This window comes from Micromonospora sp. NPDC051006 (assembly GCF_044456245.1).
Taxonomy (GTDB): Bacteria; Actinomycetota; Actinomycetes; order Mycobacteriales; family Micromonosporaceae; genus Micromonospora.
The window spans coordinates 134,179-190,263 of record NZ_JBITFP010000001.1; the positions used below are offsets into that span (position 1 = coordinate 134,179).

Annotated in this window: 52 protein-coding genes and 2 pseudogenes (2 of these 54 cut by a window edge); 24 read left to right on the plus strand and 30 right to left on the minus strand. The window is 73.9% G+C overall.

Annotated features, from left to right (window positions below):
- From ACIBBA_RS00580 to ACIBBA_RS00620, 9 genes are all read left to right on the plus strand, one after another.
- Nucleotides 1-618 carry the 3' portion of a Scr1 family TA system antitoxin-like transcriptional regulator gene (locus ACIBBA_RS00580; protein ID WP_396692467.1) on the plus strand. It extends 183 nt beyond the left edge of the window, so only the last 618 of its 801 coding nucleotides appear in the window; its start codon lies off the left edge, out of view; it ends in the stop codon at nt 616-618.
- Nucleotides 609-800 carry a DUF397 domain-containing protein gene (locus tag ACIBBA_RS00585; RefSeq protein ID WP_396692469.1) on the plus strand — a complete coding sequence of 64 codons (192 nt, stop codon included), beginning with the start codon at nt 609-611 and terminating at the stop codon, nt 798-800. Before ACIBBA_RS00580 ends, ACIBBA_RS00585 begins: the two co-directional genes overlap by 10 nt.
- A gap of 43 nt (nt 801-843) precedes the next feature.
- Nucleotides 844-2,040, plus strand: a complete 1,197-nt coding sequence (locus ACIBBA_RS00590; RefSeq protein ID WP_396692471.1) for a methyltransferase domain-containing protein — start codon at nt 844-846, stop codon at nt 2,038-2,040.
- Nucleotides 2,041-2,050: 10 nt separating this feature from the next.
- Nucleotides 2,051-2,530 (plus strand): Cys-tRNA(Pro) deacylase, encoded by a 480-nt coding sequence (gene ybaK / locus ACIBBA_RS00595; protein ID WP_357050998.1) that lies wholly within the window; start codon nt 2,051-2,053, stop codon nt 2,528-2,530.
- Nucleotides 2,531-2,834: 304 nt separating this feature from the next.
- Nucleotides 2,835-3,932 (plus strand): sugar ABC transporter substrate-binding protein, encoded by a 1,098-nt coding sequence (locus ACIBBA_RS00600; RefSeq protein WP_396692473.1) that lies wholly within the window; start codon nt 2,835-2,837, stop codon nt 3,930-3,932.
- A 119-nt stretch (nt 3,933-4,051) separates the two neighbouring features.
- Entirely contained in the window at nt 4,052-4,879 is an 828-nt protein-coding gene (locus ACIBBA_RS00605) for an ATP-binding cassette domain-containing protein (RefSeq protein WP_357050992.1), read from the plus strand.
- Entirely contained in the window at nt 4,876-6,135 is a 1,260-nt protein-coding gene (locus ACIBBA_RS00610; RefSeq protein WP_396692476.1) for a sugar ABC transporter permease, read from the plus strand. The genes ACIBBA_RS00605 and ACIBBA_RS00610 overlap by 4 nt, the downstream gene beginning before the upstream one ends.
- A gap of 24 nt (nt 6,136-6,159) precedes the next feature.
- Complete coding sequence (locus tag ACIBBA_RS00615; protein WP_396692478.1) at nt 6,160-7,341, plus strand: ROK family protein; 1,182 nt, start codon at nt 6,160-6,162, stop codon at nt 7,339-7,341.
- A 141-nt stretch (nt 7,342-7,482) separates the two neighbouring features.
- Nucleotides 7,483-7,779, plus strand: coding sequence for a DUF1707 domain-containing protein (locus tag ACIBBA_RS00620; protein ID WP_396692480.1), 297 nt, complete (start codon nt 7,483-7,485; stop codon nt 7,777-7,779).
- A 42-nt stretch (nt 7,780-7,821) separates the two neighbouring features.
- On the opposite strand, the pseudogene ACIBBA_RS00625 reads toward ACIBBA_RS00620, so the two are convergent.
- A pseudogene (locus tag ACIBBA_RS00625) lies at nt 7,822-8,988 on the minus strand (MFS transporter); the annotation flags it as partial.
- Nucleotides 8,985-9,668: a winged helix-turn-helix domain-containing protein gene (locus ACIBBA_RS00630; protein ID WP_396692482.1), complete on the minus strand. Its 684-nt coding sequence runs from the start codon at nt 9,666-9,668 to the stop codon at nt 8,985-8,987. The pseudogene ACIBBA_RS00625 and the gene ACIBBA_RS00630, both read right to left, overlap by 4 nt.
- Nucleotides 9,669-9,898: 230 nt before the next feature.
- Here ACIBBA_RS00630 and ACIBBA_RS00635 point away from each other — a divergent pair, with 230 nt between their 5' ends.
- Complete coding sequence (locus ACIBBA_RS00635) at nt 9,899-10,582, plus strand: DUF4142 domain-containing protein (protein WP_396692484.1); 684 nt, start codon at nt 9,899-9,901, stop codon at nt 10,580-10,582.
- 77 nt (nt 10,583-10,659) lie between these two features.
- On the opposite strand, the gene ACIBBA_RS00640 is transcribed toward ACIBBA_RS00635, so the two are convergent.
- From ACIBBA_RS00640 to tsaB, 6 genes are read right to left on the minus strand one after another with little or no spacing between them, the layout of a single operon-like run.
- Complete coding sequence (locus ACIBBA_RS00640; RefSeq protein WP_396692486.1) at nt 10,660-12,477, minus strand: ABC transporter ATP-binding protein; 1,818 nt, start codon at nt 12,475-12,477, stop codon at nt 10,660-10,662.
- A complete protein-coding gene (locus ACIBBA_RS00645; protein ID WP_396692488.1) occupies nt 12,477-14,177 on the minus strand; it encodes an ABC transporter transmembrane domain-containing protein in 1,701 nt (566 codons plus the stop codon). Before ACIBBA_RS00645 ends, ACIBBA_RS00640 begins: the two co-directional genes overlap by 1 nt.
- A gap of 58 nt (nt 14,178-14,235) precedes the next feature.
- Nucleotides 14,236-14,490, minus strand: a complete 255-nt coding sequence (locus ACIBBA_RS00650; RefSeq protein WP_396692490.1) for a hypothetical protein — start codon at nt 14,488-14,490, stop codon at nt 14,236-14,238.
- Between the two features lie 14 nt (nt 14,491-14,504).
- Nucleotides 14,505-15,551: a tRNA (adenosine(37)-N6)-threonylcarbamoyltransferase complex transferase subunit TsaD gene (gene tsaD / locus ACIBBA_RS00655; protein WP_396692492.1), complete on the minus strand. Its 1,047-nt coding sequence runs from the start codon at nt 15,549-15,551 to the stop codon at nt 14,505-14,507.
- Between the two features lie 4 nt (nt 15,552-15,555).
- On the minus strand, nt 15,556-16,008 hold the full coding sequence (rimI, locus tag ACIBBA_RS00660; protein WP_396692494.1) for a ribosomal protein S18-alanine N-acetyltransferase: 453 nt from the start codon (nt 16,006-16,008) through the stop codon (nt 15,556-15,558).
- A complete protein-coding gene (gene tsaB, locus ACIBBA_RS00665; RefSeq protein WP_350871325.1) occupies nt 16,005-16,682 on the minus strand; it encodes a tRNA (adenosine(37)-N6)-threonylcarbamoyltransferase complex dimerization subunit type 1 TsaB in 678 nt (225 codons plus the stop codon). Before tsaB ends, rimI begins: the two co-directional genes overlap by 4 nt.
- Nucleotides 16,683-16,897: 215 nt before the next feature.
- Here tsaB and ACIBBA_RS00670 point away from each other — a divergent pair, with 215 nt between their 5' ends.
- Nucleotides 16,898-17,599 carry a helix-turn-helix domain-containing protein gene (locus tag ACIBBA_RS00670; protein ID WP_396692496.1) on the plus strand — a complete coding sequence of 234 codons (702 nt, stop codon included), beginning with the start codon at nt 16,898-16,900 and terminating at the stop codon, nt 17,597-17,599.
- Here the strand turns inward: ACIBBA_RS00670 and ung are convergent.
- The 6 genes from ung to ACIBBA_RS00700 form a co-directional block, all read right to left on the minus strand.
- Nucleotides 17,588-18,286: a uracil-DNA glycosylase gene (gene ung, locus ACIBBA_RS00675; RefSeq protein WP_396692498.1), complete on the minus strand. Its 699-nt coding sequence runs from the start codon at nt 18,284-18,286 to the stop codon at nt 17,588-17,590. The genes ACIBBA_RS00670 and ung overlap by 12 nt on opposite strands.
- 72 nt (nt 18,287-18,358) lie before the next feature.
- A complete protein-coding gene (tsaE, locus tag ACIBBA_RS00680; RefSeq protein WP_357050953.1) occupies nt 18,359-18,841 on the minus strand; it encodes a tRNA (adenosine(37)-N6)-threonylcarbamoyltransferase complex ATPase subunit type 1 TsaE in 483 nt (160 codons plus the stop codon).
- A complete protein-coding gene (locus tag ACIBBA_RS00685; protein ID WP_396692501.1) occupies nt 18,838-19,926 on the minus strand; it encodes an alpha/beta fold hydrolase in 1,089 nt (362 codons plus the stop codon). Before ACIBBA_RS00685 ends, tsaE begins: the two co-directional genes overlap by 4 nt.
- Before the next feature lie 55 nt (nt 19,927-19,981).
- Nucleotides 19,982-21,100, minus strand: coding sequence for an alanine racemase (gene alr / locus ACIBBA_RS00690; RefSeq protein WP_396692503.1), 1,119 nt, complete (start codon nt 21,098-21,100; stop codon nt 19,982-19,984).
- Nucleotides 21,101-21,189: 89 nt separating this feature from the next.
- Nucleotides 21,190-22,659, minus strand: coding sequence for an NAD(P)H-hydrate dehydratase (locus ACIBBA_RS00695; protein ID WP_396692505.1), 1,470 nt, complete (start codon nt 22,657-22,659; stop codon nt 21,190-21,192).
- A 54-nt stretch (nt 22,660-22,713) separates the two neighbouring features.
- A complete protein-coding gene (locus tag ACIBBA_RS00700) occupies nt 22,714-23,082 on the minus strand; it encodes a holo-ACP synthase (protein ID WP_396692507.1) in 369 nt (122 codons plus the stop codon).
- Between the two features lie 175 nt (nt 23,083-23,257).
- Here ACIBBA_RS00700 and ACIBBA_RS00705 point away from each other — a divergent pair, with 175 nt between their 5' ends.
- Nucleotides 23,258-23,554 (plus strand): hypothetical protein, encoded by a 297-nt coding sequence (locus ACIBBA_RS00705; RefSeq protein ID WP_396692509.1) that lies wholly within the window; start codon nt 23,258-23,260, stop codon nt 23,552-23,554.
- Nucleotides 23,551-25,371: an alpha/beta hydrolase gene (locus tag ACIBBA_RS00710; RefSeq protein ID WP_396692511.1), complete on the plus strand. Its 1,821-nt coding sequence runs from the start codon at nt 23,551-23,553 to the stop codon at nt 25,369-25,371. Before ACIBBA_RS00705 ends, ACIBBA_RS00710 begins: the two co-directional genes overlap by 4 nt.
- A gap of 96 nt (nt 25,372-25,467) precedes the next feature.
- On the opposite strand, the gene glmS is transcribed toward ACIBBA_RS00710, so the two are convergent.
- The gene (gene glmS, locus ACIBBA_RS00715; protein ID WP_396692513.1) at nt 25,468-27,381 is read right to left on the minus strand and encodes a glutamine--fructose-6-phosphate transaminase (isomerizing); all 1,914 of its coding nucleotides are present in this window, start codon (nt 27,379-27,381) and stop codon (nt 25,468-25,470) included.
- A 256-nt stretch (nt 27,382-27,637) separates the two neighbouring features.
- On the opposite strand from glmS, the gene ACIBBA_RS00720 reads away from it, so the two are divergent.
- The 3 genes from ACIBBA_RS00720 (at nt 27,638) to ACIBBA_RS00730 (ending at nt 30,410) form a co-directional block, all read left to right on the plus strand.
- Nucleotides 27,638-28,387: an MmpS family transport accessory protein gene (locus ACIBBA_RS00720; RefSeq protein ID WP_396692515.1), complete on the plus strand. Its 750-nt coding sequence runs from the start codon at nt 27,638-27,640 to the stop codon at nt 28,385-28,387.
- A gap of 89 nt (nt 28,388-28,476) precedes the next feature.
- Nucleotides 28,477-29,172: an MmpS family transport accessory protein gene (locus ACIBBA_RS00725; protein WP_396692517.1), complete on the plus strand. Its 696-nt coding sequence runs from the start codon at nt 28,477-28,479 to the stop codon at nt 29,170-29,172.
- A 44-nt stretch (nt 29,173-29,216) separates the two neighbouring features.
- On the plus strand, nt 29,217-30,410 hold the full coding sequence (locus ACIBBA_RS00730) for a pyridoxal phosphate-dependent aminotransferase (RefSeq protein WP_396692519.1): 1,194 nt from the start codon (nt 29,217-29,219) through the stop codon (nt 30,408-30,410).
- A 40-nt stretch (nt 30,411-30,450) separates the two neighbouring features.
- Here ACIBBA_RS00730 and ACIBBA_RS00735 read toward each other — a convergent pair whose 3' ends face one another.
- Nucleotides 30,451-31,083, minus strand: coding sequence for a helix-turn-helix transcriptional regulator (locus ACIBBA_RS00735; protein WP_396692521.1), 633 nt, complete (start codon nt 31,081-31,083; stop codon nt 30,451-30,453).
- A 93-nt stretch (nt 31,084-31,176) separates the two neighbouring features.
- On the opposite strand from ACIBBA_RS00735, the gene ACIBBA_RS00740 reads away from it, so the two are divergent.
- A complete protein-coding gene (locus ACIBBA_RS00740) occupies nt 31,177-34,005 on the plus strand; it encodes an FtsX-like permease family protein (protein ID WP_396692523.1) in 2,829 nt (942 codons plus the stop codon).
- Between the two features lie 2 nt (nt 34,006-34,007).
- Entirely contained in the window at nt 34,008-34,754 is a 747-nt protein-coding gene (locus ACIBBA_RS00745) for an ABC transporter ATP-binding protein (RefSeq protein ID WP_396692525.1), read from the plus strand.
- A 36-nt stretch (nt 34,755-34,790) separates the two neighbouring features.
- Here the strand turns inward: ACIBBA_RS00745 and glmM are convergent, their stop codons facing one another.
- The 6 genes from glmM to ACIBBA_RS00775 form a co-directional block, all read right to left on the minus strand.
- The gene (gene glmM, locus ACIBBA_RS00750) at nt 34,791-36,149 is read right to left on the minus strand and encodes a phosphoglucosamine mutase (protein ID WP_350871295.1); all 1,359 of its coding nucleotides are present in this window, start codon (nt 36,147-36,149) and stop codon (nt 34,791-34,793) included.
- 116 nt (nt 36,150-36,265) lie between these two features.
- Nucleotides 36,266-36,730, minus strand: a complete 465-nt coding sequence (rpsI, locus tag ACIBBA_RS00755; RefSeq protein WP_350871293.1) for a 30S ribosomal protein S9 — start codon at nt 36,728-36,730, stop codon at nt 36,266-36,268.
- Nucleotides 36,731-36,750: 20 nt separating this feature from the next.
- Nucleotides 36,751-37,194, minus strand: coding sequence for a 50S ribosomal protein L13 (gene rplM, locus ACIBBA_RS00760; protein WP_350871291.1), 444 nt, complete (start codon nt 37,192-37,194; stop codon nt 36,751-36,753).
- Between the two features lie 212 nt (nt 37,195-37,406).
- A complete protein-coding gene (locus ACIBBA_RS00765) occupies nt 37,407-37,700 on the minus strand; it encodes a type II toxin-antitoxin system PemK/MazF family toxin (protein WP_350871288.1) in 294 nt (97 codons plus the stop codon).
- A complete protein-coding gene (locus tag ACIBBA_RS00770; protein ID WP_350871286.1) occupies nt 37,690-37,947 on the minus strand; it encodes a DUF6364 family protein in 258 nt (85 codons plus the stop codon). The genes ACIBBA_RS00765 and ACIBBA_RS00770 overlap by 11 nt, the downstream gene beginning before the upstream one ends.
- 139 nt (nt 37,948-38,086) lie before the next feature.
- Nucleotides 38,087-38,782, minus strand: coding sequence for a class I SAM-dependent methyltransferase (locus ACIBBA_RS00775; RefSeq protein WP_396692529.1), 696 nt, complete (start codon nt 38,780-38,782; stop codon nt 38,087-38,089).
- A 388-nt stretch (nt 38,783-39,170) separates the two neighbouring features.
- Here ACIBBA_RS00775 and ACIBBA_RS00780 point away from each other — a divergent pair, with 388 nt between their 5' ends.
- A complete protein-coding gene (locus tag ACIBBA_RS00780; RefSeq protein WP_396692531.1) occupies nt 39,171-40,259 on the plus strand; it encodes a uroporphyrinogen-III synthase in 1,089 nt (362 codons plus the stop codon).
- A gap of 52 nt (nt 40,260-40,311) precedes the next feature.
- Here ACIBBA_RS00780 and ACIBBA_RS00785 read toward each other — a convergent pair.
- From ACIBBA_RS00785 to ACIBBA_RS00800, 4 genes and pseudogenes are all read right to left on the minus strand, one after another.
- Nucleotides 40,312-40,936: pseudogene (locus ACIBBA_RS00785) on the minus strand (GTP-binding protein).
- Nucleotides 40,917-41,279, minus strand: a complete 363-nt coding sequence (locus tag ACIBBA_RS00790) for a DUF742 domain-containing protein (protein ID WP_350871274.1) — start codon at nt 41,277-41,279, stop codon at nt 40,917-40,919. The pseudogene ACIBBA_RS00785 and the gene ACIBBA_RS00790 overlap by 20 nt, the downstream one beginning before the upstream one ends.
- 86 nt (nt 41,280-41,365) lie before the next feature.
- Entirely contained in the window at nt 41,366-41,773 is a 408-nt protein-coding gene (locus ACIBBA_RS00795; protein WP_007465177.1) for a roadblock/LC7 domain-containing protein, read from the minus strand.
- Nucleotides 41,770-44,883: a nitrate- and nitrite sensing domain-containing protein gene (locus ACIBBA_RS00800; protein WP_396692534.1), complete on the minus strand. Its 3,114-nt coding sequence runs from the start codon at nt 44,881-44,883 to the stop codon at nt 41,770-41,772. Before ACIBBA_RS00800 ends, ACIBBA_RS00795 begins: the two co-directional genes overlap by 4 nt.
- 446 nt (nt 44,884-45,329) lie before the next feature.
- Between ACIBBA_RS00800 and ACIBBA_RS00805 the strand changes: the two genes are divergently transcribed.
- Nucleotides 45,330-46,508 (plus strand): ABC transporter substrate-binding protein, encoded by a 1,179-nt coding sequence (locus ACIBBA_RS00805; protein ID WP_396693389.1) that lies wholly within the window; start codon nt 45,330-45,332, stop codon nt 46,506-46,508.
- A gap of 56 nt (nt 46,509-46,564) precedes the next feature.
- Here ACIBBA_RS00805 and ACIBBA_RS00810 read toward each other — a convergent pair whose 3' ends face one another.
- Both ACIBBA_RS00810 and ACIBBA_RS00815 read right to left on the minus strand, forming a co-directional pair.
- Nucleotides 46,565-47,416: an ABC transporter permease gene (locus ACIBBA_RS00810; RefSeq protein ID WP_396692536.1), complete on the minus strand. Its 852-nt coding sequence runs from the start codon at nt 47,414-47,416 to the stop codon at nt 46,565-46,567.
- Between the two features lie 97 nt (nt 47,417-47,513).
- The gene (locus tag ACIBBA_RS00815; RefSeq protein ID WP_396692538.1) at nt 47,514-48,548 is read right to left on the minus strand and encodes an ABC transporter substrate-binding protein; all 1,035 of its coding nucleotides are present in this window, start codon (nt 48,546-48,548) and stop codon (nt 47,514-47,516) included.
- A gap of 267 nt (nt 48,549-48,815) precedes the next feature.
- On the opposite strand from ACIBBA_RS00815, the gene ACIBBA_RS00820 reads away from it, so the two are divergent.
- The 4 genes from ACIBBA_RS00820 (at nt 48,816) to ACIBBA_RS00835 (ending at nt 53,764) form a co-directional block, all read left to right on the plus strand.
- Entirely contained in the window at nt 48,816-49,601 is a 786-nt protein-coding gene (locus ACIBBA_RS00820; RefSeq protein WP_396692540.1) for an ABC transporter ATP-binding protein, read from the plus strand.
- 2 nt (nt 49,602-49,603) lie between these two features.
- Nucleotides 49,604-50,554: an LLM class F420-dependent oxidoreductase gene (locus ACIBBA_RS00825; protein ID WP_396693391.1), complete on the plus strand. Its 951-nt coding sequence runs from the start codon at nt 49,604-49,606 to the stop codon at nt 50,552-50,554.
- Nucleotides 50,551-50,868 (plus strand): cupin, encoded by a 318-nt coding sequence (locus ACIBBA_RS00830; protein ID WP_350871262.1) that lies wholly within the window; start codon nt 50,551-50,553, stop codon nt 50,866-50,868. Before ACIBBA_RS00825 ends, ACIBBA_RS00830 begins: the two co-directional genes overlap by 4 nt.
- A gap of 76 nt (nt 50,869-50,944) precedes the next feature.
- Nucleotides 50,945-53,764, plus strand: coding sequence for a hypothetical protein (locus tag ACIBBA_RS00835; RefSeq protein ID WP_396692542.1), 2,820 nt, complete (start codon nt 50,945-50,947; stop codon nt 53,762-53,764).
- Between the two features lie 96 nt (nt 53,765-53,860).
- Here ACIBBA_RS00835 and thiC read toward each other — a convergent pair whose 3' ends face one another.
- Both thiC and thiD read right to left on the minus strand, forming a co-directional pair.
- Nucleotides 53,861-55,453: a phosphomethylpyrimidine synthase ThiC gene (thiC, locus tag ACIBBA_RS00840; protein ID WP_396692544.1), complete on the minus strand. Its 1,593-nt coding sequence runs from the start codon at nt 55,451-55,453 to the stop codon at nt 53,861-53,863.
- A 17-nt stretch (nt 55,454-55,470) separates the two neighbouring features.
- Nucleotides 55,471-56,085, minus strand: the 3' portion of a protein-coding gene (gene thiD / locus ACIBBA_RS00845; RefSeq protein WP_396692546.1) for a bifunctional hydroxymethylpyrimidine kinase/phosphomethylpyrimidine kinase. It continues 171 nt past the right edge of the window; only the last 615 of its 786 coding nucleotides appear in the window; its start codon lies beyond the right edge, outside the window; the stop codon is at nt 55,471-55,473.

Sequence of the window (56,085 nt, forward strand, 5' to 3'; positions counted from 1 at the left end):
GACACCGGGGGCCTCTTCGTCGGCATGTTGGAGCTGATCCGCTTCCACGCCGCGCCCGCCTGGTTCCGCCCGTGGGAGGAGAACGAACGGGAGGCGGCGGCGCTGCGCTGGTACGACCCGACGGTGATCCCCGGCCTGCTCCAGACCGAGGGGTACGCGCGGGCGATGCTCGGCGTGGGCGGTGAACTGACCGCCGAGGAGGTGGAGACGCGGGTGGTGGCCCGGCTCGCCCGGCAGGCCATGCTGACCGGCGACCCGCGCCCGCACTTCGTCGCGGTGCTGGAGGAGCACACGCTGCGCCGGCAACTCGGCGATCGGGAAACCATGCGCGAGCAGCTCCAGCACCTGCTCGCCGTGGGCAGCGCACCGAACGTGCAGGTCCGGGTGGTGCCGGCCGACGCCCCCTGGTATGTCGGGCTCAACGGCCCGTTCGTCCTCGCCCGGCTCGGCAGCGTCGCCGAGCTGGCCCACCTGGACAACCAGCTCCGGGGGCAGACCGTGGACAGCCCGAACGACGCTGCCGCGCTGGAGCGGCGCTGGGAGACTGTGACCGGTGAGGCGCTGCCATGCCGGCAGTCCGCCCGGCTGATCGAGGAAGTGGTGCAGACATGGACCTGACCCACGCAACCTGGCGCAAGTCCTCTCGCAGCAACAGTAACGGCGGCGCCTGCGTCGAGGTCGCCGACAACCTGCCCGGCGTGGTCGCCGTCCGCGACAGCAAGGACCCGGCCGGGCCGGCGCTCACCTTCCCGCCGGCCAGTTGGCGGGCCTTCGTCGCCGCCACCCCGACCTCGCACTGACACCACCGTCCGGCCCGTCCGGCACGGCCCGGACAATGTGCGCGTGGACCTGGAACAGCTCGCCGCCCTGCGTACCGCCGAGGGGGCGGCCGCGCTCGACGCGGCGGCCCGGGTGGCCGGCGGCGACCCGCTGGCCGCGGCATCCGCCCTGCGGTCGGCCGGCGTGCCGGCCGGTCTGGCCGCGGCGGCCCTGACCCAGGCCGAGCTGCGCCGCCGGGCGGCCGGCAAGTTCGGTCCGGCGGCGGCCGGGATGTTCCTCACCCGGGCCGGGCTGGAGCAGGCGACCCGAGGCCCGGTCGCGGCACGGCGCGCCGCGCGACTGCGGGCGGCCGGCGTGCGCACGCTGGCCGACCTGGGCAGCGGCCTGGGCGCGGACGCGCTCGCCGCCGCCCGCGCCGGCATCCGGGTGTACGCGGTGGAGGCCGACCCGCTGACCGCCGCGATGGCCGCCGCCAACGCCGAGGCGGCCGGGCTGGCCGAGTTGGTCAGCGTGGAGTGCGGCGACGCGACCGCGTTCGACGTGACCCGGGTGGACGCGGTCTTCTGCGACCCGGCCCGGCGCGCCACCGGCACCGGCCGGCGGATCTTCGACCCGAAGGCCTACTCACCCCCGTGGGACTTCGTGACCGAGCTGGCCGAGCGGGTGCCGCGGACGGTGGTGAAGGTGGCGCCCGGGCTCGACCACGGGCTCATCCCGGCCGGCGCCGAGGCCGAGTGGGTCACCGTCGACGGTGACCTGGTCGAGGCGGCGCTCTGGTGCGGCCGACTGGCCGAGGTCCCCCGCCGGGCCACGGTCCTGCGCGAGGCCCACCCGGGCGACGCCGACCAGCTCACGGGCTCGGGCACCGAGGAGGCGGCCGTCGGGCCGGTCCGGGGATATCTGCACGACCCGGACGGGGCCGTGATCCGGGCCCACCTGGTCGCCGAGCTGGCCGACCGGCTCGGCGCGACCCTGGCCGACCCGACCATCGCCTACCTCTACGCGGACACCCCGGCGCGCAGCCCGTTCACCCGCTGCCTGGCGATCACCGACGTGCTGCCGTTCTCGCTGAAGCGGCTGCGCGCCCTGCTCCGCGAGCGCGGCGTGGGCCGGGTGGAGATCCTCAAGCGGGGCTCGGCGCTCACCCCGGAACAGCTCCGGCGGGACCTGCGGCTGGCCGGCGCCGCGGCCGCCAGCCTGGTGCTCACCCGGGTCGCCGGCGCGCCCACCGTGCTGGTGTGCCAGCCGGCCGGGGACTAGGTTGTCGACCGTGGCGGGACAGGGCACGCCGGCGACGGCACTGCTGACGAAGCGGAAGATCGCGCACAGCACCCATCCGTACGACGTGAGCCCGGACGCGCCGAACTACGGCGCGCTGGTCGCGGCGGCGCTCGGCGTACCGCCGGAGCGGGTGTTCAAGTCGCTGGTCACCGAGGTCGACGGCGGGCTCACCGTGGCGGTAGTGCCGGTCACCGGGGAACTCGACCTCAAGGCGCTGGCCGCCGCCGTCGGCGGCAAGCGGGCGGCGCTCGCCGACCGGGTGGTCGCCGAGCGGACCACCGGCTACGTGCGGGGCGGGATCAGCCCGCTCGGGCAGCGCAAGCGGCTGCCCACCGTGCTGGACGCCTCGGCGCTGGACTTTCCGACCATCTACGTCTCGGCGGGCCGGCGCGGCCTCCAGCTCGAACTCGCCCCGGCCGATCTGGTCACGCTGACCGGCGCGCAGACCGCCCCGCTCGCCGCTCGCTGACTCTCCTGCCGCACCGTCCGGCCTCCACTGTGGAATGTGCTGCGGCCCCTTCGTCACGCGAGCCCGTAACGCCTGTCATCACACGCCACCACGTGTGCGAATGGCGCTTTCCTACGTGACCACAGTGGTCACTGGAGAGCGTTTTCTCGCCGGGTGACCTGGGAGTGACGAGCGCGTTGCTGAATTGTTACCGCCACCAACAAAAGTCGCCACCTCGGCACTCTTGTGCCCCAACCACGCACCGGAATACGTTGCCGGGCACAACAAAAGAAACACCTTCCCCCACCCCGAAAGGACCCTGCACATGCGTAAGGGGCTCCTCACCTTCGCCGCCGTGGGCCTCCTGGCCACCGGCAGCATGGCCGCCTGCGGCGACGACTCCGGTGGCAACGACCAGGCCGGCTCCGACAAGACCCCCAAGATCGGCGTGATCCTGCCGGACAGCAAGTCCTCCGCCCGCTGGGAGGGCGCGGACCGCAAGTTCCTGGAGGAGGCCTTCAAGGCCGCCGGCGTCCAGTACGACATCCAGAACGCGCAGGGCGACAAGACCCAGTTCCAGACCATCGCCGACCAGATGATCACCAACGGCGTCACCGCCCTGATGATCGTCAACCTGGACTCCGGCACCGGCAAGGCCGTGCTGGACAAGGCGAAGTCGCAGGGCGTCGCGACCATCGACTACGACCGGCTGACCCTCGGCGGCTCGGCCGAGTACTACGTCAGCTTCGACAACGAGGCCGTCGGCAAGCTCCAGGGCGAGGGCCTCGTCAAGTGCCTCACCGACAAGGGCGCCAAGAACCCGTCGATCGCGTACCTCAACGGCTCCCCGACCGACAACAACGCGACCCTGTTCAAGAACGGGTACGACTCGGTGCTCAAGCCGAAGTTCGACGCCAAGGAGTACACCCAGGTCGCGGACGACTCCGTGCCGGAGTGGGACAACGCGCAGGCCGCCACGATCTTCGAGCAGCAGCTCACCAAGGCCGGCGGCAAGATCGACGGCGTGCTCGCCGCGAACGACGGCCTCGGCAACGCGGCCATCTCCATCCTGAAGAAGAACAAGCTCAACGGGAAGGTCCCGGTCACCGGCCAGGACGCCACCACCGAGGGCCTGCAGAACATCCTCGCCGGCGACCAGTGCATGACCGTCTACAAGGCGATCAAGGAGGAGGCGAAGGCCGCCTCGGACCTGGCCATCGCGCTCGCCAAGGGTGAGAAGAAGGACACCGGCCAGACGGTCAAGGACCCGGAGGGCGGCCGGGACGTCGCGTCGGTGCTGCTGACCCCGAAGGCGATCTACAAGGAGACCGTCAAGGACGTCATCGCGGACGGCTTCGTCACCAAGGAAGAGGTCTGCACCGGCGCCTTCGCCAAACTCTGCACCGAGGCCGGCATCAGCTGAGCTGACGCCGCACCCGCCGAGGCGCAGCCGCCGCCCGGCACGGGAGTTACCCCTCCCGTGCCGGGCGGCACTCGCCGGACGGGCTCCGAGATCTCCCCTCCATCCAAAGGAGACACCCCGTGTCAGCAACACCACTGCTGGAGCTACGCGGGATCGACAAGAGCTTCGGTCCCGTCCAGGTCCTCCGCGACGTCGCCCTCACCGCACATCCGGGCGAGGTGACCGCGCTGGTCGGCGACAACGGCGCCGGCAAGTCGACCCTGGTCAAGTGCATCAGCGGCATCTACCCGACCGACGCCGGCGAGTTCCTCTTCGACGGCCAGCCGGTGAGCATCAACAGCCCGCGGGACGCGGCCGCGCTCGGCATCGAGGTCGTCTACCAGGATCTCGCGCTCTGCGACAACCTCGACATCGTGCAGAACATGTTCCTCGGCCGGGAGAAGCGCAGCGGCATCGTCCTCGACGAGCCGACCATGGAGCAGATGGCCGCGGAGACGCTGGCCGGCCTCTCCGTGCGCACGGTGAAGTCGCTGCGGCAGCACGTCTCCAGCCTCTCCGGCGGCCAGCGCCAGACGGTGGCGATCGCCAAGGCGGTGCTCTGGAACAGCCGGCTGGTCATCCTGGACGAGCCGACCGCCGCGCTCGGCGTGGCGCAGACCGCGCAGGTCCTCGAACTGGTCCGCCGGCTCGCCGACAACGGCCTGGCCGTCGTGCTGATCTCGCACAACATGAACGACGTCTTCGCCGTCTCCGACCGGATCGCCGCGCTCTACCTCGGCCAGATGGTCGCCCAGGTCAAGACCACCGACATCACCCATTCGCAGGTGGTCGAGCTGATCACCGCCGGCCGCTCCGGCAACCTCGGTCTCGCCACGGATCCGGCCTCCGCGGGCGGCAACGGCAACGGCGCGCAGCGGGCCGAATCGAGCACAGGAGGCACCCGATGACCACGACCGTCGTGCAGCAGGAAGGGCCGGCGGCCGTCACACCGGCGCCGACCGTCGGTGGCCACGCGCGCAACTACTGGAGCCGGGTACGCGGCGGCGACATCGGCGCGCTGCCGGCCGTACTCGGGCTGCTCGTGCTCTGCACGGTCTTCTCGATCGCGCGGCCGTCGTTCCTCACCGCGGGCAACTTCGCCAACCTCTTCACCCAGGGGGCGGCGATCACGCTGATCGCGATGGGGCTGGTCTTCGTCCTGCTGCTCGGCGAGATCGACCTCTCCGCCGGCTACGCCAGCGGCGTCTGCGCGGCCGTGCTGGCCAACGTGGTGACCGTGCTCGGCTACCCCTGGTACGTGGCGGCGCTCGCCGCGATCTGCACCGGCGTGGTCATCGGCGCCACCCTCGGCTTCCTGGTCGCCAAGATCGGCATCCCGTCCTTCGTGGTCACCCTCGCCGGCTTCCTCGCCTTCCAGGGCATCGCGCTGATGCTCATGAAGGAGGGCAGCAACATCTCCGTCCGCGACGAGACGCTGGTGGCCATCTCGAACCGCAACCTGCCCCCGCTGCTCGGCTGGATCCTCGTCCTCGTGGCGGTCGTCGGCTATGCCGCCGTGCAGTTGCTCCGGCACCGCAACCGGGCGGCCCGCGGGCTGCTCACCGACCCGCTCGCGGTGGTGCTCGCCCGGATCGGTGGCCTGGCCCTGATCCTCGGACTGGCCGTCTTCATCCTCAACCTGGAGCGCAGCCGCAACGTCCTGATCACGTCGCTCAAGGGCGTGCCGATCGTGGTGCCGATCATCGCGCTGCTGCTGGTCGTCTGGACCTTCGTGCTCCAGCGCACCAGCTACGGCCGGCACGTCTACGCGGTCGGCGGCAACAGGGAGGCGGCCCGCCGGGCCGGTATCAACGTCGACCGGATCCGCATCTCGGTCTTCGTGATCTGCTCCACGATGGCGGCGGTCGGCGGCATCGTGGCGGCCAGCCGGGCCAACTCGGTGGACCCGAACACCGGCGGCAGCAGCGTCCTGCTCTACGCGGTCGGCGCGGCGGTCATCGGTGGCACCAGCCTCTTCGGCGGCAAGGGCCGGGTCCTCGACGCGGTGCTCGGTGGCGCGGTGATCGCCGTCATCGACAACGGCATGGGTCTGATGGGTTACAGCTCCGGCGTCAAGTACGTCCTCACCGGTGTCGTGCTGCTCCTCGCCGCGACCGTGGACGCCTTCTCCCGCCGCCGGTCGGTGACGACCGGCGCGCGCTGACCGCCGCAGCACCGGAACAACACCATGCGCGTGGGACCGAGTCAGGACGATATCCGTCGACAGAATCTCGGTGCGCTGCTGCGTCACGTGCACGTGCACGGGGCCACCACCCGGGCGGAGCTGACCACCGCGCTCGGCTTGAACCGCAGCACCATCGGCGCGCTGACCGCCGACCTGGCCGGCGCCGGGTTGGTCAGCGAGGGGACGCCGAAGGAGACCGGCCGGGCCGGGCGACCCTCACTGGTCGTCCGGCCCGAGTCGGGCCGGATCTACGCGTACGCGTACAGCATCGAGGTGGACCGGCTGCGGGCCGCGCGGGTCGGCCTCGGTGGCGCGGTGCTCGACCGCCGGGAGCTGGACCGGCCCCGGGGTCTGGTCGCCACGGACGCCGCGCCGCTGCTGGCCGGCGCGGCCAAGGAGATGCAGCAGTCGGTGCCCGCCGGGTCGATCTGCGTGGGCACCGGGGTGGCGGTCTGCGGCATGGTCCGCCGGGACGACGGCCTGATCCGGCTCGCCCCGACCACCGGCTGGGTGGACGAACCGATCGGCGCGGCACTCGGCGCCGAGCTGGGCATCGACGCACCGATCACGGTGGGCAACGTGGCCGACGTGGCCGCGTTCGCCGAGTACGCCCGCGGGGCCGCCGCCGGCTGCGACAACGTCATCTACCTGTACGGGGACGTGGGCGTCGGTGCCGGCATCATCGCCGGCGGGCGTCGGCTCACCGGGCACGGCGGGTACGGCGGCGAGGTCGGCCACATGAAGGTGGTCAGGGGCGGCGAGCCCTGCGAATGCGGCTCCCGGGGCTGCTGGGAGACCGAGATCGGCGAGCACGGGCTGCTCCGCAACGCCGGCCGCTCGGACGCCCGGGGCCGCGAGTCGCTGCTGGCCCTCTTCGACGCCGCGGACCGCGGGGACGCCCGGGCCAGCGCGGCGGTACGCCAGGCCGGCGACTGGCTCGGCTTCGGCGTGGCCAACCTGGTCAACATCTTCAACCCGGAGATGGTCATCTTCGGCGGCACCATGCGGGATCTCTACCTCGCCGCGGCGGCCCAGATGCGCAGCCGGCTCAACGCCAACGCGCTGCCCGCCTGCCTGGAGCACGTCCGGCTGCGTACCCCGAAGCTCGGCGACGACGCCGCCCTGATCGGCGCCGCCGAACTGGCCTTCGAGCGCCTCCTCGCCGATCCGCTGGACGTCGGCTGAGTGACCCGGCGGCGGGAGGGCGACCGAACGACGCTTCGCCGCCGACCGGGCGGCCTCCGGACCTCTCGACGGGTGTCCCGTCACCCGCACCGGCCGACCGGCGGAGCCCGCCGGGGCGCTGCGCTGCGTACCCTGTCCGACGTGGACGTCGAGCTGCGCGCCTCCGACGACGACCGGCACCGGGTCGTGACCGAGCTTCAGGGGCACACCGCCGCCGGACGTCTCACCCTGGACGAGTTCTCCGAGCGGGTGGGCGCGGTCTGGACCGCCCGGACGCTCGGCGACCTCGCCGCGCTGACCCGCGACCTACCCGGCCCGGCCGGCGCGCCCGCCACCGGCCCGGCCACCGGGCAGAGCCGCCGGGAGTTGCTGATCCTCTTCGCGGCCGCCGCGCTCACCCTGCTCCTGCTCTTCGTGTTCATGGCTGTCAGCCGCTGACCGGCGGTCCAGCTCCCGCCAGGTCCGGCCGGTGAACGGGGTCAGCGTCACCAGCAGGTAGGCCGTGCCGAAGAGCAGGCAGGCGATCGGCAGCCCGGCCTGACCGGCCGCCTGCCCGGCGAGCAGTCCGCCGAGCGGAATGCCGGCCCAGGAGATGGCGTGCGCCGGGCCGAGGACCCGGGCCCGCAACGACTCCGGCACCCGCTCGTAGACCACCGCGCCGAGGATCGGGTTGACCGCGGCGATCGCCAGACCGGCCACGAAGGAGACCAGGTAGACCGCCCAGAGCCGGTCGGTGACCGCCAGGACCAGGAAGCGCGGCGCACCGGCGAGCAGCAGGCCGACCGCGAACGCGGCGAAGCGGGGCACCCGAGGCGCCAGCGCGGTGAAGACCACGTTGCCGAGCACCGCGCCGACCGCGAACACCCCGGAGAGCACCCCGAGCGCCGCCGGCCCTCCGGTCCCCTCGCGGGCCCACACCGGCGCCAGCACCGAGAAGTACGCGGCGTCGGCCAGGTTGGTGGCGAAGAGCAGCAGGGTGATCGCGCCCATCAGCCGGTCCTGGCGCAGGAAGCGCAGCCCATCCGCCAGCGAGCGCAGATAGCCGGTCCGCGCGGGCCGCCGGGTCGTGGTCGAGGGACGGCGGCGGACGGTGGCCGTCACCAGCGCGGCGGCGGCCAGGAAGCTCGCCGCGTCCAGCGCCAGCACCAGCGCGGCGTCGAGGGTGGCGATCAGCACGCCGGCCAGCGCGGCGCCGAGCAGGGTGGCCAGCCGGCCCAGCCCGTCGTGCAGGGCGGTGGCGCGGGTCAGGTCCATGCCGGAGCCGGCCACCGTATCCGGAAAGAGCACCCGCTTGGCGGTGTCCCCGAAGCCGCGGAGCAGCCCGACCGCGCCGATCAGCAGCAGCAGCGTGCCGAAGTCGAGCCGGTCCAGCACGTGCAGCAGCGGCACGGCGACCAGCGCCAGCCCACTGGCCAGGTCGGCGACGATGCTCGCCCGGCGCGCACCGACCCGGTCCAGCAGCGGGCCGCCCAGGCCGCAGGCCAGCACGTACGGCAGCATCTCGACGAACGCCACCAGCCCGGTGCGGCTGGCGCTGCCGGTGGTGACCAGGGTGAACCAGGGCAGCGCCACCGTGCTCATCCGGGAGCCGAGCAGCGAGACCAACTCCGCGGTGAGCAGCCCGACCAGCGGGCGGCGACCGCTCATCGCCGCCCCTCGGGCCCGCCCACCGCCCCCGCGTCGTCGGCCGGCGCGGCTCGGAGCGCCTCCTCCGCCGGCGCGTCGTCGGCTTCCGTGGCCGGCGGTACGCCGTCCGCCGCCGGTGGTACGCCGAGGAACGGCATCAGCTGCGCCTGCACCACCACCGTCGCCGCGTCGGGCGGGGCGTCGATCCCCGGCTCGTCCCGCCGGTACGCGTCGAGCAGGGCGCCGATCCGGCCGTGCAGCTCCGTCGCCTCGGCGGGGGTCAGCCGGAGCCGCCAGTCGCTCAGCGTCGGCGCGCCCGACCACTGCGTTGGCAGAGCGGGCAGCTCGCCGAGCCACCGGTCGATCCGGTCGGCGTACATCGCGGCGACGGCGCGCAGGTAGGTCTCGGCCGCCGCCGGGGCGGCGTGCCCGACCACGCCGTCCAGCACGGTGTTCCGGTGCGCGGCGCGCCACCAGCGCTCCCGCCCCACCGCCCGCCCGGGCTCGTCGACCACGAACCCGTAGCGGGCGAGTTGACGCAGGTGGTAGCTGGTGGCCCCGGTGGACAGGCCGAGCCGGGTCGCGAGGCCGGTGGCGGTCGCCGGGCCGTGCTCGCGCAGCAGGTCGAGCAGGCGTACCCGCAGGGGGTGGGCGAGGCCGCGCAGGGCGGTCGGATCGGGGCGGATCTCGTCGGCGGGCACGCTTGCAAAGCTATCTGTGCAAAGAAACCTTTGCAAGCACGGCGATCGGAGGATTGAGGCGGCATTCCGGTGAACTGATCGGGCGATCAGTCCGTACCAGTGGGCGGACGGGCGGCCCGCGGGGTGGCCGCCCGGTCAACGTGTTCGGTCCGGACCGAGGAGGCACCGCAGACATGGCACCGCTCAGATCCGCCCGTCGCCGGTCGGGACATCGGGTTCACCGCGCGGCGGTGCTGCTCGTCGCGATCGTGGCCGGGCTCGGTGTGCTACCCGGCGTGGCCGTCGCCGCGCCGGCCGGCGGGCAACAGCTCAACGCCGCCGACATGACGCTGCTCAACGGGGTGCGGTTGGCCGGGCTCTGGGAGATGCCCGCCGGCCAGATGGCCGCCGAGAAGGGCCAGTCCGCCAAGGTCCGGGAGATCGGGGCGGGCATCGCCGGCGAGCACCAGGAGCTGGACCAGCTCGTGGTCGACGCGGCCAACAAGCTGGGCGCGAGCATCCCCAGCGAGCCGACCGCCGAGCAGAAGGGCTGGCTGTCGGAGATGCAGAACGCCTCCGGCGCCCGGTTCGACCAGATCTTCGTCACCCGGCTCCGGGTCGCCCACGGCAAGATCTTCCCGGTGATCGGCGCGGTCCGGGCCAGCACCCGCGACGCCACCGTGCGCAAGCTCTGCGACGACGCCAACCGGTTCGTGATGCACCACATGCAGATGCTGGAGAGCACCGGCCTGGTCCGCTGGCCCGAGCTGCCGCCGGCGGCCCTCCCCGCGCCCGGCAAGGACGGGCTGCTCGCGGCCGCCTCCGCGAACACCGGCCCCGGAGTCGGGGTCAGCAGCACGGTGGTCTGGCTGGTCTTCCTCGCCGCCCTCGGCACCGGCGGCCTCGCCACCTACCGCCTCCTGCGCCGCACCTGATCCCACCCCCCGGACAGCCCCGTTGATCATGAAGTTATCGCCCGACAGCACGGCGTGTCGCGGCGATAACTTCATGATCAACCCGCAGGGGTGGGGCCGTGCCAGGAGCGCCAGAGGGCGGCGTAGGAGCCGTCGGCGGCGACCAGCTCGTCGTGCGAGCCCAGCTCGGTGATCTGGCCGTCCTCGACCACCGCCACCCGGTCCGCGTCATGAGCGGAGAAGAGCCGATGCGCGATGGCGATCACCGTCCGGCCTTCGAGCACGGCCGCGAGGGACCGCTCCAGCGCCCGGGCGGCACGCGGGTCGATCAGCGAGGTGGCCTCGTCCAGCACCAGGGTGTGCGGGTCAGCCAGCACCAGCCGGGCCAGCGCGAGCTGCTGGGCCTGCGCCGGGCTGAGCGGGTGTCCGCCGGAGCCGACCATCGTGTCCAGCCCGTTCGGCAGCGCGTCCGCCCAGTCCAGGGCCGCCACCGCGGCCAGGGCCGCCCGGACGTCCGCCTCGGTCGCGGCGGGCCGGACCATGGCGACGTTCTCGCGAAGCGTACCGATGAAGACGTGGTGTTCCTGGGTGACCAGCGCGACGTGCGAACGCAGCTCGGCCAGGGGCAGCGTGTCGAGCCGGCGACCGGCCACGGTGACCGAGCCGCTGCCCGGCGCGTGCACCCCGGCGAGCAGCCGGCCGAGCGTCGACTTGCCGGCGCCCGACGGGCCGACCATGGCCAGCTTCTCCCCCGGCTCGGGCGCCAGGGTCACCCCGTGCAGCACGTCGCGACCCGCCCGGTACGCGTAGCGGACGTCCCGGGCGACCAACTGCCGCTCCCGGTCGCCCGATCCGCCGCCAGCGCCGACAACGGCGGCGGCCGGCGGGGCGCAAGCGGCAGCCGGCGGGGCGGACGCGCGAGCCGGTGCGGCGGCGGTGCCGGGTTCGGCCACGCCGAGGAGGCGGGCCATCGAGGCGCCGCCGACCTGCAACTCGTCCAGCCAGGAGAGCAGCCGGTCCACCGGGTCGACGAGCTGCTGCACGTAGAGCGTGGCGGCGGTGACCTGGCCGAGGCTCACCCAGCCCTTCAGATAGAACCAGCCACCGAAGATCAGGGTCGCCACCACCGGCACCACGTAGCCGATCTCGGCCACCGGGAAGAAGATGGTCCGCAGATAGAGCGTGTAGCGCTCGGCCGCGTACGACCGGCGGATGTCGGCGTCGGTGCGGGCCCGGCGGCGCGCCTGCTGGCGCAGCGCCTCGGTGGTCCGCGACCCCTCGACGGCCTCGCTGATCCCGTCGGTGATGTCCGAGTAGGCCGCGTTCTCCCGCAGGTACCCGGCGGGCGCCCGGCGCAGGTACCAGCGGGTGCCGGCCCAGAGCACCGGCACCGCGATCAGGCAGGGCACCGCGAGCAGCGGGCCGACCAGGAGCAACGCGCCGATGATGAAGCCGGCGGTGACGATCGCGATCAGCGTCTCGGGCACCGCGAGGCGGACCGTCCGGGACAGCGCCGAGACGTCCCGGGAGGTGCGCGTGAGCAGGTCCCCGGTGCCGGCCCGCTCCACAGTGGCCAGCGGCAGGGCGAGCACCCGGTCGACGAACTCCTCGCGCAGCTCGGCGAGCACCCGCTCACCGAGCCGCGCCGAAGCCAGGTGGGCGAACCGCACCAGCACCGCCTGCACCAGCACGAAACCGGCGATCAACAGGGCGATCCGGTCCACCGTCACCCGGGACGTGCCCCGGGAGATGCCCTCGACCAGGTCGCCGAGCAGGCGCGGGGCGACCAGGCCGGCCGCCGCGCCCAACGCGTGCAGGCCGAGCGCGGCGGCGAGGGCACGCGGATGACGGCGGACCAGCGTACGCGCGTAGCGGCGCACCTGCGCCGCGTCGGCGACCGGCAGCGCGACGGCCATCAGTCCTCCCCTCGGCTGACCGTGCTCCGATAGCGCGGCTCGGTGTCGTGCAGGTCGGCGTGGCTGCCCTCGGCGACCACCTTGCCGTCCTCCACGAAGATCACGTGGTCGGCGTGCCCGAGCAGCAGCGGGCTGGTGGTGCAGACCAGGGTGGTGCGGCCGTCGCGGGCGACGCCGAGCCGCGCCGCGATCCGGGCCTCGGTGTGCGCGTCGACCGCGCTGGTGGGCTCGACGAGCAGCAGGGTCTCCGGGTCGGCGACCAGCGCCCGGGCCAGCCGCAGCCGCTGCTGCTGCCCGCCGGAGAACTCCCGACCACGCTCGGCGACGAGGCTGTCCAGCCCGTCCGGCAGCGCGTCGACGATGTCGGAGGCGCTCGCCGCCCGCAGCGCCGCGTCGAGCGCCGCGTCGTCGGCCGCCCCGTGCGGGTCCAGCTCCGCGCGGAGCTGCCCGGTGAAGAGCCGCGCGTCGTTGTCGGCCACCAGGACCCGCTCCCGCACCGTCGCCAGCGCCAGCTCCCGCAGCGGTACGCCGTGCAGCGTCGCGTCCGAGTCGGTGTACCGGCCGAGCCGGTCGACGATCGCGACGGCGTCCTCGGGCACGGCGGCGGCCAGCGCGGTGAACCGGCCCGGCGGCACCCGCACCCCGGACTCGACGTCGACCAGCTCACCCGGGCCGTCCGGCACGGTCGCCGAGCGGGCCGGGTCGACCAGCTCCGGGGTGAGCTGTAGCAGCCGGACCACCCGCCGGGCCGCCACGTGCCCACGGGTCAGCTTGTCCACCGCCTCGGTGAGCTGCCGCAGCGGGCTGACCAGGAACGCCGTGTAGCCGTAGAAGGCGACGAGCTGCCCGGCGCTGATCTGGCCGGCCAGCGCGAACCGGGCACCGAGCCAGGTCACCAGCACCAGGAACGCGCCGGGCAGCAGCACCTGCGCCGCCTCCAGCAGCGCCTGGACCCGGGCCACCCGGACGCCGTGCGTACGAAGCGCCTGCGACTCGTCGCGGTAACGGGCCGAGAGCACCGGTTCGCCGCCGACGCCCCGCAGCACCCGCAGCCCGGAGACGATGTCGCCGGCCCGCGTGGTCAGTGCCCCCTCCGCGTCCCGGTACGCGTGCTGCTGCCGGTGCAGCGGCCGGATCAGCAGCCCGACCACCGCCATCAGCACCGGTACGCCCAGGACCACGACCAGGCCGAGCGGCATCGAGGCGTCCAGCAGGATCACCGCCACGGTCGCGATGGCGACCAGCGCGCCGGTGCCCCGGGCGGTGATGTCGATCGCGTGGCCGATCTGTTCGATGTCCGACGTGCCGATGCTCACCACCTCGCCGGTGGCGACCCGGCGGGGCAGGGCCGCACCGAGCCGGTTCGCGGTCGCCACGGTGAGCTGCACCGTCCGGTAGGCGGCGGCCAGCCAGTTCCGCACCGCGCACTGGTGGCGCAGGATCCCCGCGACGGCCTGGAGCACGCCCAGGCCGAGGAGCACCAGACCCCAGGTGAGCAGCGCGTCGGAGTCCCGGCGGCTGAGCCCGTCCACGGCCCGACCGACGGCGGCCGGCATCAGCGCCTGGGCCACCATCCAGGTGACACCGAGCAGCAGCCCGGCGCTGAAGAGCAGCTTGTGCCGGGCGGCCAGCCAGATCAGGTAGCGGGTCGCCGACCGGGAATCGGGTACGCCGGGTTCCCCGGCCGGTGAGAAGCGCATGGCCCTTCGACGCTAGGCGGCCGACGGGTGGCGGCGCGAACCAATTACCGCCCGCTGATCAGCGGTCGACCTGCGTGAAGTCCCACGAGTGGGGCGGCCGGGCGACCAGCATGGCGGGCGGGTCGGGCAGCGGCCGCGGGCTGTTGCGCCATTTCGAGATGACCACGACCCGGTGGTCGGTGGAGGAGTAGACCTCACTGGACACGTGCAGCGGGTCGTGCTCGAAGTCGGGCAGCGCGGTGTCGCAGACCCAGGTGATCAGGTCCGCGACGGCGTACGACTCCGCGCGCGCCTCCCACATCCTGACGATCATGTCGGCCGCCCCCGTCACACGCTGACCGTGGTGAGCGGCAGGGCCGAGTCCGCCGGCAGGTCGAGCCGGCTCGGTGCGACGCCGGCGGCTACCAGGTGCGAGCCGAGCGCGGCCACCATCGCCCCGTTGTCGGTGCAGAGCTTGGGACGGGGCACCCTGACCCGGATGCCGTGCTTCTCGGCCCGCTGTTCGGCCATCGCGCGCAGCCGCGAGTTCGCCGCCACTCCCCCGCCGATGACCAGCGTCTCGATCCCGTTGCTGCGGCAGGCGTCCAGCGCCTTCCTGACCAGCACGTCGCAGACCGCCTCCTGGAAGGACGCGGCCACGTCCGCGACCGGCACCGGCTCGCCGGCCCGCTGTCGGGCCTCCACCCAGCGGGCCACCGCGGTCTTCAGGCCGGAGAACGAGAAGTCGTACCGGTGCGCGGCGAGGTCCTTGGCGGCGGTCAGCCCGCGCGGGAAGCCGATGGCCGCCGGGTCGCCGGACCGCGCCTCGCGGTCGATCGGCGGGCCGCCCGGGAACGGCAGCCCGAGCAGCCGGGCGACCTTGTCGAACGCCTCCCCGGCGGCGTCGTCGATGGTGGCGCCCAGCGGGGTGACGCCGCGGGCCAGGTCGTCGACGAGCAGCAGCGACGAGTGCCCGCCGGAGACGAGCAGTGCGATCGCCGGCTCGGGCAGCGGACCGTGCTCCAGGGTGTCCACCGCCACGTGCGCGGCCAGGTGGTTCACCCCGTAGACCGGCTTCTCGGCGGCGAGCGCGTACCCCTTGGCGGCGGCCACCCCGACCAGCAGCGCGCCGGCCAGACCGGGGCCGGAGGTGACCGCGATGGCGTCGATGTCGGCGAGGGTGACGCCGGCCTCGGCGAGCGCCCGGTCCATGGTCGGCACGATCGCCTCCAGGTGGGCCCGGCTGGCCACCTCGGGCACCACGCCGCCGAACCGTGCGTGCTCCTCGACGCTGGAGGCGAGCGCGTCGGCGAGCAGGGTGTGCCCGCGGACGATGCCGACACCGGTCTCGTCGCACGAGGTCTCGATGCCGAGGATGAGCGGTTCGTCGGCCATGGGATCAGTCCTCGTCCCGCTGCATGACCAGCGCGTCGGTGTTGCTCGGTTGGTAGTAGCCGCGCCGCACCCCGATCGGCTCGAACCCGTACGTCGCGTAGAGCCGCTGGGCTGCGGCGTTGTCCACCGCAACCTCCAGCAGGGTGCTGCGCGCGCCGCGCCGGGTGGCCTCGGCGAGCAGCTCTTCCAGCAGGACCCGGCCGACGCCGCGCCGCTGGGCGTCGCGGCGGACCGCGATGTTCTGCACCCACACCTCGTTCGGCGGGGCCCCGGCGAGCCCGGCGTAGCCGAGCACCGCGCCGTCGGCGTCGACGGCGACCCGGTAGTGGTGCCCGTTGGCCAGCTCGTTCCAGAACATCGCCGGCGACCACTGCTCGGCGCCGAAGAGGTCCGCCTCGATCGGCAGCACGTCGTCGATGTGCCACCACCGGAACCGCTCCAGGTGGATCCCGCTCACGGCAGCACCGGCTTGCGCGCGATGGTCGCCACCGCGTCCGGACGACGCAGGTAGAGCGGGGTGAGTCGCTCGCTGGGCGCGCCGGCCCGGATCCGCTCGCCGGCGAGCAGCGCCAGCACGGTGGCGTCCGGGTAGCGCGGCTCGACCCGGACCGGCAGGCCCAGCGCCTCGGCGTAGCGGTGCGCCCCGTCGCCGACCGCGACGGTCGCCGCCAGCTCGCGGGCGCGCGCGGCGGCCACCGCCGGCGTGGACACCTCGGGCCCGACGATCCGCTGGCCGGCGCCGTCGTAGACGGCCCAGTAGAGCTCCTTGCGGCGGGCGTCGCTGGCGGCCAGCACCGGCTCGCCGGCCGCCGCCGGGTGGCCGATGCCGTCCAGCGAGCAGACACCGTACGTGGGGATGCCGAGCACCTGGCCCATGGTGGCGGCGGTGACGAGGCCCACCCGCAGCCCGGTGAAGGGCCCCGGGCCGAGCCCGGCGACGATGGCGCCCAGGTCGCCCGGGCGGGCGTCGGCGTCGGCCAGGACCGCGTCGACCTGGGGCGCGAGCAGTTCGCCGTGCGCCCGGGCATCGACCGTGCACCGGTGCGCCCGGGACGTCACACCGTCCGCCGAAACCTCCACCAGCGCCGCGGTCACCGCAGGGGTCGAGCTGTCCACCACGAGTACGAGCACGGTAAGCCAGCCTAGCCGCCCCCGTCGTCACGCCCGGTAACGCCCCGCCCCCACCGACACCCGGCCCGCACCGCGCGTCGGCCCGACGACCCCTCCGGGGGGCGCCGCCAATCGGACTGCTGCTCCCCCGCCTGCACCGGCGAGCGTGATACCGCTGAGTCATCAATATGCCTCTGCGGTATCGCGCGCACTGGGACATGCCCGACCATGCCGGAATGCCAACCCGCCTCGTCCACCTCCTCGGCCGTACCGTCCGGCAGCAGCGCGAGTCGCGCGAACTCAGCCAGCGCGAGCTGGCGAGCCTGGCCGGCGTCAGCCAGGCCACCGTGGCCCGAATCGAGCGCGGCGACCGGGCGGCCGGCTTGCCGCTGCTGGAGCGGCTGCTCGCCGCGATGGACGTGCAGCTCACCGTGGCGGTCGAGCCGCTCGACGCGCACGTGGACGCCACGCTGGCCGAGCTGGCCGCGCGCCCGCTGGCCGACCGGATCGACGAGCTGGGCCTGCACCGGCTGCTGGACAACCTCGGTGACCTGCCGTACGTGATCACGGGCGGCACGGCCGCGCTGCTCCAGGGCGCCCCACTCCCGGTCGACACCCTGGAGGTCGCGATCCGCTGGCGCGACTCGGCCCGCTTCACCCGGTGGCTCGAGGCCGCCTACGGGCAACGCTGGAACGCCCGGTGGGGTGAATTCGGCGGCGTGCACCTGGAGCCCGAGGAGCAGGGCGAGCACCGCTGGCAGACCCGCCACGGCGAGATCCGGGCGAGCATGTGCGACGAGCTGCCCCACGCCGTCGAGGTGCGGCACGGCGAACGGAGCTATCCGGTGGTGCCTCTGGTCGACCTGGAGGTGACCGATCCGCGCGCGGCCGAGCTGCTCCGGCGCCATCGTCGGCGGCGGGCGGGGTCAGCCGGCTGACTTCTCCCAGTCGATGGTGGGCAGGCCGGCGTCGGCGAGTGCCTTGTTGGCCGCGCTGAACGGCCGGCTGCCGAGGAAGCCGCGCGGGTTCATCGGGCTCGGGTGACCCGCCTCCAGCACCACGTGCTGCGGGTTGGTGACCAGCGCCGCCTTCTTGCGGGCGTAGCCGCCCCAGAGCAGGAAGACCACCCGACTCGGCGACGCGTCGAGCGCCCGGATGGTGGCGTCGGTGAACTCCTCCCAGCCGGAGTTGGCGTGCGAGCCGGGGGTGGCCTGGCGAACGGTCAGCACCGAGTTGAGCAGCAGCACACCCTGGGCCGCCCACCCGTCGAGGTTGCCGCTGCGCGGCTTCGGCACCCCGAGGTCCTCGCCAAGCTCCTTGAAGACATTGCGCAGCGACGGCGGGACGCTCACCCCCTCGCGGACGCTGAAGCTGAGCCCGTGCGCCTGCCCGGCCCGGTGGTAGGGGTCCTGCCCGAGGATCAGCACCCGGCACGCCTGCGGCGAGCAGAGCCGGTAGGCGGAAAAGAGGTCCGCCAAGGGCGGGAAGACGGTCCCGGTGGCGTATTCCCGGGCGACGAACTCGGCCAAGGCCGCGGTGCGGGCCGGATCGAGGTGCGGGGTGAGGGCGGCCCGCCACTCCTCCGGCAGTAGCGCGAGCAGATCCAGGGCGGGTACGTCGGGCATCGGCAACCTTTCGCAGTCGGTCGGCCCTTCCTACCAGCCCGCTCCGACAGCGTGCCGGCGGACCGGCTCCGGTCAGCGCAGAGCGGCCAGGCGCTGGGCCCAGTCGCCGCCGACCGGGTCCAGCTCGACGATCCGGGTGTCGTCGTCACGGCGGTCGATGCGGACCCGCAGATGCGCGTCGACCAACTGCTCGACCATGCCCTCGCCCCACTCGACCACGGTCACCGACTCGTCCACCGAGGCGTCCAGGTCCAGGTCGTCGATCTCGGCCCGCGGGTCGGCGGCCTCGCCCAGCCGGTACGCGTCGGCGTGCACCAGCGCCACCCGCCCGCCCCGGGCCCGGTCCGGCCGGTGCACCCGGGCGATCACGAAGGTCGGCGACGTGATGTCGCCGAGCACGCCGAGCCCCGCGCCGATGCCCTGGGTCAGCGCGGTCTTGCCGGCGCCCAGTGGCCCGGTCAGCAGGACCAGGTCGCCGGCGCGCAGCACACCGGCGAGCCGATGGCCGAACTCGTGCGTGTCGGCCAGGGTCGGCAGCTTCACGACCTGACTCACAGTCCCTCCAGGAAACTCGCCAACGCGGCGTTGACCTCGACCGCGTGTTCCAGCATGACCACGTGCCCACTGTCGGAGATCTTGATGAACTCGGCGTGCGGCAGCCGCCGGACGATCTCCTCGGAGTGGGTCACCGGGGTGATCATGTCCTTGTCGCCGACCACCACGAGCACCGGTGTGTCGGCGAGCGCGGCCAGCGCGGGATATCGGGAGTGCGTAGCGAGCGTCCGCAGGTAACGGGTGACCGTGTCCGCGGACGTACGCGAGTTCATCGTCTCCACGTACGACACCAGGGCCGGGCTGGGCTTCCGGGTGCCGAAGCCGTACTTCCGGGTCAGCAGCCAGGCCACGTTCGAGGTCGACTTGCGGGCCTTGTCGATCACCGTGCCGCCGTACCGGGTGGCGTTGCTCATCATGAACAGCATCGGCCCGCCGACCCGGCCGAGCAGCGCCGGGGCCACCAGCTTCGTCTCGGCGAGCAGCCCGCCCGAGGTGGCCATCAGCACGGTGCCGACCACCCGGTCGCCGAACATCTCCGGGAACAGTTCGGCGAAGGCCATGATGGTCATCCCACCCATCGAGTGACCGACCAGCACCAGCGGCCCCTCGGGGGCGGTCCGGTCGATCACCCGGCGCAGGGTGTGACCCAGCGCGGCGAGGTCGTACTCCCCGGTCTCCAGCCGGCCGGAGCGGCCGTGCCCGGGCTGGTCGTAGGCGACCACCCGGTGCTCGCCCCGCTCGGTGAGCATCCGGCGCTGGAAGTGGAACGTCCCCATGTCCAGGCAGAAGCCGTGCACCAGCACGACCGTCGGGTTGCCCGGCACCGGGCGGGTCGGCTCGACCACCTCGACGTGGATGTCGGTGCCGTCCGGCAACTCCAGCCGGAACGCCTCGTCGTACCGCAGCTGGTCGAAGGGTTCGAGCGCGCAGGGATCGGACGGGTCGGCCTTGAGCCGGCGGACCAGGGCCCGCTCGGTGGCGACACCGGCGGCGAGCCCGGCCGCGGCCACGCCCACCGCGGCGCCGACCACCCCGGCGACCCGACCGGTCGCCGTCCGCGGCCGGGGAATGCGGTACCGACTCACGGGGCCACCTTGGCTCGCGACTGCGGGGCTCGCAAACCCGGCTCACTCCTCGCGCTCACGGGCGCTCGCCGTCGTAGACCCGCGGCACCCGGGTGCCACCGAACCGGGTGACGATCTCGTAGTTGATGGTGCCCACCGCGTCGGCCCAGTCGTCAGCCGTCGGCTCACCGTCCGCGCCACTGCCGAAGAGCGTCGCCACGTCGCCGGCGGCCACCGGGTCGTCGCCGCAGTCCAGCACGAACTGGTCCATGCAGACCCGGCCGGAGATGACCCGCCGGGCGCCGCCGAGCTGCACCGGTCCGCTGTTGGAGGCGTGCCGGGGCACCCCGTCGGCGTAGCCGAGTGGCACCACCGCCAGGTTCGACTCCCGGTCGGTGGTGTAGGTGTGCCCGTACGAGACGCCGGTGCCGGCCGGTACGCGCTTGGTGAGCATCACCCGGGCCCGGGCGGTCATCGCGGGGCGCAGCCCGAAGGTCTCCCCGGCGATCGGCGAGAGTCCGTAGACGGCCAGCCCGGGCCGGACCAGGTCGAAGTGGGTGTCCGGCCGGGTGAGGGTGGCCGCCGAGTTGGCCAGGTGCTGGTAGCGCGGGCGCAGCCCGGCCTGCTCGACCATGGCCAGCCCTTCGTGGAAGACGGCCAGCTGCCGGTCGGTGGTCGGGTGACCGGGCATGTCGGCGTAGACGAAGTGGCTCCACACCCCGACCACCTCGATGAGGCCGTCGGCCTGCGCCTTCGCGGCCGCGTCGAGCAGAGCCGGCCAGTCCGCGACGGTGGCCCCGCCGCGGGAGAGGCCAGTGTCGATCTTGAGGTGCAGCCGGGCGGGGCGCTCGGCCCGGCGGCTCGCGTCGAGCATCTCGTCCAATTGGGGCAGGCTGGCGGCGGCCAGGTCGACCCCGGCGCTGACCCCCTCGTGCAGCGGCAGCCCGGGGGCGAGCAGCCAGGCCAGCACCGGCACGGTGATCCCGGCCCGGCGTAGCGTGAGCGCCTCGTCGAGGGTGCAGACGCCGAGCCAGTCCGCGCCGCCGTCGAGCGCGGCGCGGGCGGACGGGATCATGCCGTGGCCGTACCCGTCCGCCTTCACCACCGCCATCAGCTCGGCGGTGGTGCCGGACCGGAGTCGGCTCACGTTCTCACGGATCGCGTCCAGATCAACGCGCACCTCGGCCTGCCACATGGCCCCAGCCTACTTTCCACCGTGATCACGCCGTTGGTCGACGCACGGCGACCGCCCGGAACCGGTCGCCGGGACGGTCGGCGGGACGGTCAGCCCAGCCGGGCGACGACCGGACGCAACGCGGTCGCCACGTCGGGCGCGGTCACCGGTCCGCCGCGGGCCGCTTCCCGGCCGGCCAGCCCGTGCAGGTACGCCGCCGCGGCGGCCGCCTCCGCCGCCGGCACCCCGCCGGCGAGCAGCGAGCCGAGCAGCCCGGCCAGCACGTCCCCGGTGCCCCCGGTGGCCAGCGCCGAGGTGCCGGTCGGGTTGACGTACGCCTGGCCGTTCGGGGTGCCGATCACCGTGCGGTCGCCCTTGAGCAGCACCACCGCGTTCATCCAGGCGGCGAGCCGCAGCGCGGCGGAGACCCGGTCCGCACCCGGCTCCTCCCCGCTGAGCCGGGTGAACTCCCGGTCGTGCGGGGTGACCACGATCGGCGCGTCCCGACGGCGCAGCTGCTCGGCGAGCGAGCCGTCGACCAGCAGGGTGAGCGCGTCGGCGTCGAGCACCACCGGCACCGGCGCGGCGAGCACCGCGCGCAGCTCGCTCGCCGCGTCGTCGCCGGTGCCCAGCCCCGAGCCGCAGACCCACGCCTGCACCCGGCCGGCGTCGGCGACCCGGCTGGTGGCGATCACCGACGGGTGCTGGTGCACCACCTCGGCCCGGGCGCCGCCGGCGTAGCGGACCATCCCGGTCGGCCCGGCCAGCGCACCGCCGACGGAGAGCACCGCGGCGCCCGGATAGGTCGCCGAGCCGGTGGCCACCCCGACCACCCCCCGGCTGTACTTCTCCGAGGCCGGGCCGAGGGTCGGCCACCAGTCGACGACGTCGGACCACTCGGTGACCCGCAGCGCGGGACTGCCGCGCAGCCACGGCTCCAGCCCGATGTCGACCAGCTCGACCTGGCCGGCCAGCGGCGCGGCGGGGCCCACCACCAGCGCCGGCTTCAAGGCCCCGAAGGTCACCGTCACGTCGGCCCGGATCGCACTCGGCCGGCCGGCGGCGGTCATCGGCACGTGGCCGGTGTCCACCGCGACCCCGCTCGGGACGTCCACCGCCACCACCGTGGCCCGTTCGCCGTCCCGACCGCGGTGCCGGACCAGGCTGGCCGCCAACTGCTCCGCGGTCTCCCGCAGACCACCCGTGCCGCCGATCCCGACGATCCCGTCCAGCAGCAGGTCGACCACGGCCGGTGGCCGGTCGACCACGCGTCCGCCGGCGGCCCGCAGCGCGGCCAGCCCCTCGGCGTGCGCCCGCCCCGGGGTGACCAGCAGAGCCGACACGGCCGCGCCCCGCCGGGCCAGTTGCGCACCGGCGAAGAGGGCGTCGCCGCCGTTGTCGCCGGAACCGACCAGCAGCAGCACCCGCGAGCCGTACACCCCGCCCCGGTCGGCGAGCAGCAGCGCGCAGCGGCGCGCCAGCCCACCGGCCGCGCGCTGCATCAGCGTCCCGGGCGGGAGGGTGGCCATCAGGCCGGCCTCCGCCGCGCGTACGTCCGCCACCCGCCACACCGGTCTCATGCCGTCGGCCCCCGTCCCCACTCGCGGGCGTGCCGGTCGGCAGCCCGAGCGATCTCAGTGTTCCGCGACCACCATCGCCGAGGCGATCCCGCCGTCGTGCGACAGCGAGAGGTGCCAGCGGCTCACTCCGCGCTCGATCGCCGCCGCGGCCACCGTGCCGGAGACGGTCAGCCAGGGCCGCCCGTCCGGGTCCGGCACGATCTCGCAGTCGTGCCAGCTCAGCCCGGCCGGCGCGCCGAGCGCCTTGGCCACCGCCTCCTTGGCGGCGAAGCGGGCGGCGAGCGACTCGGGCGAGCGTGGATTGCCGGAGCGGGTGTAGCGCTCGGCCTCGGTGAAGAGCCGGTCGGCGAGCAGCGGCGTCCGTGCGAGCGCCCGGGCGAACCGGTCGACCAGGACGACGTCGATGCCGACAGCGACGATCACCAGCTCACCCTACCGGCGCGGAAGCCGGCACATTAGCGGCCGGCGTGGGCCCCGGCAACGCCTGTGGACGACCGACGCGTGTGCCAACCGCCCGCTGTCCACAGGGTGCCCGGGGCGGCCCGCCGGACACCTAACGTCACCGGTGTCGATGTCGATCCACACACGGGGGTGCGGGATGACCGAGGAGCCGTTCACCGTCCAGCCGGAGGCCCTGCGCCACGTGGCCCGGGGGCTGGACGACGACGCCCACCGACTGGCGCGCGGGCTGGCCTGGGCGCCGGGCCTGGTGGTGCCCGCCCCGCAGCGGCGGGCGGGCCCGGCGCTGGCCGGGCTGGAGTCGGCGGTGCACGGCTGGCTGGGCGGGCTGGGTGGCCGGGTGGCCGCGACCGGCGGTGCGGTGCGGGCGGCGGTGACGGCATACCAGGCCGTCGACGACCGCGCGGCCCGTCGCCTCGCCACCCTGCCCCGGTGACCGCCCAGCTCCGAGCCGGCATTCCGGCCCGACTCGGAACGGCCGGGCCCGGAACCGCCAGGCCCGGAACGGCCGGGGTCGGGATGGCCGGGGTCGGGACGGCCGGGGTCGGGACGGCCGGGGTCGGGACGGCCGGGGTCGGGACGGCCGGGGTCGGGACGGCCGGGGTCGGGACGGCCGAGGTCGGGACGGCCGAGGTCGGGAACGCCCGGCCCGGGACGGCCGGGCCGGCGGTCGGCTACGACCAGCTCTGGGCGGCCGATCCCGGCGCGTGGCGGGCCGCGGGCGCGGCCTGGGCGGGGTTGACCGGCCTGGTCGACCGGCGGGCCGGCGAGCTGACCGAGCGGGCGACGGCACTGCGCGCCGGTTGGTCGGGCCCGGCGGCCACGGCGGCCGACGGCCGGCTCACCGTGCTGCGCGGCGAGCTGACCTCGATCGCTCCCGCGCTGATCGAGGCCGACCAGGTGCTCGCCGACTACGCGGCCCGGCTCGCCGCCGCGAAGGGTCGGCTGGCCGCGGCGGTGGCACTGGCCGACGCGTCCGGGTTGCTGGTCGACCGGGACGGCCGGGTCGGCGCGGATCCGGCCCGGGCCCGGCCGAGTGAACGGGACGGCCCGGCGGCGGCCCGGGTGGCCACGGAGCTGCGTGGGGCGTTGGAGCTGGCCGGGGCCGCCGACCGGGCGGTTACCGCACGGCTGGACGAGCTGACCACCGCCGTCGGGGCGGGTTGGCCGGCCACCCCGCCGTCCAGCCGGCCGGCGCCCGACGCCACTCCCGCGCAGGTCCGAGCGTGGTGGGCGGGGTTGACGCCGGCCGAGCGGCGTTGGTTGGTGGCGCACGAGCCGGTCCTGGTCGGCCGGCTGGACGGCGTGCCGGTGGCAGCGCGGGACCAGGCCAACCGGCTGCTGCTCGGCGCCCACCGCGCGGAGCTGCTCGCCGAGCGGGGCCGCCTGCTCGCCCGGGTGCCACCCGGGCCGGTCGAGACCATCCGGCTGCACGCGCTCGACGGGCGGCTGGCCGGCCTGGACGTGCTCGCCGACCGGCTGACCGGGTCGGCGGGGCCGCGCGCCTACCTGCTCGGGCTGGATCCGGCCGGCGAGGGCCGGGTGGTGGTGGCGCTGGGCGACCCCGACCAGGCCGACCGGGTGCTGACCTACGTGCCGGGCATGACCGCCGGCCTCGACGACGCGCCCGGCGAGCTGGGCCGGGCCGCGCGGGTGCTGGAACGGTGCGCCGCGCTCGACCCCGGCGAGCGGAGCGCAGCCGTGCTCTGGCTCGACTACGACGCACCGGACTTCCTGCACGAGGCGGTCTTCGCCGGCCAGGCTCGGGACGCCGGCCCGGCGCTGCACCTCTTCCAGGAGGGGCTGCGGGCCACCCATGACGGCCCTCCGGCCCGACAGACGGTGCTCGGGCACAGCTACGGGTCGCTGGTGGTGGGCACTGCCGCCCGGGATCACGGGCTGGCGGCCGACGCGCTGGTCTTCGTCGGCTCGCCGGGGGTCGGCGTCGCCCACGCCGCCGAGCTGCGCCTGCCACCCGAGCAGGTCTGGGCGAGCAGCGCACCGGACGACGCGATCCGGCTGGCCCGGCCGCCGGGCGAGCTGCTCCGGCCGCCGCTGCTCGACGTGTCGCCGCTGGCCGCCGCGCTCGGCCTGCCGGGGCGCGGTGAGCACGAACTCTGGTTCGGCCGGGACCCGGCCGCGGCGAGCTTCGGTGGCCAGGTCTTCCCCAGCGGCCGGCACGGGCACACGGGTTACTGGGAGCCGGGCAATCCGGCCCTGGACGGCATGGCCCGCATCGTGCTCGGGCGGTGACGCATGCGCGCTCCGGCCCGGCGGCCGCGCGGCCGTGACATGACAGAGCCCCGACCGCCGGGATACGGCGGTCGGGGCCGGGTCGTACGTCGTCGGCTACTCGACGGTCACCGACTTGGCGAGGTTGCGCGGCTGGTCGACGTCGTGACCACGGGCGGCGGCGATCTCGGCCGCCAGGATCTGCAACGGCACGGTGGTGAGCAGCGGGGCGAGCAGCGTCGGCGTACGCGGCACGTAGATCAGGTGGTCGGCGTAGCGGACCACCGCCTCGTCGCCCTCCTCCGCGATCACGATGGTCCGGGCGCCGCGCGCCCGCACCTCCTGGATGTTGGAGACGACCTTGTCGTGCAGCATCCCCCGGCCGGCCGGGGAGGGCACCACGCAGACCACCGGGGTGCCCTTGTCGATCAGCGCGATCGGCCCGTGCTTCAGCTCACCGGCGGCGAAGCCCTCGGCGTGCATGTACGCCAGCTCCTTGAGCTTGAGCGCGCCCTCCAGCGCCACCGGGTAGCCGACGTGCCGGCCGATGAAGAGCACGGTCGGCTCGGACTTCAGCTCGCGGGCCAGCTCACGTACCGGCTCGATCCGCTCCAGCAGGTCGCGGAGCTTGCCCGGCACGTCCTGGAGCTGGGCGACCACGGCGGCGACCTCGTCGGCGAACTTGATCCCGCGTACCTGGGCCAGGTGCAGGCCGATCAGGTAGCAGGCGACCAGCTGGGTGAGGAACGCCTTGGTGGAGGCGACCGCGATCTCCGGACCGCCGTGCGTGTAGAGCACCGCGTCGGACTCGCGCGGGATGGTGGAGCCGTTGGTGTTGCAGATGGCCAGCACCCGGGCCTTCTGCTCCTTGGCGTGCCGCAGCGCCATCAGGGTGTCCATCGTCTCGCCGGACTGCGAGATCACCACGATCAGCGTGGACCGGTCGAGCACCGGGTCGCGGTAGCGGAACTCGCTGGCCAGCTCCACCTCGCAGGGAATCCGGGTCCAGTGCTCGATCGCGTACTTGGCGACCAGGCCGGAGTGGTACGCGGTGCCGCAGGCGACGATGAAGATCTTGTCGACGTCGCGCAGATCCTGGTCGCTGAGGCGGACCTCGTCGAGCATGATCTCGCCGGAGTCGGTGAGCCGGCCGAGCAGTGTGTCGGCGACGGCCTGCGGCTGCTCCTCGATCTCCTTGAGCATGAACCAGTCGTAGCCGCCCTTCTCGGCGGCGGACGAGTCCCAGTCGATGTGGAAGTCCTTGCCGCTGGCGGGCTGGCCGTCGAAGTCGGTGATCTCGATGGTGTCCCCGGTGATCAGCACGATCTGGTCCTGGCCCAGCTCGACCGCTTCCCGGGTGTGCTCGATGAACGCGGCCACGTCGGAGGCGAGGTAGTTCTCCCCGTCGCCCCGGCCCACCACCAGCGGCGAGTTGCGGCGGGCGCCGACCACCGCGCCGGGCACCGAGGCATCGACGGCGAGCAGCGTGAAGGCGCCCTCCAGGCGCTGGCAGACCACCCGCATGCCGGCGGCGAGCAGCTGCGGGCCGTCCGGGTGGCCGGCGGCACGCAGGTCGGCGAGCGCGGCGGAGAGCAGGTGCGCGGCGCACTCGGTGTCGGTGTCGCTGGTGAACTGGACGCCGTCGGCCTCCAGCTCGGTGCGGAGCCGCGCGAAGTTCTCGATGATGCCGTTGTGGATCACCGCGACCCGGCCGTCGGGGGCGACGTGCGGGTGCGCGTTGCGGTCGGTGGGACCGCCGTGGGTGGCCCAGCGGGTGTGCCCGATGCCGGTGGTGCCGTCACCGATGCCGATCGGGCTGGCCGCGCAGGACGTGGGGTCGTCGGCGGCCCGTTCGGAGAGCACCTTCTCCAGGTTGGCCAGCTTGCCGGCCTTCTTCTCGGTCAGCAGCACGTCGTCACAGACGATCGCGACGCCCGCCGAGTCGTAGCCGCGGTACTCCAGCCGCCGCAGCCCGTCCAGCACGATGCCGAGCGCCGGCCGCGCGCCGGCGTAACCCACGATTCCACACATGGTCCGCAGCCTAACCCAGTTTCGCTCATCGCGCGTGCGCGAAAGTCCGGTAATCGATCACTGATTTTGAGCGAACGCCCGAGCCGGGCCGCCGAACGGCCCGGATCTCCGGCCCGAGGTGCGACAACGCGGGCGCTCATCGCTCCCCGCCTACCCGTACATTGAGGGCCGCAACCCGGCGGGCCGGCGACAACCTCGCCGGCCGGCATCCCCTCCGCCGCCACCGCGGCCGCGTTTCATCCCCGGAGCAACGCAGATGTCCGAGGTCTCACCCTCCGGCGACCCGACCCCGTCGACCGGGCCGGCCCCGGGCCCGTGGGCGCCCCCCGACCCCGGCGTCGGGTCGGGCAACCCCGGTTACGGTCCGCCGCCAACCGTCCCGACGCCGCCCGCGGGGACCGTCCCGCCGGCCGGCTGGGGCGCGCCGGGCACCGTCGCACCCGGCGGCCAGTCGCCGTACGGAAATCCGTGGCCGTACGCGCAGCCGACCGCTCCCCCGGCCCGCTCCGGCAGCCGGCCGGGGGCCGTGGGCGCGATCATCGGCGCGGCGGTCGTCCTGGTCCTGGTCATCTGCGGCGCCCTCGGCGTCGTGGCCCTCCGGCGTTACGCGGAGGTCCCGGGACCGTCCGGGCCGATCGCCGACGAGCCCTACTCCGACCCGTACTACGACGCGGAGGACGGGGACGAGGAGGACGAGGACGCGCCGTGGGCGAGCGAGCCCGCGCTGGCCCCGTCCGGCGAGCCGGGCACGATCCAGGTGCGCTACGAGGTGACCGGCGACGGCCCGGTGGACCTGGAGTACTACGACGCCAACGGCGACTTCGTCCAGGATGCGCGCGTGGCGCTGCCCTGGCGGCTGACCCTTCGGGTGAACGACGCCGGCCGGGTCATGGTGCTCGCCCACAACTCCGCCGACGAGGGACCGGTGGCCTGCAAGATCACCGTCGACGGGAAGACCGTCGACGAGGTGTCGGCGCCCAAATGGGGAGCGAGCTGCTTCGGCTGAGCGGGCCGGCGGGCGCAGGCCCACCCCTCCGCACCATCCGCCGTCTGACAGCTGCCGGTCAGGTACCCCTCAAGCAGGAGTGAAGCAACATGCCCGAGGAACTCTCCCCCGCCGAGCCGCCCTCGTTCGATGCGTCAGCACCCGGGCCGTGGGCCCCGCTCGATCCGCGTGCGGCAGCCGCCGATCCGTGGGTCCCGGCCGCGCCGACGTACTCGGTGACCGCCGACGCCGGGCCACCCGTCGTCGGTCCGACCACCGGCCCGGCCCGCCCTCCGGCCGGTGAGCGGCGGACCCGGCGGCCGGCGACCGGCCTCATCCTCGTGGTGGCGCTGCTGCTCTGCGGCGGCGTCGGGCTCGGCGGGTACGCACTGCTCCGGCCGGACGACCAGCCCCAGGCCGCGGCACCCGCCGACGACCCCCGGCACGAGGACGACGACGCCGCGGCGGCCAGCACCGCCGCGCCGGAGCCGACGTCCTCTACCCGGCCCGCGACGACTCCGTCCACCGGCCCTGGTCGGAGCAGCGTGGTCTACGAGGTGACCGGGCAGGGGCGGGCCGACATCCTCTACTACGACGCGAACGGCGAGCGCGTCTGGCTGGACGCGGCCCGGCTTCCGTGGCGGGCGAGCATCCGCACCGACCAGCCGGACCGGGTGATGGTGCAGGCCAGCAGGACCAAGGACTCCGGTCAGCGACCGATCGCCTGCTCGGTCACCGTGGACGGCGGCGAGCCGCTGACGGAGGAGACCACCAGCACCGGATGGCGGGCCAGCTGCTTCCGCTGAGCGGGCCGGTCAAGCCCGGGGCGTGGGGCCGTAGGCTGGCGGACGTGACGACGAGCACCGATGTCGACCCGCTGGTGGCCCGGATGCGGCCGTTCGGCACGACCATCTTCGCCGAGATGTCCGCGCTGGCCGTTCGCACCGGCGCGGTCAACCTGGGGCAGGGCTTTCCGGACACCGACGGCCCGCCGGAGATGCTCGCCGCGGCGGTCGACGCGCTGCGCTCGGGGCAGAACCAGTACCCGCCGGGGCCCGGCGTCCCGGCGCTGCGCGCGGCGGTGGCGGCGCACCAGCGCCGCTTCTGGGGGCTGGAGTACGACCCGGACGGCGAGATCGTGGTGACGGCGGGAGCCACCGAGGCGGTCGCCGCCGGGATCCTCGCCCTCTGCGAGCCGGGCGACGAGGTGATCTGCTTCGAGCCGTACTACGACTCGTACGCCGCTTCGATCGCCCTGGCCGGCGCGGTCCGCCGGCCGGTCACGCTGCGCCCCACCGACGACGGCCGGTACGCCTTCGACCCGGCCGCGCTGCGCGCGGCGTTCGGGCCGCGGACCCGGCTGGTGCTGCTGAACTCCCCGCACAACCCGACCGGGAAGGTCTTCACCCCGGCCGAGCTGGCGCTGGTCGCCGAGCTGTGCCAGGAGCACGACGTGTACGCGGTGACCGACGAGGTGTACGAGCACCTTGTCTTCGGCGACGCCACCAGCCCGCACGTGCCGCTGGCCACCCTGCCCGGCATGCGGGAGCGCACCCTGCGGATCTCCTCGGCCGGCAAGACGTTCTCCTGCACCGGCTGGAAGGTCGGCTGGGCGAGCGGACCCGGTGCGTTGGTCGCCGCGGCGCTGCGGGTGAAGCAGTTCCTCACCTTCGTCAACGCCGCGCCGTTGCAGCCCGCGGTCGCGGTGGCGCTGGCCCTGCCGGACGACTACTTCGACGGGTTCCGAGCGGGCCTGCAGGCTCGCCGGGATCAACTGGTCGGTGGCCTCGCCGACGCCGGCTTCGACGTGCTCGCGCCGGAGGGGACGTACTTCGTCACCGCCGACGTCAGCGCCCTCGGCGGGCGCGACGGCGTGGAGTTCTGCCGCTCGCTGCCGGAGCGGTGCGGCGTGGTGGCGGTGCCGACCCAGGTCTTCTACGACGACGCCGAGGCGGGCCGGCGGTTGGTCCGGTTCGCCTTCTGCAAACGCCCCGAGGTGCTCGCCGAGGCGGTCACCCGGCTGCGCGGGCTCTCGGTGGACTGACCAGGCGGCGCTAGCCGGCCGCACCCCTGGGATCGGCGGGTCAGCCGGCCGCCCGGGCCGGACCGGTGCCGTCTGCCGGCGGGGGCGGCGAGGCGTCGGCGGCGGGCGTCGTGATCTCCGACGGTGCGGCCGCCAGCGTGGCGAGCAGCGCGCCGCCGTCGGCCAGCAGCACCGCCTCGGCATCATCGACGAAGGCGAGGTCGGCCTCGACGTGTCGGCTCGCCGCAGCGAGCAGCAGCCCGACCACCGGGTCGCCGGCCTTGCGACGCAGCCCGTCGAGGTTGCGCAACTCGCGCAGCAGGTGCCCGCGCTGGTTGCTCAGCACCGTGCGGACCGTCTGCGCGGAACCCGATCGGGCAGCAGCGGTGACCTTGAGGAAGAAGTCATCCCGGAAGCCGCCACTGCGCGGGCTCGGCTCGTTGAGCCAACGACCGAGTTCGGCCCGGCCGGCGGGCGTGATCTGGTAGACCACCCGGTCGGGTTTGACCTGCTGGGCCTGCCGCTCGGCGACCACCAGAGAGTCCCGGGAGAGCCGGTCGAGGATCTGGTAGAGGTGGCCGATGTTGAGCGAGCCCCACTGTGGACCGGTGGCGGCCTCGAAGGCGCCTTTGAGCTCGTAGCCGTAACTCGGGCCACGTGCGAGCAGTGCCAGGACCGCGTGCTGGATCGCCACTGTCTCCTCCTTTACCGCTGGTCGACCGGACCAGGTCTTGCATTGTGACAATGTAACGCGCAGAGTGTGAGGTAGCACACGGGGAGGCGCGACATGCTGGGGTTCATCTGGGGGCAGCTGCGCGGCCGTGCTGGGCGGTCGGTGGCGCTGCTGGCGGGAGTGCTGGTGGCGACCACCGGCTTCGTCGTCCTGACCGGTGCCACCACCACCGCCCGCCTCGACGTCACCGGCGCCGTGGAGCGCAACACCCGGGCCGCCTACGACATCCTGGTTCGTCCCAAGGGGACGCGCACGCCGCTTGAGGCCGAGCGCGGGCTGGTCCGCCCGAACTACCTTTCCGGCCTCTTCGGCGGCATCACCCCCGCACAGTACGAGCAGGTCAAGCAGATCGCGGGCATCGACGCGGCCGCTCCGATCGCGATGCTGGGTTACTCGACCTCGTCGGTGCGGGTCCGGTTCGACCTGACCGACGCAGTCGACCGCTCCTTGGAGCAGCAGGTCATCCGACTCGACCCGACCTTCACCGCCGAGCGTGGGCTCTCCACCGCCCCCAGCAGTCCGCGCTACGTGTACGTGACCAAGCGCCCACTGCTCTACCCCGAGGCGGGCACAGACCCGAACGACCCCTTGTTCCCGTACTCCGACGGCCGGACGTACCGGTACGACCCGCAGTGCGGGCAGGTCCCACGGGAGGTGCTTCCCGGTGGAGGGAGCCAGCCGATCTGCGACCCGCACCTGATCTCGCAGCCGGCGAACAGTGGGCTGGCCTCCGAACGCCAGAGCTGGAGCGTGGACACCGTCCGACTGCTGCCCGACGGGCGCTTCGAGGCGAACAGCTGGCTGCCCGACCGCGCCCAACGCGTCGTCACCGACGAACTGGTGGTCACCTACCGGGTGACGGTGCCGTTCCTGCTGGCTGCCGTCGACCCGGACGCGGAGCAGCGCCTCGTCGGCCTGGGCGGCGCGGTGACCGAGGGCCGGTCGCTCCGGTTGGACGACACGACCACCGAGACCTCCATCGGACCCGGCGCGATCGAACGGTCGATCCCGGTCTTGAGCACCAGCCGTCCCTACCTCGACGTCACCGTGCGGTCCGCCCTCACCCGGCTGCCGCAGGCACGGCCCGCGGGGCTGCCGATCGACGAACTGGAGCGGGCGCTGAGCCGCGCCACCGGAGTCGGGGCCGGGACCGAGGAGTACGCACTGACCGACGGGTACCGCGACCTGCTCGCCGAGGGAATCTCCGAGACCGGCTGTTGCTCGGGCGACTTGCAGACGGTCATTCAGGCCGGTGCCCCGGAGTACGAGCGACTTCCCGACGGCACCCTCCGAGCTGTCGCGCGACCGCCGTTCGATCACGCGCTCTACGGCGGCCAGAACAATCTCAACTTCCGCCCCCGTCCGTGGCTGGCCGACGACAACGGCTTCCGCCCGGTGACCGCGCTTCCTCAACCGCCAACGGGCGCGAACCTCCAGTTCCGGCTCTGGCGGACCATCGGCATCTTCGACCCGGAGAAGCTGCGCGGGTTCAGCGACCTGTCCCGGGTGCCGCTGGAGACGTACGAGCCGCCGCGCACCGACGGCGCTGACGAGCGCAGCCGCCAGGCGCTGGGCGGTCGGCCGCTGGAGCCGAGCGGCAACCCGGCCGGCTACCTCTCCTCGCCGCCGCTGCTGCTCACCACCCTGGCCGCGGTGCCGAAGCTGCTGGCGGGCGACGCCACCCCGACCCGGACGGCGCCGATCAGCGCGATTCGCGTCCGGGTCGGCGACGTCGCCGGCTACACCGAACGGTCCGCCGAGCGCGTCCGGCTCATCGCCGAGCGGATCGCCGACACGACCGGGCTGGACGTCGATCTCACCTTCGGCTCGTCTCCCGCTCCGCAGACCGTGGAGCTGCCCGCGGGCTCGTTCGGCCGGCCCGACCTGCGGCTGACCGAGCCATGGTCCGCCCTCGGGGTGGCCTCGGTCATCACCAAGGCCGTCGACCGCAAGAGCCTCGTGCTCTTCGGGCTGGTGCTGGTGGTCTGCGGGCTGTTCCTCGGCAACGCGGTCTCGGCCGCGGTCCGCGACCGGCGCCCGGAGCTGGCGGTGCTCGCCTGCCTGGGCTGGCCGGCCCGCCGGATCGCGGCGCTGATCCTCGGCGAGGTGGCCGCGCTGGGACTGGCCGCCGGCCTGCTGGCCCTCGGGCTGGCGTTCCCGCTGGCCGCCGCGCTGGACATCGGGATCGGTTGGCGTCAGGCGGCGCTCGCCGTACCGGTGGCTCTGCTGCTGGCGCTGGTGGCGGGCCTGACCCCGGCGCTGCGGGCCGCGCGCGCCCACCCGGCCGCCGCCCTGCGGCCGCTGGTGGCCCCGGCCCGCTGGGCACGTCGGCCCCGCGGCCTGTTCGGGATGGCCCTGGTCAACCTGGTTCGCACCCCCGGGCGCACCCTGCTCGGGGCGGGCGCGCTGGCCATCGGGCTGACCGCGCTGACCCTGGTCAGCGCCGCGGCCTACGCCTTCCGTGGCGCGATCGTCGGCAGCCTGCTCGGCGACACCGTCTCGCTGAACGTACGAGGTGCGGACACCCTCGCCGCGGTCGTCACCGTCCTGCTCGGCGCGGGCGCCGTCGCCGACGTGCTCTACCTGAACGTCCGGGACCGCGCCGCGGAGTTGTCCACCCTGCGCGCCGTCGGCTGGACGGACGCCGCGCTGGGCCGCCTGGTCGGCTACGAAGGGCTCCTCATCGGCGCGCTCGGGGCGTTGACCGGAGCGGGACTCGGGCTCGCCGGGGCCGCCTGGCTGGTCGGTGGCCTGCCGGCCGCCCTGGTCCTGGTCGCCGCCGCGGTGGCGCTCGTCGGAGTGCTGGTCACCTGTCTCGCGGCGCTCGTGCCGGCCGCGTTGCTGCGCCGGCTCCCGACCGCACGGCTACTCGCAGAGGAGTGACGATGGAGGCAACGACGGGCAGCACGGTCCGGACCCTCGGGCTGACCCGGCAGTTCCGCGCCGGCGCCGAGCGGCTGACCGCGGTCGACGACGTCTCGTTGGAGATCACGGCCGGATCGGTGGTGGCACTGACCGGTCCCAGTGGCTCCGGCAAGTCCACCCTGCTGCACCTGATCGGCGCCATCGAACAGGCCGACAGCGGCACCGTCACGGTCGACGACGTGGAGATCACGGCGCTGCGCCGCGCCGCGCTGGCTCGCTACCGGCAGCGGGTCGGGTTCGTCTTCCAGCGCTACCACCTGCTGCCGGCGTTGACCGTGCTGGACAACGTGATCGCTCCGGTGCTGCCGCAGCGCGGCCGGGCCGACCACGCGACCCGGGCCCGTGAGCTGCTCGACGCCGTCGGCCTGGCTGGCCGGGAGCGGGCGATGCCGTCCCAGCTCTCCGGCGGCGAGCAGCAGCGGGTCGCCATCGCCCGGGCGCTGATGGGCGCGCCCGGGCTGCTGCTGGCCGACGAGCCCACCGGCAACCTCGACTCGACCACCAGCGCCCAGATCCTCGACCTGCTGCTCGACCTGCGGGAGCGGCACGGCATGACGATCCTGCTGGCCACCCACGAGCGGTCGATCGCGGCCCGCTGCGACCGGTTGGTCCGGCTCGGCGACGGCAGCGTGGTCGAGGACCTCGACCTCACCGAGGGCGAGGACCCGGCCGACACCTACGACCGGGCCGCCCGCCTCCGCCTCTGACCGGCGAGTTCGCGGTAACGGCCGCGGCGCGGTCGGTCAGGCGTTCGCGGGGCTGGCGGCGCGGACCTGGTCGGCGATCCGCTCGGCGACCGACCGGGCGGTCGCCTCGGTGGCCGCCTCGACCATCACCCGGACCAGCGGCTCGGTGCCCGACGGACGCAGCAGCACCCGGCCGGTCCCGCCCAGCTCGGCCTCGGCCCGCTCGACCTCGGCACGGACGGCCGGCGCGGCGGCGCCGACGGTCCGGTCGCCGACCGGGACGTTGATCAGCACCTGCGGGAGCTTGGTCACCACGGCGGCCAGCTCGGCCAGGGACCGGCCGGTCGCCGCCATCCGGGACATCAGGTGCAGCCCGGTCAGCACGCCGTCGCCGGTGGTGGCGTACGCCGGCATCACGATGTGCCCACTCTGCTCGCCGCCGAGGGCCAGCCCGGAGGCGCGCAGCTCTTCCAGCACGTACCGGTCGCCGACCTTCGTCTCGATCAGCCGGATGCCTTCGGCGGACATCGCAAGCCGCAGCCCGAGGTTGCTCATCACCGTGGCGACCAGGGTGTCGTCGGTGAGCGTGCCGGCCTCCCGCATGGCCAGCGCGAGCACCGCCATGACCTGGTCGCCGTCGACCTCGTCACCGTCGGCGGTCACCGCCACGCACCGGTCGGCGTCGCCGTCGTGCGCGATGCCCAGGTGCGCGCCGTGCTCGACGACCGCGGCGCGCAGCGCGTCGATGTGGTTCGAGCCGCACTCGTCGTTGATGTTGAGCCCGTCCGGCTCGGCGTGGATGGCGATCACCTCGGCGCCGGCCTCCCGGTAAGCCACCGGGGCGACCTCGGCCGCCGCGCCGTTCGCGCAGTCGACCACGACCTTGATCCCGTCGAGCCGATGCGGCACGGTGCCGACCAGGTGCTGGACGTAGTGGTCGGCGCCGTCGAGCAGGTCGTGCACCCGGCCGACGCCCGCGCCGACCGGCCGGTCCCAGGCGGTGGTGGCGTTCGCCTCGACCGCTGCCTCGATCTTCATCTCGAGCTCGTCGGGCAGCTTGTGCCCACCGGCGGCGAAGAGCTTGATCCCGTTGTCCGGCATCGGGTTGTGCGACGCGGAGAGCATCACACCGAGGTCGGCCTTGGCCTCCGCGGTGAGGTAGGCCACCGCCGGGGTGGGCAGGACGCCGACCCGGATCACCGTGGCGCCGGCGCTGGTCAGCCCGGCCACGACCGCGGCCTCCAGCATCTCGCCGCTGGCCCGGGTGTCCCGGCCGACCACCGCGAGCGGCGGATGACTCCGGTCCGTCTCGGCGAGCGTGTGCGCGGCGGCGACCGCCACCGCGAGCGCCAACTCGGGCGTGAGATCCACGTTCGCCCGCCCGCGGACGCCGTCCGTGCCGAACAACCGACCCATACCCGCCAACCTCCGATGACCCTGCCGATGAGAGGAGAAAGCGGAACGGCCGGCCCACCTCCCGACGAGGGGAGGCGGACCGGCCGTCCGTCAGACGTACAAGGCGCTGTTGAAGATCAGCGCTTCGAGTACTGGGGAGCCTTGCGGGCCTTCTTGAGGCCGTACTTCTTGCTCTCCTTGACCCGGGCGTCCCGGGTCAGGAAGCCGGCCTTCTTCAGGGCCGGGCGGTCGTCGGGCTCGTTGACGATCAGGGCCCGGGCGATGGCCAGGCGGAGCGCGCCGGCCTGACCGGTGATGCCGCCACCGCGCAGGTTGGCGATGACGTCGAACGACTCCGGCTTCTCGGCGGTGACCAGCGGGTCCTTGATCAGCTGCTGGTGCACCTTGCTCGGGAAGTAGGCCTCGAGGTCCCGGCCGTTGCAGGTGATCTTGCCGCTGCCCGGCACGATGCGGACCCGGACGATGGCTTCCTTGCGGCGACCCACGGTCTGGATCGGCCGGTCACCACGAGGCGCGCGGGCGACGGGCGCCGGCGCCTCGGTGGCCTCGGGGGCAACCTCGGTGGCGGTGATGTCGGTCATGCTGCTTCCTTCGCCCGCGCTCACTGCGCGATCTGCTTGATCTCGAACGGCACCGGCTGCTGAGCGCCGTGCGGGTGCTCGGCACCGGCGTAGACCTTCAGCTTCTTGATGAGCTGACGGCCGAGCTTGTTGTGCGGGAGCATCCCCTTCACGGCCAGCTCGATGGCCCGCTCGGGACGCTTGGTGAGCAGCTCCTCGTAGCCGACCTGCTTCAGACCACCCGGGTAACCGGAGTGCCGGTAAGCAATCTTGGTCTGGCGCTTGTTGCCGGTCAGCGCAACCTTGCCCGCGTTCACGATGACGACGAAGTCGCCCGTGTCGACGTGCGGCGCGAAAGTCGGCTTGTGCTTACCACGCAGCAACGTGGCGGCGTGGGTGGCCAGGCGGCCCAGCACGACATCAGAGGCGTCGATGACGTGCCACTGACGCTCGATCTCACCCGGCTTCGGGCTGTACGTACGCACAGGTCTACCTTGTCTCGTCGTCGGTCTGGGGTCGCGCGCCGAGGTCACCAGGCGCGCACGAACGACCAAGCGTACCTGATGTGGCACGCCTCTGGATGTCGTACAACAGCAGGCAACGATACCCGGCGCCCGGTCGGCTGGTCAAAACGGGGTCCCGGCCCGCGCGGCGCACGCGGACCGCACCGGTGACCGGCCGGCGCCGTGGAGCTGGCTCAGAGCTGTTGCAGTATACGCAGCGCCCGGCCGACCCGGACCATGGTCTCGGTGTCGGCCACGTCCACGCACTCGGTGAACCACTTCTTCATCGGCGAGGAGACCCGGTCGGGCATCACCACGTACCCGCCCATCGGCACGGCGAGCGGCGAGTCGCGCAGCAGCGCCTGCTCGACCACCTCGGCGACGATCACGATGGGCACGTCGGTGGAGTTGTAGACGTCCGAGCTGATCACCAACCCGAGCCGCTCCCGGGCCCCCTCGATCCGCCAGACCTCACCTCTACGCAGCACTCGGGCGTCCGCCGAAGAGCAGGTCGTCGACCATGCCCACCTCGCGGGCGTCGGCGAGCGCGGCGGACTCGAGATCCAGACCGGCGCGGCCGACGGCGGCGGCGTGCGCGGTGAAGACCTCACGCAGCGCCTTCTCCCGGGCCGCCTGGTCCATCCACGCCGAGAGCGACAGCCCCTCGCGCTTGGCGAACCGCCGGGCCTCCTCGATCGTGTCGTCGGAGAACGAAAGTGTCACCTTGGCTGTCATGCCCGGAAGGCTACCCCCGGTATGACCAGCGGTCATCCCGCGCGTAATCCGCCCCGCTCGGGGTTCGCCAGAACGCCCATCCCGGCGAATTCCTCGCGAACGGCCGTCTTGCTCAAGCCACCCGGCCGTCGAACAAGGCTCACACCACCCGGCCACCGAACACGGCGAACCGCCACTCCTTGAAGAAGCAGTCCACGTCGACCAGGCCCGCCTCGGTCAGCCACCCGCACTGGGCGGCGACCGGCGCCGGCCGGTCGTACGCCATCCGGGCACTGGCGGCCGCGATCTCCTCGGCGTCCGAACCGAGCGCGGTGATCCGCTCCAGCCAGACCTCGTGGTAGCGCCGGTCCAGGGCGGGGGTCGGGCCGGCCACCTGCTCGGCGTTGACGAAGGCGCCACCGGGCAGCAGGGCGGCCGGCAGCCGCCGGTAGAGCGCCCGCTTGCCGGCGTCGTCGAGGTGGTGGATGGCCAGCGCGCTGACCACCGCGTCGTACCGGCCCGCCGGCAACGGGTCGGCCAGGTCGGCGGGGACCGTGCGGTGCGCCACACCTCGCGCGCGCAACTGCTCGGCGGCGACCGCCAGCATCGCCGGCGCGGCGTCGACCAGGGTCAGTCGCACTCCCGGCACGGCCGCGGCGAGCAGCAGCGACAGCAGCCCGGTGCCGGCGCCCAGGTCCAGCACCTCGGGGGTGCGCCCGGCCGCCAGCGCGGCCCGCAGCGGGGGCACGGCCACCTCGACCGCGGTGCCGTAGAAGGCGTCGAAGCAGGGCACCAGCCGGCGCCGCGCCTCGTCGTAGCTGCCGGCGACGGCGTCGAAGGCGTCCGCGACCGTCATGGCATCTCCCAAAATGTAGGAATCTCTTCCCACATTCTAAACCAGACGGCGCGGCCCGGCGACATCGAGCGGTGTGAGGTCCTCTTGACAGGACGGAAACGGCGCAGACCCGGGCCGGAAACCGCCCGGCGGCACGCTTTGCCGACATGACAGACGGTGCACGGTCGACAACTCGACCGGGGTGCTCGCCCCGGGCGGCAGGGCCGCACCGCCCGTCCCGTGCCCGCCGGCGCGGCCTGCTGCCGCTCGCCCGCGCCGGTTGCCCCGCCGCGCTCCCCCGGCCACTGCGCACCGGGCACGGCGGGCTCCGCCGGCGGCGGACGGCGTCGCGCGTCGCGTCGCGCTGCCGGGACCGGCAGACCCAGGTGCGGCAGCGACAGGAGGGGTGATGCGGGAGGAACTGGCCGGCTTCACCATCGGCGTGACCGCCGATCGTCGGCGCGACGAGCTGGCCGGGCTGCTCCAGACCCGGGGCGCCCGGGTGGTGCTCGCCCCGGCGTTGCGGATCGTGCCGCTGGCCGACGACACCCAACTGCGCGAGGCCACCCGCGCCTGCCTGGACCGCCCGCCGGACATCCTGATGGCGAACACCGGCATCGGCATGCGCGGCTGGCTGGAGGCGGCCGAGGGATGGGGCCTGGCCGACCCGCTGCGCTCGGTGCTGGCCGAGGCGTACGTGGTGGCCCGCGGGCCGAAGGCGCGCGGGGCGATCCGGGCCGCCGGCCTGCTCGACCAGTGGTCCCCCGACTCGGAGAGCTACCACGAGGTGGTCGACCACCTACGCCGGCGCGGGGTGGCCGGGCAGGTGGTCGCGGTGCAGCTGCACGGTGAGCGGCAGCCGGAGTGCACGCTCGCCCTGGAGGCGGCCGGCGCCACGGTGATCGAGGTGCCGGTCTACCGGTGGGCCCCACCGACCGACCCGGCGCCGCTGCACCGGCTGATCGACCTGATCGCCGGCCGGCTGGTGGACGCGGTCACCTTCACCTCGGCACCCGCGGTGGAGGCGCTGCTTCGGGCCGCCGGAGACCGCACCGACGCGGTGCTCGACGCGTTCCGCACCCAGGTGCTGGCCACCTCCGTCGGGCCGGTCACCGCGGAACCGCTGCTGCGCCGCGGAGTGCCGGTCAGCGCGCCGGACCGGGCCCGGTTGGGCTCGCTGGTTCGCACCATCGTCGAGGAGCTGCCCCGGCGGACGATCACCTGCAGGGCGGCCGGGCACCTGCTCACCCTGCGCGGGCACGCCGCGGTGATCGACGGCGAGCTGCGCCCGCTCGCACCGGCCCCGATGGCGGTGCTGCGGGCGCTGGCCCAGTCTCCCGGGCGGGTGCTGTCCCGGACCGCGTTGCTGCGGACGCTGCCGCGCGGCGCCGACGAGCACGCGGTGGAGATGGCGGTGGCCCGGCTCCGCGCCGGCCTGCGGGCTCCCCGCGTGGTGCAGACCGTCGTCAAGCGCGGCTACCGGCTGCGCGTCGACTGAGCGCCGGCACCCCGACCCCGGCGGCGCAGCCGACCGGGGCCCGGGTGACGGTTCAGCCGACCGGTGCGGGGTAGCCCCGGCCGTGCTCGGCCTGCAGCCGCGCCATGGCGTGCTCGACGACGGTGACCAGCACCTGCTTGACCGGATCGCGCCGCCGGGCGTCGGTCATGACCAGCGGCACCTGCGGCGAGATGGCCAGCGCCTCGCGGATCTCCTCGACCTCGTACTGCGGGGCGTCGTCGAACCGGTTCAGCGCGACCACGTACGGCAGGTTGCGGTTCTCGAAGTAGTCCAGCGGCGCGAAGGCGTCGGTGATCCGGCGGGTGTCCACCAGCACCGCGGCGCCCACCGCACCCCGGATGATCTCGTCCCACATGAACCAGAAGCGGGTCTGGCCCGGCGTGCCGAAGAGATAGAGGATCAGGTCGTCGGCCATGGTGATCCGGCCGAAGTCCATCGCGACGGTGGTTGTCTCCTTGCCGGGCACCTTGGACGGATCGTCGATCCCGACGCCGGCAGCGGTCATCACCGCCTCGGTGGTCAGCGGAGTGATCTCGGAGATCGAGCCGACCAGGGTCGTCTTGCCGACGCCGAATCCACCCGCGATCACGATCTTCGCGGATACGATGCCGCGGCTCTGGCGCCCCCCCGGCGGGGTCATAGCCTGCGAAGTCCACTTAGCACCCTTCCAAGCAGTTCCATCCGCTCCTCGAACCCTTCGGCGGGAGCAGCAGTGTGTAACGTCAGCAGGCCCTCGGTCACCAGGTCGGCGACCAGCACCCGGGCGACGCCGAGCGGCATCCGGGTGTACGCGGCGATCTCCGCCAACGACTGCGCCCGGCCCTCGCAGACGGTGGCGATGCGGTACTTGTCGTGCCCGGCGAAGCGGGACTCGGCGACCTGGGTGGGGGTGGCCATCAGAACCGCCTCCAGGGCGATGTCCTGCCGCGGTTCGGTACGGCCGCGGGTGACCGCGTACGGACGTACCAGCGCACCACGTGGGTCACGCCGCTGGTCCATCCGCGATCACCTCCTCTCCGCCCCGGAGCCGCCCGGCCCCGGTCTCCCCGTCCCTGATCGATGCGCGGCCGACGCGCTCCGCGGCGCTACGAGCGCACCGCGTCCCGGGGCAGCGGCACCAGCGCGGCGCCGACCCGTTCGACCAGCAGCGCCATCTCGTAACCCACCTGCCCCACGTCGCAACTGCGGGCGGCGAGCACCGCCATCGACGAGCCGTCGCTGATCGACATCAGGAAGAGGTAACCGCTGTCCATCTCGATGACGGTCTGCAGCACACCACCGGCGCTGAACATCCGTGCGGCACCCTCGGTCAGGCTCACCACGCCCGAGGTGATCGCGGCGAGCTGGTCCGCCCGGTCCCCGGGCAGATCCCGGGAGGAGGCGAGCAGCAGCCCATCCGCGGACACCGCCACCACGTGGGCGATGCCCGCCACGCTGTCGGCGAAGTTGGTGAGCAGCCAACCCATGTCCTGCATGGCCGCTGGCCTGTTCATCGGTTCTCCTTGGTCGAGGTGCGGGTCTGGTCCGTTCCGGCCGTCCGGCCGCGCTGAACGCCGCGGTGGTAGGCCGACAACAGACCACGTACTTCATCCGGGGTGCGCCGGCTGCGCTCCCGGCCGCCGCGCGGCTCGATGCCGCCCGGCACGAGCTGCGCCTGCGGAACCCGCTTCGGCAGCCCGGAGCGGGTGGTGCCGGCGGCGGCTGGCTCGGCCGCCCGGCTGGCGCGTGACCAGCCCTCATCGGCCGCGGTCCGCCAAGCGTCCGGATCGGTGCCGGACGCGGACGTCGGCGCCGCGGTGGGCGTGCTCGCCGGCGGAGTGTACGACGGTGGCGGCTCGTTCGCCGGTGCGGTGCCGCCGCCGGCCGGCGTGCGGGTGGGCAGCGGAGTGCTGGCCTTGGCCGCGGCCCGGCCGGCGCTCGGAGCGGCCGGCGAGGTGGTGGCCGATGCGGGGGTGGCCGGTGCGGGGGCAGCCGGTGACTCACTGCCCGACGCGCCGCCACCGGGCTCGTCGAACCGGGGCCGGGCGAAGATGGCCGTGGCGTCGTCGCCGTGCGACCGGAACCAGACCGCCTCCATTTCCCGGAAGATCGGGGCCTCGCCCACCGGTTCGGGGCGGGCCGTGATCGGCGCCGCCACGGCCGGCGGTGCCGGCGGCATCACCGGCGGGGCCGGCGGCATCGCGGCCGGGGCCGGCGGCATGACCGGTGGAGCGGGTGGAGCCGGCGGCATGGCCGACGTGGCGGCCGGCGCGAGTGGCGGCGCGACGGGGGGCTCCGCTGCCGCCCCGCGCCGCGGCAACGGAGGCCGGGAGGGGGTCGGCGGATCGTTGAAGCCGTTACCCGCCCCGAATCCAGGGCGGGCCGACGGCACGGCCGGCGGGACCGCGGGCGCCGGCACGGTCGGGTAGGCGTCGGTGAGGCCGCCGGCCGACACCGGCGAGGCGGTCTCCCGGGCGTCGACCGGGGCCTGCCACGGCGCTGGCGCCGGCGCGCTGGTACGCCACTGGTCGGTCAGCGTCGCGGCCGACGTCAGACCGGTACGCGGTTCGGCGACGGCGACCGGGGCGTGCGGCGCCTGCTCGACCGCCATCGGCTGGCGGGGTCGGGTGAGCACCTGATCGCGACCCCGATGCGACGGCAGCACCACAGTCGCGGCGGGCAGCGTCACCTGTGCGACGGTGCCACCCTCGACGTTGCGGCGCAGCTCGACCCGGATGCCGTAGCGGGACGCGAGCCGGCTGACCACCGCGAGACCCATCAGCCGGAAGGCCGCGACATCCACGCTCGGCGGGGCGGCCAACCGGCGGTTCAGCGAGTCCATCTGCTCGTCGCTGAGGCCGAGCCCACGGTCCTCGATCTGGATCAGCACGTAGTCGCGGATCCGGCGGCCGTCGGCCACCACCGTGGTGTTCGGCGGCGAGAATCGGGTTGCGTTGTCGAGCAGCTCCGCGACGAGCCGGACCACGTCGTTGACCGCGTTCGCGGCGACGGAGATGTCGGTGTCCACGGTGCCGAACTCGATGCGGTTGTAGAGCTCCACCTCGGACTGCGCGGCCCGCAGCACGTCGACCAGCAGCGCGTCGTCACGGCGCGGCACGGCCGAGTCGGCGCCGGCCAGGACCAGCAGGTTCTCGTCGTTGCGCCGCATCCGGGTGGCCAGGTGGTCGAGCTCGAAGAGCTGGGCCAGCCGCTTCGGGTCCTCCTCGCTGCGCTCGATCGCGTCCAGCTCGCCGATCATGCGGTCGACCAGGGTCTGACTGCGCCGGGCCAGGTTGAGGAACATCGCCGAGACGCTGGTCCGCAGGGCGGCCTGTTCGGCGGCGACCCGGACGGCCTCCCGGTGTACGACGTTGAAGGCCAGCGCGACCTGGCCGACCTCGTCCCGGCTCTGCAGGTTGATCGGGTCGCGGACCTGCCGGACGATCTCGTCCACCCCGCCCTCGCCGACGCTGCCCATGTTCTGCAGCCGCTGCACCGCGTCCGGCAGGTCGTGGTTGGCCACCGACAGGGCGCCCTCGCGGAGGCGGCGCAGCGAGTGGTTGAGCGACCGCGCCAGCACCACCGCGAGCGACACCGCGATGAGCAGCGTCAGCAGCACCAGCACCGACTCGACGACGGCCTGCCGGATGACGTCCGACCGGGTCTGGTCGGTCTGGGCGAAGAGCTGGTCCTGCAGCTGGATCTCGGCCCAGCGCATCAGGTCGTTGACGGCGCCGATGGCGGCGGTGGCGTCCCGCGCGGTGACCAGCGGACGCTGCCCGACCGAGCGGGTGATGTCCGACGCCACCCGGTCGGCGAGACCCACCGCGTCACCGGAGACGGTGCTGTTGACCAGGGCGCGCTGCGCCGGGCCGGCGGCCAGCGAGAAGGCGAGCAGCGCCTCCTGCTGGCTGGTCTGGGTGGCGACGAACGAGGAGAACTGCTCCTCGTCGAGCTGACCGGCGCTGAGCGCGGTGAAGGCGACCGCCTCCTCCTCGGCCACCGCGGACTTCGCCCGAGCGAACGCGGCGACCGCCCGCCGGCTGTCCGCCAGGCTTTCGCCGCCGGGCAGCTGGGCGAGGCCGTCGCCGTAGGAGACCAGGTCGGCGAGGATGACGCCGTAGCGCAGCACCGCCTCGGCGACGGCCATCTGCCGGCGGTCGAGCACCTCCTGCCGGGTGCCGGTGAGCGTCTCCAGGTGGTCGTCGATGGCGGTCAACCGCTCCCCGACCGCGGCCGGCACGTCGCTGATCCGGTCCCGCTCCTCGCGGTACGCGGCGATCCGCTGGTCGCTCTGGCGCACCCGCAGGTTGTACGCGTCCGCGGGCTGCTGCGGCACGGCCAGGTAGGCCGCGGCGGCCATCCGCTCGGCGTGCAGATCCTGGGTGAGCGCGGAGACGTCGATGGAGAGCGCGGTCAGCGACCGGGCCTGGCTCGCTTCGTAGGCGCCCTCGCCGACCGAGATGAGTCGGACGGTGGCCAGCGCGATCACCGCGGCGACCGGCACCACCAGGATCAGCGCCAGCTTCGAGCGGATCCGGGCGTCCCGCAACCGGGGCATCCGACGACGGGTCGGCCGGTTGTCCGCGCGTTTCGCGGGCAGGGTCGTCGGTCCGGTGCTCACGACATCGCCTCCGTCGTTTCTTCCACGCCTGACCCGTCGAAAAGTGCCGGGCCCGGTGGGCGGCGGCACACGCGGCACGGCCGCGATTTCATCAGAGAAGGATCTGTTTGGGAAGCCGCAGCCGGGTAGGAAACGGTCGGACGGCACGCATCCCGTGTTCCGGTCAACTGATACCTTCATTTCCGCAAGCCCGTGAACAGGGCAGGTTACTCCAGAGTGGTCACTCGTGTATCGAACGTGACCGTTTGCAAACATCGTGTGACCCCACCATGTGGGATGCCCGTCCCGAAACGGCCCACCGAGCCCGCGCTTGACCGCAGCGCCCGCCGTTGGCAAGGTTTTGCAGGCTTCGCGCACACCGTACGGCAGACTCTTCCCGTCCCTCCACTGAGGACGGATTAGCGGCGGTGACCGGGCAGCGCCCGCGCCCGCACCTGGAGGACGACTTGACCCCCATCCGCTCCGCGACCATCGCGGCGCTCGCATCCGTCGTGCTGGCCGGCACCCTCACCGGCTGCCAGTTCGGCACGGAGGACGAGGCGGCGAGTCCGATCGTGATCGCCGCGGACCTCGAACTCTCCGGCGCCGCCGCCCCGGTCGGGAAGGCTTACCAGCGCGCCCTGGAACTGAAGGTCGAACAACTGAACTCGTCCGGCGCTTTGAACGGCCGGCGGATCGAACTGAAGGTGAAGGACAACCGTTCCGACGCCAGCGAATCACTACGCAACATCGGTGACTTCAGCAACGATTCCCGGGTCAGCGCCATCATCATGGGCGGCTGCAACGAATGCGCGATCGGCGCGGTGCGGACCATCAACGAGAAGAAGATCCCCACCATCGCGCTCGCCGGGTCCGGCGCGATAGCGAACCCGGTGGCGGATCGGCGGTACGTGTTCAAGTTGGGCCCGAACGCGGCCGACAGCGCCGCCGCCCTCACCACCGAACTGCGCCGCAAGGGCGTCCGGAACGTCGGGCTGCTGCACAGCGACGACGACTACGGCCGCGAGGGACTGACCGCGCTCGACCGGGAGCTGGACAAGGTCGGCATCAAGCTGCGCCAGGCGGCCGTCCGGATCACCGACACCGAGATCAGCCAGCCGATCCGGACCCTCACCGCCCGCAAGCCCGACGCCCTGGTCGTCTGGACCCCGCCGGAGCAGGCCGCCCTGGCCGCCACCAGCGCGCAGCAGGCCGGTTTCACCGGCTCGCTCTACTTCGACGCCGGGGCCGCCGGTGACCTCTTCCTCGGCTCGGCGGCCCGGGCCACCGAGCGCGCGACGCTGGTCTTCACCCAGACCATGGTGATCGACGACGTCATCGCCACCACGCCCGCCAAGGCGGCCCGCCGGCAGTGGTTCCAGGACTACACGGCCCGCTTCGGCGGCTACAACGGCGCCTCGTCGTTCGCCGCCGACGCGGTGCAGCTGATCGCCGACGCCGAGCTGCGCACCGGCAGCCCGGCCGAGCGGGTCGACCGGGACGGCATCCGCGACGTGCTCGAGACCTCGCAGCTGGACGGCCTCTCCGGGCCGATCCGGATGACCCCGGACAACCACTCCGGCCTGATGCCGCAGGCGCTCACCACCCTGGTGGCGCGCAACGGGCGCTGGCGGCTGGCGGGCTGAACGCGAAGGGCCGGCCTCCTGGATCGGGGGCCGGCCCGCGCGTCGCGGCGGCTGGGCTACCGGCTGCTGGTGGTCTCGCGGACCCACGGCAGCGCGAGGCGCTCGACCACCACGAGGGCGGTGTAGAGCAGGATGCTGACCAGCGCGACCAGCATGATGGCCGCCCAGGCGGTGGCGGTGTCGCCGATTCCCGCGTACTGCTGGATGACGTAGCCGAGGCCACCCTCGCCGGCCTGGAACTCGCCGATCACCGCGCCGATCGCGGCCAGCGGCATGGCCACCTTGAGCCCGACGAAGATCTGCGGCAACGCGGCCGGGAAGCGCACCTTGCGGAACGCCTGCCAGCGCGACGCGTTCCAGGAGCGGACCAGCTCGGCGAGGTCGGCCGGGGTGGTGGTCAGCCCGGTCGCGGTGGAGAGCACGATCGGGAAGAAGCAGAGCAGGAAGACCATGGTGAGGATCGGCCGCTGACCCCAGCCGAGCGCCACCACGAGCAGCGGGCCCAGCGTGATCTTCGGTACCGCGTTCACCGCGACGAGCAGCGGGGTGAACATCCGCTCCACCATCCGGGACGAGGCCAGTGCCAGCCCGATCAGGACGCCGGCCGCCGCCGAGAGCGCGAAGCCGATCAGGATCTCCAGCGTGGTGTCGCCGGTGTGCTCCAGCATCCGGGCCGGCTTGTCGACGAACGCGGTCAGCACGTCCGCCGGTGGCGGCAGCGCCGCCGGGTGCACCAGCTCCAGCCGGGCGACCAGCCACCACACCGCGAGGGCGACCAGCAGACCGACCGTGGGCAGGGCGGCGCCCGCTCCGGCGCGTACCCCGGCACCCCGGCGCGCGCCCGCCGCGGGCCCGGCGGTTGCCGGGGTGGCCTCGGCCACCGGCTCCGCCGACCGGACCTCGGTCATGGTGTCCTCCTTCGGTTCCGCCGGCCCACGGGCCGGCACGGAGCCGGGGCACGCCCCGCCGACGCCCGGCGGGACGCGCCCCGGATGACCTCGACGATCAGGCCTTCGGCGCGAGGCTGAAGTCGATGATCTGGTCGGGGGTGATGTTCTGCTTCAGGGCGCCGGCGCCCTGGAGGATGGCGATGCTCTTGGCCACCCGGCCACTGTCCAGAGTGCCCAGGACGGTGCCGGAGTTGCTCGACCGGACGTAGCCGGCCATCAGCTGCAGCTCGGCGGCGGCCGCGGCGGTGTTGGTGGCGTCCACGTTCTTCTTCAGGATCTCCGCCGCCTCCTGCGGGTTGGCCAGGCTGTACTCCAGGCCCTTCATCAGCGCGGCGGTGAACTTCTTGACCATCTCCGGCTTCTCCTTGGCGTTCTTCGCCGAGGTGATCAGCACGTTGCCGTAGAGGTCCTGCATCACGTTGCTGTACGGCAGCATGACGGCCTTCTTGCCCTTGGCCACCGACTCGATGGTCGGCTGGCCGACGACGAACTGCCCGATGCCGTCCACCTGGCCGGCGGCGAGCGTGCCGATCAGGGTCTGCGCCTCACCGTTGACCCAGGTCACCTTGCTCGCGTCCACGCCGGCCATCCGGGCGTACGTCGGGAAGAGGTTGCGGACCACGGAGCCGGGGGTGTCCGCGAGCTTCTTGCCCTCCAGGTCCTTCGGGGAGGCGATGCCCTTGCCGTCGAGGGTGGCGATGCCGGCCATGGTGCGCTGCTGGATCGCGGCCACCGCGATGAAGTCCTTGGCCTGGCCGTTACCGAGCTGGAGCAGCCCACCGGTCAGGTCGATCGGGCCGAAGTCGGCCTGGCCACCGACGACCGTCTGGATCACGCCGCCGGTGCCCTGACCGGCCTTGATCTCGACGTCGAAGCCCGCGTCCTTGAAGAAGCCCTTGTCCTTCGCCACCCAGGCGTAGGAGTCACGGCCGAACTGGCCGAAGGAGGTGAGGTAGGTCACCTTCTCCAGCGCTCCACCGTTCCCACCGGCGGCGTCGTCGGACGAGTCCGAGTCGCCGCTGCAGCCGGCGGCGAACGCGAGGGCGGTGGCCAGCGCGGCGGCGGCGACCGTACGGGTCAGCCTTCTCATCAGTGCACCATGTCCTTTCCGACCGGGGCCCGACAGGCCGCCGGAGGGGTTGTCGCGGGGCGCCGGCGGAAGGGGGCAGGCCGGCACGACCGTCGTGAGGGGACTCTTCGCGGGCACAGCGTACGAGAACCCCACCTTTGCGACGCCAGGCATGCCGGGTTGCGGAACGGAAACAAACTGACGTCCACCCCGGACGGTGCGATAGAGACATGAGCCGGATAACCTTTCCCGGATTCCTGACCGACCAATCAGGGGAGGCCGCCGGAGATGATCCGACTGTCCGGTGTGTCCCGTACCTTCGAAGGCCGGTCCGGCCGGGTCGAGGCGCTGCGGGGCATCGACCTCGACGTCGCCGAGAGCGAGTTCGTGGCCGTTCTCGGCCGCTCCGGCTGCGGCAAGTCCACCCTGCTCCGGCTCGTCGCGGGACTGCTACCGGTGACTTCCGGCGAGATCACCGTCGCCGGCGCCCCGGTCGCCAAGCCCCGCCGGGACATCGCGATGCTGTTTCAGCGGCCGGCCCTGCTGCCGTGGCGCACCGTGCTCGACAACGTGCTGTTGCCGGTCGAGATCTTCGGCTGGAGCCGGGCGAAGCACAAAGAGCGCGCCCGGCAACTGCTCGACCTGGCCGGGCTGGCCGGCTTCGAGAAGCGCCTGCCGCACGAGCTCTCCGGCGGCATGCAGCAGCGGGTCGCGCTGTGCCGGTCGCTGATCGGCGAGCCGCGCGTGATGCTGATGGACGAGCCGTTCTCCGCGCTGGACGCGCTCACCCGCGAGGAGCTCGCCGGTGAACTCCAGCGGGTGCACATGGAGAACGGCGCGACCGTCGTCTTCGTCACCCACTCGATCGACGAGGCGGTGCTGCTCGCCGACCGCGTCGTCGTGCTCAGTCCCCGACCCGGCCGGATCCGCAAGGTCGTCGAGGTGGACATCCCCCGGCCGCGCACCCTCGGCCGCAACGCGCACCTCGCCGATGTCGCCCGGGTCAGCGCCGACCTGCACGAGCTGCTGATGGAACGCGACCAGCCGGCGAGCACCGGCACGGAGGGACGATGAACATGCGGGTGTCGGTCTTCACCGAGCCGCACCGGGGCGCCAGCTACGACGACCAACTCCGCTTCGCCCGGCTGGTCGAGGCGGCCGGATTCGAAGGCTTCCTCCGCGCCGACCACTACCAGTCGATGGGCGCCGACCCGGGGCTACCCGGGCCGACCGACGCCTGGCTGACCCTGGCCGCGCTGGCCCGGGAGACCACCCGGATCCGGCTCGGCACGCTGGTCACCTCGGCCACCTTCCGGCTGCCCGGCCCACTCGCGGTGATGGTCGCCCAGGTCGACCAGATGAGCGGTGGCCGGATCGAGCTGGGCATCGGCGCCGGCTGGTTCGAGCGCGAACACCGCTCCTACGGCATCCCGTTCCCCGCGGTCGGCGAGCGCTTCGACCGGCTGGCCGAGCAGCTCGAAGTCATCACCGGGCTGTGGCGGACCCCGGTCGGCGACTCCTACACCTTCATCGGTGACCACTACCGCCTGGTGGACGCCCCGGCGCTACCCAAGCCGGTGCAGGTGCCCGGCCCGCCGATCATCGTGGGTGGCCGCGGCCCCAAGCGGACCCCGGACCTGGCGGCCCGCTACGCCGACGAGTTCAACATGCCGTTCAAGTCCGTGGACGAGACCGCCGAGGCGTACGAGCGGGTGCGGGAGGCCTGCGACCGGGTCGGCCGGGCCGAATCCGGGCGGGCCCCGCTGGTGCTCTCCGCCGGGATCGTGGTGGCGATCGGCCGGACCGACGCCGAGGCCGAGCGACGAGCCGCACCGCTGCACGTCGCCAGCGCGCTCCCGCCGGAGTCCCCGGTGATCGGCTCGCCCGCCGAGCTGGTCGAGCGGATCGGCGAGTTCGCCGCGATCGGCGCCACCCGTGTGCACCTGCGCCTGATCGACCTCGCCGACCTGGACCACCTGGAACTCATCGGCAGCGAGGTGCTTCCGCAGTTGGACGGAGACCAATGACCGACGTGACGAACGTGACCGACGGACTCGAGCTCGGGCCGGTCGGCCAGGAGATCGTGTACGAGAACGACCGGGTCCGGGTCTGGCACATCCGGCTGGAGCCGGGCGAGCGCCAGCCCCTGCACCGGCACGACCACCCCTACCTGGTGGTGGCGATCGAGGGCGCCAAGAACGTGGTGCAGACGGTGGACGGCACCCGGATCGACGCGGACGAGCCGACCGGCGGAGTGGTCTACCGCGACCCGGGCGCGGTGCACATGCTCACCAATGTCGGGGATACGACGTACCTGGCCCGGCTGGTCGAACTCAAGTAGACCGACCGGTCAGGCGGGCGGTCGCGCGCGGCGCGCCGGTGGCGATCCGGTGTACCGGGTGCGTAACGTGCCCGATATGGCCTATCGGACCTGGGGCAGACTGCTGCTCACCGCGCTCGGAGTGAGCGTGCTGGCCGGGGCCGGCCAGCTGGGCATCGCGTACGGCTTCGGCATCGTGCGGCTCACCGGCGGGTTCACCGGCGCGACCGTCAACCAGTGGCCGGCCCAGCTCGTCTGGGTGGGCTGGTTCGCGGCAAACGCGGCCGTGGCCGGCGCGGTGCTCACCGAACGCCTCGCCCGCCGGGACGCGCTACCCGTCAGCACCGGCCGGCAACTGGCCGTCGGCGCGGCCGCCGCGCTCGGCGCCACCGCCATCGCCCCACTCTGCATGCAACCCGCGCGGGCCGCGGAGCTGGTCTCCGTCGACCCGGTCTTCGCGGTCGGCATCTGCGCCGTCCTCGGCGCGGTCGTCGGCGCCGGCGCGGCGATCGCAGTCCTGCTCAACCCGCCGCTGGGCTGGAACGCGGCGGCGGTCGCCGGCGCGATCTGGCTGTTCGCGCTGGTCTCCGCGCTGCCGTCGCTGGGCGTCGACGGGCCGCTGCGCGCCGTCCGGCTCGGCGTGCTCGAGCCGACCTGGCTGGCCACGGAGGCGGCTCAGCGCCTGTCGCTGATCCTGCTGCCCCTCGTGGCGCTGCTCGCCGGCGCGGCGACGGCCGGGCTGGCCCGCTGGCGGGGGCAGGTACCGCTGATCAGCGCCGCGACCGGGGTGGCCGGTCCGGTGCTGGTGGCGTTCGCCTACCTGACCGCCGGTCCCGGCGACCCGGTGAACCGCTACCAGACCACGCCCTACTACGGCGCGCTGATTGCGGTGGCCGCCGGGGCGCTCGGCGCGACCGCGGCCGCGCTGCTGCGCTGGCCGACACGCGCCCGGGCCACCGGTGCGCACGCCATCGAGCCGAGCGACATCCTCCGCCCGCTGCCCGCCGGGCCGGCGCTGCCGACCGCCGAGTCGACCGTCACCGACCATTCGGCCGGCGAGCAGGCGGAGCCGGCCGGCGCGGACCTGGCCGGCCGGTCCGGCGGTACGGTCCCCGCCACCGGCGGCACCCCGAGCGGCGGGGACGCCTCGCCCCGGAGCACCCCCGCCCACTGGGACTGGCCGGCGGCCGATCGGCCCGCGCCGACCTGGTCGGGCGCGGACGCCGAGAACGCTCGGCCCGGCGCTGACCTGCCCACGTCACGGCTGACGGTCGAGTCGACGCTGGGTCGGCCGGTCGCGCCGACGGCGCAGCCCGCCGCCGATCCCCACTCGACCAGCCACGCCGTGAAGCCCACCGTGGCCGGGGCCGGCCCGACCGCCGAGCCCACCGTGGCCGGGGCCGGCCGGACCGCCGAGCCCACCGTGGCCGAGGCCAGCCCGACCGCCGAGCCCACCGCGGCCGAGACCGCCCCGACCGCCGGTCCGGTCGGACAGGCCGGGCCCGACGTCGCCGCCCGGACCAACGCGGCCGGGACCGCCCGTCCGACCGCCGGTCCGGTCGGACAGGCCGGGCCCGACGGCGCCGCCCGGACCACCGCGGCCGGGACCGCCCGGACCGGTGCGGAGGCCGTCGACGCCGCCGCGTCCACCGCTGGCGAATCCCGCCGCGCCGCCGAGGCCGGCCAGCCGGTCGAGGGCCGCGTCGCGTCGGAGCACGGGGCGAGCGCGGCTCCGGCACCCGGCCCGGCCACCTCGGCCGACGCACCGAAACCGCCGCGGGCGCGGCGGGGCGCGGCACGTCCCGCCGGTGACCCGGTCACCACGTCACCCACCGCCACCGGGGCGGACCAGCGCACCGGCGACGACCCGGCCGCGCCAGACCGGACGGTCGGCGACCCGACCGGCACCGGCCGACCGGCCGCCGGCGACCCGGCAGCCACCGTGGACGCGGCAGCCGCCGCTACCGGCACGACGGCGGCACCGGCGCCCAAGCCCCGGCGGACCCGCAAGCCCCGCTCCACGTCGACCGGCAAGTCCGGCGCGGCGACGAAGCCGGTCAGCGGGAACACCGCGCCGGACGCCGCCGTCCCACCGGCCGACGCGCCGGACGCCGCCGGGACGCCTGCTGTGGACGAGCCGACCGGCGCCCCGGCGTTCCCGGCCCAGCCGACCGCCACGCCGGCCCAGCGTGACGAGTTGAGCGGCGGCCCCTCGCCCCACGACGAGCCGAGCCCCGCTCCGACGTTCCGCGCGGAGCCCATCGGCGCTCCTGCCTTCCCGGCGGAGCCGGAGTCGAGCGCACCGGCCGGGCCGCGGTCGAGCGGCGATCCGGCCGGCACCTCCGAGACCGAGCGGCCAAGCCCGCTCCCGCCGGCGTGGCAGGTCGCACCGGCCTGGCCGGTCCCGCCGCGATCCGCGCCCCCGAGCGCCGACCCCGCGGCACCGCAGGCTCGGGAGGAACCCGCCGCGCCGGCCGCCCGAGCCCGGCACCGGGCCCCGCTGCCGGACCTCAACCGGGCCGCGGACTGGGAGGCCCTCGCCACCGCGCGCCGCGCCGGCCCGCAGTCGACCGGCCCGCAGTCGACAGGCGCTCCGGACACCGCACCGAGCGGACCGTCGACCGGCCCCGAAACGGCCGAGGCCGAGCCGTCGGGTGAGCCGGCCGAGGGCGCGACCACCGAGCCGACCGCGGCGGACCAGGCCGCCGGTCGGGGCCGAGGCCGGCTCGGGCTGTTCCGGCGCGGCCGCTCCCGCGCCGACGCCGAGACCGCCACCGAGTCGGAACCGCTGCCGGAGCAGGACGAGGAATTCGTCGGCTGGGTCGCCGGGCTGAGCAAGCCGGTGCCGGACAACGAGCCCGAGCAGGAGAGCGGGCGACGGTCGCTGCGCTCCAGCGGCCGGCACCACCGGGACTGAACCCGACCGCCCGGGTGCCGCCGCGGCGACACCCGGGCGGGGATGCCCCGGGTGAACGGGCAGGCGTCGCGCCGCTGAGCGCCGCGCCGGGGCGGCTCAGGCCTGCGGCAGGTAGACCCGACCGCCGCCGGAGACGAACTCCGCCGACTTGTCCCGCATGCCGCGCGCCGCGTACTCCTTGAGCTCCTGGGTGATCTTCATGGAGCAGAACTTCGGGCCGCACATCGAGCAGAAGTGCGCGGTCTTGGCCGGCTCGGCGGGCAGCGTCGCGTCGTGGTACGCCCGTGCGGTCTCCGGGTCCAGCGCGAGGTTGAACTGGTCCTCCCAGCGGAACTCGAACCGGGCCTTGGAGAGCGCGTCGTCCCAGGCCTGCGCGCCCGGGTGACCCTTGGCCAGGTCGGCGGCGTGCGCCGCGATCTTGTACGCGATCACGCCGGCCTTCACGTCGTCCCGGTCGGGCAGCCCCAGGTGCTCCTTCGGCGTGACGTAGCAGAGCATCGCGGTGCCGAACATCCCGATCATCGCCGCGCCGATCGCCGAGGTGATGTGGTCGTACGCGGGCGCGATGTCGGTGGTCAGCGGGCCGAGCGTGTAGAAGGGCGCCTCGTGGCACCACTCCTGCTGGAGGTCCACGTTCTCCTTGATCTTGTGCATCGGCACGTGCCCGGGGCCCTCGATCATCACCTGCACGTCGTGCTCCCAGGCGACCTTGGTCAGCTCGCCGAGGGTACGCAACTCGGCGAACTGCGCCTCGTCGTTGGCGTCCGCGATGGACCCCGGACGCAGCCCGTCGCCGAGGGAGAAGGTCACGTCGTACCTGGCGAGCAGCGCACACAACTCGGCGAAGTTGGTGTAGAGGAAGTTCTCCTCGTGGTGCGCCAGGCACCAGGCCGCCATGATCGAGCCACCCCGGGAGACGATCCCGGTCACCCGGTCGACGGCCATCGGCACGTACGGCAGCAGCACCCCGGCGTGCACGGTCATGTAGTCGACGCCCTGCTCGGCCTGCTCGACGACGGTCTCCCGGAACACCTCCCAGCTCAGCTTGACCGGGTCGCCGTCGACCTTCTCCAGCGCCTGGTAGATCGGCACGGTGCCGATCGGGACCGGCGAGTTCCGGACGATCGCCTCGCGGGTCTCGTGGATCCGCTTGCCGGTGGAGAGGTCCATCACCGTGTCCGCGCCCCACCGGGTCGCCCAGGTCAGCTTCTCCACCTCCTCGGCGACGGACGAGCTGACCGCCGAGGTGCCGATGTTGGCGTTCACCTTCACCAGGAACGCCTTGCCGATGATCGCCGGCTCACACTCCGGGTGGTTGACGTTGAGCGGCAGCACCGCCCGACCGGCCGCGATCTCGTCCCGGACGAACTCCGGTGCGACTCCCTCCCGGATCGCCACGAACTCCATCTCCGGCGTGACGATCCCGGCCCGGGCGTAGCCGAGCTGCGTCGGACGTCGCCCGTCGATCCCGGCCAGCGGGGTGCCCGCGCCACGTACCGGAGCGACATCGCCGCGCGCCGCGATCCACGGCCCGCGCAGCGGCGGCAGCCCCACCTCCGGGTCGGAGCCCGGCCCCGAGGTGTCGTAGAGCCGCAGCGGCGGGTTGTCCCCGGTCAGCGCCACCTCGGCGAACGGCACCTGGAGATCCGGCCGGGACCCCTCCACGTACACCTTGCGTCGTGCCTGCATGACAGCCTCCCTGGTGATCAAGCGGTCCAGCCGAAGTGGTCCAACGGACCCCGCCCGGCGCCCAGCTCCCAGCCCCGCGCGCCGGTCAGCGCGCGGTGCACGTACTCCTTGGCGGCACCGACCGCCGCCGGCACCGGATCCCCCAGCGCCAGCCGGACGGCGATCGCCGCCGAGAACGAGCAGCCGGTGCCGTGGGTGTGCCGGGTGGCCACCCGGGGCGCGCGCAACAGCGCGGTGACCCCGCCGCCGTGCAGCACGTCCACCGCCTCGCCGCCGTCGAGGTCGCCGCCGGTGACCACCACGTGCTCCGGGCCGCCGGCGGCCAGCGCCTCCGCCGCGGCGACCATCCCGGCCAGGTCGTCCACCGGGCGTCCGGTGATCGCCGCGGCCTCCGCGCAGTTCGGCGTCGCCACCCGGGCGTACGGGAGCAGCCGCTCGACCGCGGCGACCACGCCGAGCCGGTGCCCGCTCGTGGCGACCAGCACCGGGTCGACGACGAGGTGCGGGAGCCGACCGTCACGGGCCGCGTCGGCCACCACGGCGGCGACGGCCGGGCTGCCGAGCATGCCGGTCTTCACCGCCCGCACGCCGAAGTCGGCCAGCACGCTGTCGAGCTGCTCGGCGACAGTGCG

What these genes read in the sequence shown, in the direction of transcription:
- ACIBBA_RS00705 (WP_396692509.1), top strand. Translation starts at nt 23,258, where the DNA reads ATGACCGAGGAGCCGTTCACCGTCCAGCCGGAGGCCCTGCGCCACGTG.
- ung (WP_396692498.1), bottom strand. Translation starts at nt 18,286, where the DNA reads ATGCCCGACGTACCCGCCCTGGATCTGCTCGCGCTACTGCCGGAGGAG.
- thiC (WP_396692544.1), bottom strand. Translation starts at nt 55,453, where the DNA reads ATGCAGGCACGACGCAAGGTGTACGTGGAGGGGTCCCGGCCGGATCTC.
- ACIBBA_RS00740 (WP_396692523.1), top strand. Translation starts at nt 31,177, where the DNA reads ATGCTGGGGTTCATCTGGGGGCAGCTGCGCGGCCGTGCTGGGCGGTCG.
- ACIBBA_RS00780 (WP_396692531.1), top strand. Translation starts at nt 39,171, where the DNA reads ATGCGGGAGGAACTGGCCGGCTTCACCATCGGCGTGACCGCCGATCGT.
- ACIBBA_RS00610 (WP_396692476.1), top strand. Translation starts at nt 4,876, where the DNA reads ATGACCACGACCGTCGTGCAGCAGGAAGGGCCGGCGGCCGTCACACCG.
- ACIBBA_RS00650 (WP_396692490.1), bottom strand. Translation starts at nt 14,490, where the DNA reads ATGATCGTCAGGATGTGGGAGGCGCGCGCGGAGTCGTACGCCGTCGCG.
- alr (WP_396692503.1), bottom strand. Translation starts at nt 21,100, where the DNA reads ATGTGGCAGGCCGAGGTGCGCGTTGATCTGGACGCGATCCGTGAGAAC.
- ACIBBA_RS00670 (WP_396692496.1), top strand. Translation starts at nt 16,898, where the DNA reads ATGCCAACCCGCCTCGTCCACCTCCTCGGCCGTACCGTCCGGCAGCAG.
- ACIBBA_RS00745 (WP_396692525.1), top strand. Translation starts at nt 34,008, where the DNA reads ATGGAGGCAACGACGGGCAGCACGGTCCGGACCCTCGGGCTGACCCGG.
- ACIBBA_RS00645 (WP_396692488.1), bottom strand. Translation starts at nt 14,177, where the DNA reads ATGCGCTTCTCACCGGCCGGGGAACCCGGCGTACCCGATTCCCGGTCG.
- glmS (WP_396692513.1), bottom strand. Translation starts at nt 27,381, where the DNA reads ATGTGTGGAATCGTGGGTTACGCCGGCGCGCGGCCGGCGCTCGGCATC.
- ACIBBA_RS00825 (WP_396693391.1), top strand. Translation starts at nt 49,604, where the DNA reads ATGCGGGTGTCGGTCTTCACCGAGCCGCACCGGGGCGCCAGCTACGAC.
- ACIBBA_RS00720 (WP_396692515.1), top strand. Translation starts at nt 27,638, where the DNA reads ATGTCCGAGGTCTCACCCTCCGGCGACCCGACCCCGTCGACCGGGCCG.
- ACIBBA_RS00775 (WP_396692529.1), bottom strand. Translation starts at nt 38,782, where the DNA reads ATGACGGTCGCGGACGCCTTCGACGCCGTCGCCGGCAGCTACGACGAG.
- ACIBBA_RS00810 (WP_396692536.1), bottom strand. Translation starts at nt 47,416, where the DNA reads ATGACCGAGGTCCGGTCGGCGGAGCCGGTGGCCGAGGCCACCCCGGCA.
- glmM (WP_350871295.1), bottom strand. Translation starts at nt 36,149, where the DNA reads ATGGGTCGGTTGTTCGGCACGGACGGCGTCCGCGGGCGGGCGAACGTG.
- ACIBBA_RS00830 (WP_350871262.1), top strand. Translation starts at nt 50,551, where the DNA reads ATGACCGACGTGACGAACGTGACCGACGGACTCGAGCTCGGGCCGGTC.
- ACIBBA_RS00795 (WP_007465177.1), bottom strand. Translation starts at nt 41,773, where the DNA reads ATGAACAGGCCAGCGGCCATGCAGGACATGGGTTGGCTGCTCACCAAC.
- ACIBBA_RS00790 (WP_350871274.1), bottom strand. Translation starts at nt 41,279, where the DNA reads ATGGACCAGCGGCGTGACCCACGTGGTGCGCTGGTACGTCCGTACGCG.
- ACIBBA_RS00815 (WP_396692538.1), bottom strand. Translation starts at nt 48,548, where the DNA reads ATGAGAAGGCTGACCCGTACGGTCGCCGCCGCCGCGCTGGCCACCGCC.
- tsaD (WP_396692492.1), bottom strand. Translation starts at nt 15,551, where the DNA reads ATGGCCGACGAACCGCTCATCCTCGGCATCGAGACCTCGTGCGACGAG.
- ACIBBA_RS00695 (WP_396692505.1), bottom strand. Translation starts at nt 22,659, where the DNA reads ATGAGACCGGTGTGGCGGGTGGCGGACGTACGCGCGGCGGAGGCCGGC.
- ACIBBA_RS00835 (WP_396692542.1), top strand. Translation starts at nt 50,945, where the DNA reads ATGGCCTATCGGACCTGGGGCAGACTGCTGCTCACCGCGCTCGGAGTG.
- ACIBBA_RS00640 (WP_396692486.1), bottom strand. Translation starts at nt 12,477, where the DNA reads ATGGCCGTCGCGCTGCCGGTCGCCGACGCGGCGCAGGTGCGCCGCTAC.
- ACIBBA_RS00820 (WP_396692540.1), top strand. Translation starts at nt 48,816, where the DNA reads ATGATCCGACTGTCCGGTGTGTCCCGTACCTTCGAAGGCCGGTCCGGC.
- ACIBBA_RS00615 (WP_396692478.1), top strand. Translation starts at nt 6,160, where the DNA reads ATGCGCGTGGGACCGAGTCAGGACGATATCCGTCGACAGAATCTCGGT.
- ACIBBA_RS00725 (WP_396692517.1), top strand. Translation starts at nt 28,477, where the DNA reads ATGCCCGAGGAACTCTCCCCCGCCGAGCCGCCCTCGTTCGATGCGTCA.
- ACIBBA_RS00585 (WP_396692469.1), top strand. Translation starts at nt 609, where the DNA reads ATGGACCTGACCCACGCAACCTGGCGCAAGTCCTCTCGCAGCAACAGT.
- ACIBBA_RS00770 (WP_350871286.1), bottom strand. Translation starts at nt 37,947, where the DNA reads ATGACAGCCAAGGTGACACTTTCGTTCTCCGACGACACGATCGAGGAG.
- rpsI (WP_350871293.1), bottom strand. Translation starts at nt 36,730, where the DNA reads ATGACCGACATCACCGCCACCGAGGTTGCCCCCGAGGCCACCGAGGCG.
- ACIBBA_RS00600 (WP_396692473.1), top strand. Translation starts at nt 2,835, where the DNA reads ATGCGTAAGGGGCTCCTCACCTTCGCCGCCGTGGGCCTCCTGGCCACC.